This window comes from Halobacillus salinarum (genome assembly GCF_022919095.1).
Classification (GTDB): Bacteria; Bacillota; Bacilli; order Bacillales; family Halobacillaceae; genus Halobacillus_B; species Halobacillus_B salinarum.
The window spans coordinates 2,418,480-2,476,150 of record NZ_CP095073.1 but is presented as its reverse complement, the minus strand read 5'-3'; the positions used below and the strand labels follow the sequence as shown (position 1 = coordinate 2,476,150).

The following is a 57,671-nucleotide window of genomic DNA, read 5'->3' as shown; positions in this document are numbered from 1 at the left end:
TTGTAAATACAGTCTTTCGAGTCCATATAAGTCCTGGCTGCCGCTCCTGTTATGATAAGTGAATCAAGCGAGGAAGAAAAATGAATGCCGTAAATCAGACCGATCATCCCTCCTGTGGAGTGGCCGGCAAACGACCATTTGGAAATGTTAAGGGCTGTGCGGATGGATTCTAAATCAAGCACTGTATCGATCAAACTCAATTCGTGAGCTTCTTCTGCACGATCCGAATTTCCCGCTTCTTTTAAATTAATAAGAAATACCTTGTGTTTCAATGTGAACAAATTCGCATAATAGTCGCCTGAGTCAGTAAACTGTGAATAGTTATGAGTGATACAAAGCGGCGGACCATCCCCTTTAATAAAAATCTCAAATCGTCCGCGAGGAGTGTACGCCCATTCTCTATCCCATTTTTTCATTAAAAGCTCCTCTCTTCTTACTCGTCTTTTCGATCAGCTCCACGGAAGCTGTTCTGCTTGTTCGTCATGTAACGCTTAAGCGGAGGCGTATGGTTGATGAAGCGCATAGTCGACCGCATAAAAAATAATGCCGCTCTTCCGATGATTGGTTTATGCATCATGTTTGAATCATCCTGTTGTTTCCTTGATTCCTCTACGGCTTCAAATCCATAGTCCCTCATTTTGCTTTCATATTCACCAATAGCTGCTGATAAAGGTTTTTTCCTTTGAACAGCTGCTAATAATTGCTCACTTAATAATGCTGCATCCCTCAACGCTGTATTTGCTCCGACACCTCTTCCAGGTGTCATCGTATGGATTGCGTCCCCGATAAGCGTAACATTGCTGCTATCCCACGGACTTACTCGTTCAGAAGTGCGGATGTTGATTGAGAATACGGTTGATGCATCCGTTTCTTCTAGAAGTGTTTGGAAATTTGAATGCCAATTTTCTGTATGGCTTTGGACGATTTTTTTTAAGGGACTGCCTTGCAAATCCCTTACATTTTCTGGATAGTGTTTCTGGGAAGCGGCAAATCCCCACATGATATAATCTCTAGTATTGTCGTATAAAAGCCCTGGCCATTTTGATAAAAGTTCGGCATCATTTCCGCCTATTCCTTCCTTAACTCCAGTTTCATCCCAATTAAATTCCATCACATGAAGGATACCAAAGAATCCTTTCGGGCATTGATCGCTGTGATGCCGCGAATAAATTTTTCAGGAAGAAGTTTTCTAGTATGTTCGGTTAATGGCACCTTTCCTCCAATGGAAATAATTCCTGTATCTCTTAGCTGTGCGTGTGGAAGAAGCTGCTTACGTACTCGGGAATTTGAACCGTCCGCTCCAACGAGCACCGTTCCTACAGCTGATGTGCCATCTTCAAAATAAGCGATGATTTCCCCATCTTTTCCACGACGATAATGGGTAAATTTCTTGTCGAAATGAACATACTCCTCTAAACCTGTCAACAGAACTTGGCGCAGGGACATTCGGCTGACCGAACGCTCGCTGTTTGCAGGATTATCCTCGTCTACGTGCACAGGGATGGACAACACTTCCGACCATTTTTCGGTGACCATATTGAAGTGTTCTGGTGTCCGCACACATGTAGCTATAAACGTGTCATACAGATCCTGCGGCAGACATTTCTGAAGGGCCCTGCTGCCGTCAGGACTAATTCCAACCCGGTATCCTTGTAAACCATCCATTCGCGTTCTGTCCCGTTCATAGACAGAGACAGCCACGCCAGACTTCTTTAAAGCGTGAGCGAGAGCAAGTCCTCCTGTACCCGCTCCAATGATAAGAACTTGCATCGTAGTTTCCTTCACGAGTTACACTCCTTTATGTTTGTTGTTATCCGTATGGCTTTGCATTTGTTCAAGGATTTTTCTAAGCCATTCCTCGCTCCAGTAAAGTGATCCTTTCCTTAATTCGAAGACAATTGAAGCGACCCAATCGATTTCTGCTTTTAATGTGACCTGCTGAAATTCTGTCTCCAGTAAGGATACACGGGGAACTCCGAGTTGTTCTGCTTTCAGAATCCGTTGCTTTATCTTTTCTAGTTCCTGCTCTAACACACTTTTCCGCTCGTCTAATAAATCTGCTGCTTGTTCAGGTGTTAACAGCATAATAAAAGCGAGGGCAGCTGGAAATTCCGGAAATTCTTCCCTAGGAAGCGCCATCATTTCTTTAATCCAGGAATGTGCCAGGGATCTTCCTTTCTCCGTAATTTGGTAAACAGTCAGCTCAGGTTTGCCTTCCTCCTGCTTCTTTTCTTTGATTACAATAGCTTCATCTCTTTTTAAACGGTCAATCGTTTGGTATATACTCGTGCGGTGTTTAATGTTGATCACGGCATGCATCTCTCTTTCTTTCATGATTTGCTGCATGCGGTAGGGGTGCATCGATTCTTCAATTAATAAAGATAAAACGGCTAATGCTAATGGTGATTTTCGAGTTGAGGTTTTCATAGTAATAATATTACTATTAATAATATTACTAATCAAGTGGTTTCTTTATTAAATGTTCCAAGAGTGCGGATAAACTCTGCTCACTTATCATTACATCTTTCGTTATATTGGAGTCTCTTATTGTCATACTGAAGGAAAAATAAAGGAGGGAGTGTTTGTCATAATAAAATCCGAATGAATGTGAAACTACAGGAAAAAATTTCACCTTCATTCGGATTTTTTATCGTAGATAAACACCTTTGATTCCTGTCCTTACATTGGACAGTGCCAAGGACGAGGAATATCTTCGGAATTTTTCTATTTATCTTTGTTCGTCTTGGGATGCTATTCAGTGACACTTGCCTCCTGCTTAGAAGTTATACTCTTTTATAATTCTTTTTGTAATTAGGTCATATCCTTGTTTATTGGGATGTAAAGCATCGCTGAAATATTTTCTGGATTTTTCTTTAAACAGGCCCTCTGTAGGAATGAAGGTCACATGAGAATAAGGTTTTAATATTTCCTTGCTTGAAGAATTCCAGTCCTTAATCACCTTCTCCAATTTCTCGGAGGACGGATATGGATTATACAGACCGAGGAAAAGCACAGGAGCATCTGGATTCTGTTTTCTTACTTTCTTCAAAATCAAAGTAATATTCTTCTTATAATCCTCTTTACCCTGTTGGATTCGGTCTTTATAAAGCGGGTACAAATCTCCACCATTACTTTTGATTACATCATTCGTTCCGATAAAAACAATAATATAGTCCGCTTTGGAAATGTTGCTGCTTACTTCTTTCACATGGTTTACCTGATACAAAAGTCCATCTGACTGCTGGCCAGGCACTCCGTAATTATTTACTGTCACTGGATGAGATACATGCTTATCGAATAGTCTCTGGAGATTGTCCGTATATCCTTTGCCTGATTCCTCCCCAACGCCATAGGTAAGAGAATCTCCTAAAGCGACCAGTCTTTCAGTTTTCTTTGAAACTACTTGGTTTATCACTATATAACTGCCTGCCGCACAAAAAAGCAGGAAAATCATAAGCAAAATTACTATCTTTTTCATAGGCGCCTCCTAGGTGGGAAAGTTTCCCCGCACCATAACTTCATAAACATGGTGTATATTGGAAATTAATATCACAAGCTCATGCGCCGCTCCAGGAAAGACGAAAAAGCGTGTAGAATGAACCAATCGGTTCTTCTACACGCTGGAAAGCTTAAGCCTAGATTGACTACTTATGAAATTCAAGTCCATTGGTGACTTCTTTCACATACCCTTGTCTTATCACAAAGTCTCCGAAATGCTCATTGTCTTCCCGCTCTTTTGCAAATTGGAAAAACATAGGTTTCAATGTGTCGATAATCTCTTCTTCACCAATGTTTTCTTTATAAAGCTTGTTTAAGCGGTCCCCGGTAAATCCGGCTCCTAAATACATATTGTATTTTCCAGGGGCTTTGCCGATAAATCCGATTTCTCCTAATGCAGGTCGTGAGCAGCCATTTGGGCAGCCTGACATCCGAATGACAATCTCTTCTTCCCGCAAGCCTGCTTCGTCCACAATTTCTTCCAGTTTATCAATGAGGGAAGGAAGATATCGTTCCGACTCTGCCATGGCTAGCCCGCAGGTAGGAAAGGCTACACAAGCCATTGAATTTCTGCGTAATGCCGAGTTTTGTCTGCCATCCGTCAACCCATGCTTTTCAACAAGCGCAGTGATCTTTGGCTTCATATGATCTGTGACATTCGAAATAACAAGATTTTGATTTGGAGTAAGTCGAAAATCACCAGTATGGATGTCAGCAATCTCGCGTAATCCTGTCATCAATTGATAATCTTCCGAATCTTTAATTCTTCCATTTTGGATAAACAAAGTTAAATGCCACTTTCCGTCTCCTTTAACCCATCCATAGCGATCGCCATTATGGTCAAAATGGTAGGAGCGTTTTTCTTCCAGAGACCAGCCTAATCGTTGATGAAGTTCATTTTTCAGCCAGTCCAGTCCTTTACGGTCTATCGTATATTTAAACCGGGCATTTTTACGTTCAGAGCGATTTCCATAATCACGCTGAATCGTCAAGAGCTTCTCTGCCACATCCACTACTTTGTCAGCTGGACAAAAGCCAATCACTCTTCCCAACTGAGGGTACGTAGCTGTGTCGCCATGGGTCATTCCCATTCCTCCGCCGACTGATACATTAAATCCTATGAGTTTTTCATCTTCCAAAATCGCAATAAACCCAATGTCCTGCGTAAATACATCGACGTCATTGGAAGGCGGCACTGCCACGCCAATTTTAAATTTACGAGGCAAATAAAACGGTCCATAGAGAGGCTCGATTTCATCAGGCGTACGGCTGTCGACTACTTTTTCCTCATCCAGCCAAATTTCATGATAGGCTCTCGTTCTTGGAGTTAAATGGTCGCTGATTTTTTTTGACCATTCAAAAACCTCAGAGTGTACATTGGATTGATAAGGATTTGCGTTACACATCACATTGCGGTTTACGTCGCCACAGGCAGAAATCGAATCCATCAGAACATTGTCAATTTCTTGAATCGTGTTTTTCATATTCCACTTCAAAATGCCATGCATTTGAAAAGCCTGCCGTGTCGTGAGCTTCATCGTCCCGTTTCCATACTTCTGTGCAATATCATCCATGGCGAGCCACTGTTCTGGAGTCGCAACACCGCCTGGAGCCCGGACACGAATCATAAATTGATAAGCGGGTTCCAGCTTCTGATGCTTCCGCTCATTCCTTACATCCCGGTCGTCCTGCATATAGCTTCCGTGGAACTTTAATATTTTCGTTTCTTCATCAGGAATTCCTGCCGTGATGCGATCGGCAAAATGCTCCACAAGCTTTCCTCTCAGAAAATTACTGTCTTCTTTAATTTTTTCCATGTCACTTGGAGGTCCGTGCTGTTCGGGAAATCTATCTTTAGTCATGATTGTACTCCTTTCTTAGTCTTATTAGATTAATAGACATCGCGCTGGTAACGCTTCTCTGATCGCAGGTCATTGAGATAGGCTTCTGCTTCTTCCCCGCTCATATTGCCTTCTTTTTTTATTATTTGAATCAGCGTATCCTGGACATCTTTAGCCATATACTTCTCATCGCCGCAAACATATACATGTGCTCCTGCTTCAAGCCATTTATAAAGCTCTTCGCTTTGTTCCATCATCCGATGCTGGACATAAATTTTTTCTTCAGTATCCCGTGAAAAAGCTACATCCATTTTCGTCAAGATTCCATCCTTCAACCATCTCTGCCATTCAATTTGATAGAGAAAATCGCTGACAAAATGCTGTTCTCCAAAGAAAAGCCACGTCTGCCCTTTAGAACCACTTTCTTCTCTTTCTTCTAGGAAAGCCCGGTATGGTGCTACTCCTGTACCTGCTCCGATCATAATCACGGGTGCTTCATCATTTTCTGGAAGTCTGAAATTCTGGTTCCGCTGCACGAAAATGGGAAGCGTATCCCCCGCCTGTGTTCTTTCAGCGCATTGTCCGGAGCACACTCCTTTGCGTCCTCGTCCATTGGATTCATACCTTAAGGCTCCGACGGTTAAATGAACTTCATCCGGATTTGCTTTTGAGCTGCTGGCGATGGAATATAAGCGGACCGGAATTTTTCTAAGCACATTAATAAACTCCTGAGCGGGAACTTTCCAAGGTCCAAACTCCCTGACCAAGTCAATTAAGTCGCGTCCATGAATATATTCTTTGACTCGTTCACGATCAGCTGCAAGTTCTTGTAATTCATCACTGCCCGTCAGTCCGCCTATTTTTTCAAGCAAAGGCTTCGTCAGGCTGGTGATTTCATACATGGTGGTCAGGACGTCTTTTAAAGGACGCTGCTCCCCTTGTTTGTTGATGGAAATCTTTTCGTCTCCATTCCAAGCCATTTCCTTAATCAGTTCATCTACAAGTACAGGATCGTTTTCTGGGAAAATTCCAATGCTGTCTCCTGGTTCAAAGACAAGGTTGGATCCCTCTAAGTCGAGCTCCAAATGACGGGTTTCTTTGTTGGAGCCCCTTCCATTTAGATTGAGATTTTCAAGAATTTCTGCTCTGAATGGATTGGTTCTTGAATAGACCTCTTGCTCAGCAGCCACCGGGTTGTCGGGTTGTGCTGCCTGGGCCGGCGCTGCTTCGTCTGACTGCCCTTCATTCAGCTCATTAAGCACCCCTTCAAACCATTCGTTTGCCGGTTCTTCAAAATCCAGGTCGCAGTCCACCCGAGGATGGATTCTAGCCGCTCCAAGTTCTTCCAGTCTTTTATCGAAGTCCTTGCCAGTCTGGCAGTAAAATTCATAAGAACTGTCCCCTAAAGCAAGTACCGAAAATCTAACATCATCTAATTTTGGTGCACGCTTGCTGTGTAGAAAATCATAAAAACCAATGGCATTGTCCGGTGGGTCTCCATCTCCATGCGTGCTTGTTAAAATCAATAAATCTTCTACTTTTTTTAAGGCTTTAGGTTTGAAATCGTCCATTGATGAAACACTTACCTTGAAGTTTTTCTGTTCCAGCTTTTGGGAAAATTCTTCTGCCAAAGCCTGGCAGTTCCCTGTATGGGAACCGACAAGTATTGTGATTTCACGTGTTGGACTGCTTTTGGGAGCATCTGCAGCCTGTGCATTTTGCGGTGCCTCTTGGACCGGCGCTGCAGACTGCCCGGCTGCTAAATAGCCGCTGAGCCACGTTTTTTGTGTTTCTGTTAACGTGGGCAGGAGACGATTTAATAATTCTGTTTGCTCTTGATTAAACGGGCTGTTCTCGACCTGAAACAAATTTCTCCACCTCTCAAAAAGATTGCTATTTGAATTTATTCTATTGTTCTTTCATTTACGACAGCTGGTTTACTGGTTAGCAGCTGTATGAAGTCCGCATTCGGTTTTACTTGTGCCTTTCCATCTGCCGGAACGGTCATCTTCCCCTTCACCGACAGCAAAAGTACAAGGCATGCATCCAATGCTTGGGTACCCTTGGTCATGCAAGACATTGTAGTCCAAGTCGTTTACTCGGATATAATCCCATACGTCATCCCATGTCCAGTAAATAAGGGGGCATACTTTAATGGATTGAAAACGTTCATCCTTGTTAACAAAGTTCGTTTTGCTTCTGCTTACTGACTGCTCTCTCCTCAATCCGGAGATCCAAGCTTCTGCTCCGCTGAGAGCATCTTCAAGCGGCTTGATTTTTCTAATATAGCAGCACATATCCGGCTGTTTCTTCCAAAGCGCCGAGCCATGCTTTTCCGCCTGCTCATCTAAAGTCAACTCCGGCTGTTTCATGTGTATGTTTAATTGTGGATAGCGTGCCTTCACCTTATCAATTAAATCATACGTTTCCGGAAAGTGCACCCCGGTATCCAGGAAAACAATATCCGCGTCTTGCTTGACCTTGGAGATTAAATCGATGAGAACAATTCCTTCAGCTCCAAAGCTGCAAGCATAAACCATCGAATCTCCATAGGTGTCATAAGCCCACCGTAATACTTCTTCTGCACCTTTTGTGTGATCTGCGGGCTTCCAGTCTTCGAAAGGATCTCCAGTAAACTGCTCATACGATAACTTACTGTTAGCCATTATATCCTCCTTCCAAATCTAAAACCATTCGGATTTCATATGAAAAACCTCTCTGCTTAACACTAGGATAAGAAGAGAGGTCATTGTATACGTAATTATTGACTTCTTCTTATCTTCCAAGTGCTTCCACTTGCTGGAATTGGCACAGTATCTGCTATTAGCTGCAGACCCGTTGCCGAGGCTTCAAAAGGCCAGTCCCTCCACCTCTCATGATAAGAATATCAAGTATTTGAGATTTTAAAATAATGATTGATATAAATATTAGGCGGATTTTGATGGATTGTCAATAGACAATGTGAAAATTAACACGATTCTCTCTTTTTTAATCGTTACGGATGACCTTAGTCATCAGGGTTAATGAGGGCGAGGACCTGGTGGTCTTCCCACCGTCCATTGATTTTTACATTTTTTCTTGAAATGCCTTCTTTATGAAATCCTGCTTTTTCCAATACTCGAATCGATGCAGTATTCTGCGGAATCACTCCCGCTTCAATGCGATGTAATTCGAGCTGGTTAAACGAGTAATCTACAATAAGCTTTACAGCCTCTGTCGCATAGCCTAATCCATTGTGTTTCTTTGAAATAAAGTATCCGATAAAGGCACTTTGCAGAGAACCTCGAATAACTTGGAACAAGTTAATTGTCCCGACCAGCTTCTCATCGATGGAAGTAAATATTCCAAAATGATACTCGTTATCCCTTTTCATTTCTTCAGCAAATTGGTTAATTAATTCGCGCTGTTTCTCATATGTATAATAATCTTCGCTGCGCATCATGGAGTAGGTTTCAAAAAACTCACGGTTGTCTCTTTGCAGTTCCAGCCTGGAAGAGGCATCGTGCACCTCAAATGGACAAAGGTAAACCCTTTCACCCTTGAGAGGAAATCCTTCTTTTCTCCCCATTCATCATCCACCCCCTCTAGCTACTGCTATTTAATCATATCGTTTACTGTATGAACAGTAAAAACCGTTGCGTCATAAAAAAACTAAAGGAACTTCAAAAAAACAGGGAAGTTCCTTTAGTATCATTTTTTCTCTGCTGTTACGCTGCAATTTTTGCACATTCTTCTGCACATTTGAAGCACAACTCCGCACACTTTTGACAATGTTCATGCTCGTGCTTGTTACATTCCTCTCCACATACCTCGCACATTTGAATACATAAATGAGCGAGTTCAGAAGAAAATGGCGTGCGGCGGGAAAGCGCCTGTTCAAAATAGGAGCACATACCCGCACATTCTCGGTCCAAGCGGATACATTCCTTTAACATTGCGGCATCTTTTTCAAGTAAACATGCGCTGCAGCATTGGTTGCACGCTTCCATACATTCATGCAGAACAGTTATTATGCGATTCATTTCCTGATCCGACATCATAGACGCTCCTTTATTATCCTTTTAGGACTCTTTAACCTCAAGGCATCTTTGGTAAACGCTTATTCTTCTTCCTCCAGCCAAAGTCCTTCCACATGTTTGCGGTCAAGCTGGTTTTTGATCTTCCGGTATTCTTTGGATTTGAATACGATGTCAAAATCATAATCTTCAGGGTATAGTTCTTCAGCCCTGATATGAAGCTTCAATCGTTTATGATTATAGGTAACCTTCTCTCCTTTAATTTGAACGACATAATTCCCTTTTGCATCTGGACCTTTATAAACGATAGCCGTCTCTCCTGTAGATTGGACGATAACATTATCTCCCATTTTAAACGATGCGTCTGTAAGTCGGTTATCTTTTGGTTTTTGTTTGCGGTAGCGGTTTATTGCCGTTTGTTTACGGTATTTCTCTTGCTTTAATTCCTCACGATCTACTGGAAATTCTGTTTTCCCTTTATACGTAATTTCATAAGCTTTCTCTAAAATATCGGGATGTAATCCAAGTTTGTGGGCGATGGCAAACGCCTGACTTTTACCAGATGTATTTTGCATGAGTCTGTAAGTAGGCTTCAGCGTTTCTATATTAAATTCCATCGCTCCGTTCATGAATCCCGGCTTCTCTTCCGCATATTTTTTCATTTCGCTGTAATGCGTGGTGGCTAATATGACAGCCCCTTTTTCTGCTAATTGATCCAGAATAGCAGTGGCAAGCCCCATTCCTTCTCCTGGATCTGTGCCTGATCCGATCTCATCCAGTAATAGTAAGGTACGGTCGTTTGTTTTACGAAGAATATCAATTAAATTGACAAGCCTTGAACTGAAGGTGCTTAAGTTCTCCTCTATGCTTTGGCGGTCGCCGATGTCTACAAACATCTGTTGAAATACAGGAAGCGTCGAACCTTGATCAACAGGAATATGCAGGCCTGACTGCGACATCAAGCAGAAGAGCCCGACTGTTTTTAAAGTTACTGTCTTTCCACCTGTGTTTGGCCCCGTGATCAATAATCCTTGATCTTTTTCGTTCATGTGCAACTGCAGCGGCACGGCTTGTTCTCTTAATAACGGGTGGCGGGCATTCCAAAGTTTCAATCCGGTTCCATCACTTAGGGATGGTGGATTTGCTTTGAGAATCCGGCTGTATTTAGCCTTTGCAAAGATAATATCATAATGCAGCATCGTTTCCATCGCTACATTGAGCTCCTGCTCATAGTCAAGAAGAAAACTGGTCAGTCTATAGAGAATTTGTTCCACTTCCTGTTCTTCACTTAACCGGAGCAGCTGCAGCTCTTCCTGCAGTGCACCCAATTCTGCCGGCTCAATAAATAAAGTAGCTCCGGAAGAAGACTGGTCGATAATCGTTCCTTTAAGCTTCTTTCGATGTTCTCTTTTGATTGGTAAGGTGTAGCGTGCGTTTTTTTCAACCGGACGATTTTCCTGCATATAGCTTTGATACTTTCTTGCTGAAGCTTCCAATCGTTCTTTTTGTTTAGTTTGCTGAATATTGATTTGCTTTCTAATTTTCCCTAAAGCTTTGGTAGCATAATCATCTACTTGACCGTGACGGATTTTATCGGTTACTTCCTCATACAATGGACTCAAATCGGAGATTGAAGATGCATATAAACTGATCGTTGGAGCCAGGTCATGTTTGTCATTCATAAACCGTTTGAGTTTCGTGCAATGGTCAAGAAAAGTAAGGAGCACAGAAAAGTCCCGGGCTCGAATGTACATCCCTTTCTTTCCTTGGTTGAGCATGAGAGTGACGTCTTCTAAACTGTGAATGGGCAGATTTGCACTCACATTTAAAATGGCTTTTGCTTCATCTACTTCTTTATGCCGGCGTAGAATCAATTTTTTATCCGTAGAAGGAGTAAGTCTCTCAATTGCTTCCTTTCCTTCTTTAGTTAACGCATAAGTCGCTGTTTCAGTTAAAATTTCATAAAAGTTTAAAGTTTGATACGTGTTTTCGTTCACTGATTTTCCTCCTGTTTATGAAATGCCTTTTCAGACATCACGTAAGTTTATGATTAAAGACGCAAAAAAAGCCGCGACAAGCTGAATAGCTTTTCGCGGCTGTGGTTGTTGAATGGGTATCTCTGGTTTTCCTGCCAGAGACGTTCTGTTCCACCAGCTCGGAGCATAAAAAAAGGCTATGACTGAGCAGCCATAGCCTGATTTATCCTCGTTTCCAATGCTATGATTATGCTTGTTCTTAACTGTTCCTGAATATAGACAGCACAAAATTGACTTGCACGACGCATGTCAAAAACCATCCAATGTTCAGGACCGTATAAAATTAACGGGGTTAGTTAAGAACAACCACACTCATAATTCATTCTCCTCATGTGAAGAAATTTGGCAGAACAGAATAATTACATTATCATCATAATGAATATTTATTCATAAGTCAATGGTCAAACGCCTGCTGAATCGTCGTGTGCTGTTGTTTAGAAATATTAGCGAACAAAGAGCGCTTCATAATATTCAACGCATTTTCGTTGCCATCGGTCGTTTCTGAGGCAACACAATCACTTGGGACCCATAAGCTGAATTCCCGCATATACGCGTCATTCGCGGTAAACAACACACAGATGTCTCCAGCGATTCCTGTTACGATTAGATTTGACACCTCCAGCTGCTTTAAGAGAATTCCCAATTGAGTACCATAAAATCCAGAATGCTTAGGCTTAATAATAAAATAATCATCGTCTTCAGGGAGGATTTTTTTTATGACCGGCTCCCCCCGCCCTTTTTTACACTCTTCAATAAGTTCCTCTACATTATCCTGCCAGAGGCCGAAGTTATCATTTACATAGATGACAGGCGCACCGAGCTGTTTAGCTTCTGCCTTTAAATTTTGGAGGTTTTCTGTAATTTTAAGCGTGTTGTCAAAGAGATTTTCTCCGCCTTCAAAATTCATTTTGTTCACCATATCGATTATGAGAAGCGCTGTATCCTGTGGCACGATCTTCACCTTCCTTATAGATCCGGACCCGCTGGAACCTGGCGTTTATGTTCTGTTTTGCTATGGAGCTCTTTTAATTTCTTTTCGTCTTCTGTATCCACCTGCTCTCCTTTTAAGAAAGCATCAATGGTATCATAGCTTAGACCCAGCTCTTCTTCATCAGACTGCCCTTCCCAAAGCTCTGCACTAGGCTGTTTATGAAGGACGGAATCAGGTATCCCAAGGGCTTCCCCCATCTGCCTGACTTGTTCTTTACGCATATGAATCAGTGGGACTAAGTCAACGCCTCCATCTCCATATTTCGTAAAATAGCCAGTGTAATCTTCTGCAGCGTTATCAGTACCGATGACTAAATAATTGTAGTTGTTTGCCACTGTGTAGAGAGTGCTCATCCGCAGTCTCGCCTGAAGATTAGCACCGCCGAGCTGTGATTTTGAATCGTTCCAATCTCCTTTTTCTACAAGGCTGTCTTTCACAGCTGAAAACGTTTCTTTATAAGGCTTTGTTAATTCTATTCCAATATAATCTAATCCTGCTTTTTCGACGACAGCAAGCGCATCGCTCTGATCCTCTACTTTTTTATTAATCGGCATCAGAACTCCTAAGGACTGTTCAGGGAAAGCGCGTTTAATGAGAAAGGAAACGACTGCTGAATCAATCCCGCCGCTTACTCCGACGAGTGCACCGTCAGCACCTGCTTCCTTGACTTTACTTTGAAGCCATTTGGTCAGCTGTTCCACTTGTTTTTCCACTTGAAAAAACTCCTTCCTTTTCATCCTATAAAAAGGTATGTTCCTTTTTTTGAAAAATATAAACATAAAGAAAGGTTGAACAACAGGCTGGTAATCTTATTCTCCAAAAACTTTCAGCTGTTTAAGAAGGTTGATTTCGCCAGATGAAACCCAGTAACTTTTAAATTTTTCCTTTTTAATCATAAAATGTCGCTTGAAATCTTACATCCGTACCTGCATCTGATGGCGGATATCACCTTGTCTGCAATCGTATAATCTGTATTCCAAGCCTTTACCTGAAGCTGATCAAACTTCTCCACGATTCTCACTGACTATTGTAAAAGTTTTTTATGAACCCATATCGCAGCAATGGATCCTTCCCCCATGGCCGCGGTTACTAATTCAGAGTGCTCGCCGATATCACCGATGGCCCAAACGTTTTCTACGGTTGTCATTTTCGTTCTGGAATCCGCGAAAATGTGCTGATTTTCTTTCACCTCTGCTCCAATCTGTTTCGCGAGGTCTGAACGAACTTCGTTTCCTCCCATTGCGACAAAAGCCCGCTCCCCTGTTATCACTGTCCCCTCCATCGTCTCTACTTTATGAACATACCCATTTTCTTGGATAAGCGTATTTATTTTTGTTTCATAAAGTTGAATATTCTTCTCTTTTAATTCCTTCTCAAGCTCATGAGGAATGACTTTTCGTCCGTGGTTGATCAATACGATGTCGTTGCTCCAATACTTTAATGTGCAAGCCATTCTTGCCCCTGTTTCTCCCGATCCAATTACGATGGTTTTTTTCTTCGTAATTTCAAAACCATCACAATCCGGACATACATAAACCGATATACCTAAACAATCACGCAATCCCTCAAAGTCAGGAAGGTTATCCTTGATTCCTGTGGCAAGAACAACGGTTTTTGCTTCGTAGGAACATAGGTTCGTTTTTACTAAGAAATGCCTTCCATTTTGATGGACCGATTCAACCGTTTCAAGACAGAATTTCACCCCAAATTGTTCAGCCTGGGCACGTCCCAGTTGTCTCAACTCCATACCGCTGATTCCATCAGGGAAACCTAAAATGTTGTGATAGTTTCTGCATAGAGTTGACCTGCCATCGTTCGAATCGATCGCCAGCACTTTTCGATTGTATCGTCCTAATTGAATGGCGGCCTGTAGACCTGCGATGCCCGCTCCTGCAATAATTGTATCGTACACTTGTCTTTCACTCCTGAAAATTATAGTGTTGGTCCTCTTACTTTGCCTCGACAAGCCCACCTTATTCGCTGGGCAGGAGCTGCCTTTTTAACTTTATAATCCAATTTTTTACGTTTCAAAATCTTTTGAAAATGGATTGACAACTAATTTCTCCCCCGCTATAATTTCTAGCAAGCCAAATTTATAAAGACTCTTATCAAGAGCGGCGGAGGGACTAGGCCCTTTGATGCCCGGCAACCTTTCATTTTTTGAAAAGGTGCCAAATCCTACAGATTACTTAATCTGGAAGATAAGAGGAGGATTTGATGATTATTTCAGTCACTCTTCTTATTTTAAGAAGAGTGACTGTTTTATTTTTTGGAAAGGTGTGGATAGTAATGAAGCGAACTCTAGAAGAAAGATTGCAGGATGGGCCCGTAATCTGCGGTGAGGGCTACTTATTTGAATTGGAACGGAGAGGGTATTTGCAGGCGGGCTCATTTGTCCCAGAAGTGGCACTTGATAATCCACAGGCATTAAAACAGACTTACCGGGATTATATGCTTGCTGGTTCTGATGTGGTGCTGGCTTTTACGTATAACGGGCACCGTGAGAAAATGAGAATTATTGGTAAGGAAGATTTACTTGAGCCGTTGAATAGACAGGCGATCAGGCTGGCCAAGGAAGTAGCGGAAGAACACCCTGAAGAAGAGGCACTGGTTGCCGGGAATATTTCCAATACTAATTTGTTCGACCCTGAAGATGAAGAATCAAAAGCGGCCATTCGAAGTATGTTTCATGAGATGATCAGCTGGTGCAAAGAAGAAGGCGTCGATTTTGTTAACGGGGAAACCTTTTATTACTACGAAGAAGCAAAAATTGCTCTCGAAGAAATTAAGAAGCAAGGACTTCCGGCGGTCATTACCTTTGGCGTGATGGGAGAAAATAAATTACGGGATGGTTATGAGGTAGAAGAAGCTTGCCGCCTCCTTGAACAACAAGGGGCTTTAGTGGTGGGAATGAATTGTTTCCGCGGTCCTGCTACGATGCAGCCTTACATCGAAAGAATTACTCAGGCCGTCGATGGATACGTTGGCGCACTGCCTATTCCATACCGGACAACAGAAGAACATCCGACCTTCTTTAATCTGCCGGACGGCGGCTGTTCCTGCTCCCTTCCAACGGAGACCACTTTCCCGACTTCACTTGATCCATTATACTGCAACAGGTATGAGTTAGCAGAATGGGCAAAAGAAGCGCAGCGTTCCGGGGTGCATTACTATGGTTTATGCTGCGGTGCTTCTCCTAGTATGCTGAGAGAAGTAGCTGAAACGGTAGGAAGAAAAACAGTGAACTCCACCTACTCTCCTGACATGGAGAAACACTTTTTATTTGGCAGTGACAGTACACTGAATCAAACGAATACTGCTTATAAAACCAGAGCTTAATAAGCAGACCACCATAACCTTTTCGTTCTCAGGGTTATGGTGGTGTTATTTTTACATTAACTTTCCTTAGAAGCTCGTGATTCGTATTGTTGAAGTTCGTTTACGGTAACAAACTGGTAGCCTTCCTTGGAAAGCGACTCCAGAATTCCCTGAACAACTTCAAGTTCATTTTTATCATACATTGGGTGGAGCAGAATAATTGAACCAGGCTCTACCTTCTCTTTTACATAATTAAGCTTATCCGGATTTTTGTCAAAATAAGAATCCGGTTCAAGACTCCAAGTAATGGTTTCGATTCCTTGTTTGTTTAAATAATAGGGGAGCCCCGCCAATTTTTTCCCGTTCGGCGGACGAAAATCAATTTCGCCTTCATAACCTGTTTTACGAATCAAGTCATTTGTTCTTTCTATTTCCTTTTTAATAAAACATTGGCTTTTAAAAATCATTCGCTTATGGGTGTACGAGTGATTCCCCAATTGATGCCCCTCTCCTGCGATTTGCCTTCCAAAGTCCATATGCTTTTCCAGTTCATTTCCGATAAGAAAAAAAGTTGCTTTCGCCTTATAGTTGTTCAGCAGTTGCAGAAGAGAATCGGTAAGTTGAGTAGGACCGTCGTCAAACGTCAGGGCGACGACCTTTTCTTCTGTGCTGACTTTACTCGTGATCCCGCCAAAAAGCTGCACGGTTCTCGCATTCATTAAATAATAGGTCCCTGTTGATAAAAATAGGATGCCCATTAGAATTAGGACGATTATTCTTATGCTTCTCATTTCATCGATCCCTTGAAATAATTTTATGTAGTTAGTTTACCATGAGCCTGCTTGCTTAAATGTAAATTCTTCTCACGCTGGGCAGTTTTTCACATATGTTGAAGGTATGGTGAACTGATGGATGGAGGAGAACGATGGAAAATAAATATTTAGATTTATTAGCTTTATTTGGGATCGGTGGCGCTCATCCAGGCGGTCTTGCATTGACGGAGGATTTGTTAAACGAGGAAAAAATCACCCCTGAAACGTATGTGCTCGATATCGGCTGCGGCACCGGCCAGACAGCCTGGCACTTATTTCATACATTTGGCTGCCGGGTAGCTGCAGTCGATCAGCATCCTCTTATGATCGAAAAGACGAAAAAAAGATTTGAAGATCATTTGAGCCGGGTGGATATCATCCAGGGAGACGCTGAGAATCTGGAATTTGACAGTGATTTATTCGACTTAGTTTTATCTGAATCGGTCGTCTCTTTTACATCTATTGAAAAAACTATCGGAGAGTTGTACAGGGTTTTGAAGCCTGGCGGGCATCTCTTGATGATTGAAATGACAGCTGAAAATAAGCTGTCTGATAGTGAAAAGCAAGAAGTACACGATATCTATGGTGTGAAACAGGTGTTTTGTGAGAATGAGTGGAAGGATCTTTTGTATGAAAAAGGGTTCACTTATATAGAAGCAGAAGACATCTCGCTCGCCCATGCAGCCGCGGATCAGCAGGATTACAGTCCTTCAGCGAACATTGGTGTCGAGCATTATGATCTGTGGGTAAAGCATGCCGCCTTTATTTCAAGCGCGGATGTACCAATTGGCTGCCGTGTGTACCGTTGTTATAAATAAGCTTTTTTTAAGAGAAAAGAAGCACAGCGATCACAATGACTACTACACTGACTCCCCAGGCTGCTGTTCCTAGTACAAAGGTTTTCATCCCGGATTCAAATGTAGTTTTCAAGGCTTGTCCTTTTTCAGACTTGTCCATTCGCCTTGCTCTTATAAATGAGCCTAGATTTAAGCCGATCAAAGGAAAAATGAGCTGTAATAAATAATTACCAGTGTCATGGTGAGCGTAATTTGCAGGAAGATCTATAATAAACGGCAGAATAAAGCATAATCCTGCCAATAGGAGAAAGAACGTGGTTCCTATTTGATGTTGCCGGTGCCGCCTTTTTTCTCCCATTTTTTCTTTTTCGTATTCTTTCAATTTTTTCAGACTCTTCGGCCGGTACCCTTTGCCGGTTTGTTCCCGGTACCTCGATACAATGAATGAACCAAGCAAGATTACTCCTATAAGACAGCAAAAAATTGATAAGGGATATTCGTTTGAAAAATACCAGTTGAAAAGAACGATTACGGATAATATTCCTATATTGATCTGTACGAGCTCTACAACCCGCAGCTTCCACAGTTCTTTTTTGCTGAGCATCTTCCACCCCCTAACATCCATATTTTTACATACCCTTTTCCTGCATTATGAAACCTTGTCCATGCAGGCTTGATAATAAACTGCCGGGCTATCCCGACAGTCTGAAGCAGTCATGTACCGCGATTTTAAGCATTATGTCCGCCAATTTTATTGCTTCGTTCAATTGTAATCCCGGAATTCGTGAAGCTGGTAGCCCTGAGTATAGCCGTCGTTCCGAATTTATCGCGGATTCTGTCCATCACTTCCCCTACGTCCTTTTCTTTTGTGCGGTCATTAAAAAAACTCAGTTGGATATCCGCTTCGTCGTTAAGATTGGTGAGTGAAATGTAGACTCTGCGAATTTTACTTTCTCCATCATAAAAGCGCTCAAATAATGTAATTACAGTTTTATACACATCCATTGTACTATTGGTCCGGGTCTGGATAGACATCGACCGGCTGAATCCGCCTCCGGTTTCTTTAGCATAGCCGACACCTAAATGAATCGTCCGCCCCTCCTTATCATCTCTTCTTGCTCTGCGGCAGGCTTCCTCGCACAAGTCTAAAAAGCACGCATAGATTTCTTCTTTTTCATAATCCCTAAGCAGTGTAATGCCGTGACCATAGCTTTTCTGCTCCGTCTTAATAAAACTTCCGGTGACAGGGCTAAGATCAATCCCCCACGCGTGGTAATACAACTGTTCCCCCATAATTCCGTAATGCTTCTGCAAATATTTCAATGGGTGTTTCGCAAGCTGGCCGAGCGTAACAATTCCCATACGGTTTAAATTTCGCGTCATGCGGCGGCCGATTCCCCAGATATCTTCAATCGGAGTAGGCCATAACAGCCGTTCTACATTTTCATAACGGCATACGGCTATACCGTCGTCTGCTTTTTTCGCGTGAATATCCATGACGACTTTCGCTAAAAACTTGTTATCCCCGATCCCAATGGCACATTCGATGCCGAATTGTTCACGGATTTGGTGCTGCAGCAGCCGGGCAGTCTCACGAGGAGGACCGTATAACTTCTGCAAACCAGTAATCGTCACCCATAATTCATCAACGGAATAAACGTGGATCGCCTCTTGAGGTACGTAATTCATAATGGTCTTCGTTATTTCTACAGATACTTCAAGATAGTCGCCCATATGAGCTTCAGCGATCACAAGCTGAGGGTCATCAGGAAGCTCAAAATAGCGGCTGACATTGCTGATGCCATGCTTTTTTTTCAATGCCGGCGAGGCAGCAAGGACAATGCTTCCGCTCCGGCTTGGATCCCCGACGACAGCAAGCAGAGCTGTTTTGGGATCCATCCCGCGCTTAGCACATTCGACACTTGCATAAAAGGAACGCATATCAATGCACAACACATCGTTACGCGGATACATAGAATAATCCATCTCAATTCACCTTCAATACGAACGTTTGTTCTTATTATACACAAGCATTTTCCAATCGTATACATGAAATTTCTAGAAAAAGTCAATTGTACATGTTCTCTCCATACTTACTCATACTAATGGCAAGTGTGAAGAATTGAAGACGGGAGCTGAGCGTAATGGATCATTCATGGGTCGCTTTAATACCTTTTATATTAGTCATACCTATATCAATTTTAACGAAACAGGTCCAGCCTGGATTGTTTGTTGGTTTAATTGTGGGCGCCTATATTATAGAACCAAGCTTGTTAGGAGGCATCAAAACCGCCTTATCCTATATAGTGGATAATGTAGTCGAATCCAGCAACATCCGCATTATTATTTTTTTGTATGGCTTTGCAGGTCTTATCAGCATGATAAAATTCACGGGAGGCATTAAAGGATTCGTTCATCTGGTGAACGATAAAGTAAAAACGAAAAAAAGTGCGATGTTTTTAACGTGGATTACGACATTAGGGACTTTTAGTGATCCGGATTTCCGCATCGTAACGGTGGCTCCAATTATGAAGGCTTTGCGGAAACGATTAAAAATGTCGAAACAAAGGATTGGTTTTGCCATTGAAATGACCTCGAATCCCGTCGTTGCCTTGGTACCTATCGCAACAGCATTCGTCGGCTATATGGTTACGACGATAGGCGATGCTTTGCAAGAAGCAGGAATTGATCAAGAACCTTACATGGTGTATGTAAAAAGCATTCCGTTTAACTTCTTTTCTCTTGTCTTAATCTTAATCGGCATTTATTACAGTTTTTTTAAAAAGCCGAAAGAAAGTGAATCGGATGAAGCGATGCAGCAAAATTCCGGGGAGAACGCCGAAGAACAGCAAGGTGAGGAAGGATTGGATGCATGCCATAGAGCTTATGAACAAGATACTGCGATCAAACCACTGAATCTACTTCTTCCGCTGATCACGTTTCTTGGATTGACGATTTTTCTAAGCTGGTGGGACGGTCACAAAGGAGCGGATTCCGTTTTTCAAGCTTTCATTCGCAGTGATGCATTAGGGGTGATGCTGGAATCCCTGCTTATTTCGCTAATCCTTGCGTTTATCTACTTCATGTTTCAAAAATATAAGGTGTCCAAGCTAGTCAGTCACTTTATTAAGGGCGGAAATGAGTTAATGTCCGTTATCCTTCTGCTTGCACTGATCTGGGGAGTATCAGCAGTTTCCGAAGATCTCGGCTTTTCGGACTATATTACAGGGCATGTGGACTGGATTCCTCACCTGTTTGTAGCTCCGGTCATTTTCCTTCTTGGCGGAGTTATCTCTTACTTTATTGGATCTTCCTGGGGAACTTGGGGTCTGTTAATGCCGCTTGGGATTACGCTTGCCCATGATGCCGGCGTAAATATCCTGCTTGTCATTGGAGCGGTTTTTGCAAGCGGGACCTTTGGAGCTTTCGCTTCTCCTTTAAGCGATAACTCGGTAACCTTATGTACGATTATGGATTTGGACGTTATTAAATATTCTAAAAAGAAACTGGCTCCCGCGTTGATTGGTGCCGGGATAAGCGCGGTTCTGTTCGGGGTATTTTCCTTTTTTATGAGATAGACACATGAAGCAAGCATTCCCTAACAGGATAGCGATGTGAACTACGTATAAAAATTGACATCCATCTAACCTCCTCTTACGATTTAAATAGACAGGAGGAAATTAAATGAACGAAAAGGAACAGGAACAACAGATCATTAAACAATACAAACAGGATGAAAAGACCATGGTGCTTGTGTTCGCCCAGTGGTGTATAAATCACAATTTAGATGCGGAGCAGCTCTATCAAAAAGCATATCCTTCCCAGGTCAAAAATCAAATCCTGCAGAATGCTTTGGAATCGACCGTTCCATTGGAAGAAGCAGAAGAAATTACAACCACTGCTCTGTTGAATGTATTGTCTGTATTTGGGAATGACGAGTTAGCGTTTGTCATAGCAGAGGAAGAAGAAAAGTTAAAGCACCAAAAATAAAAAACCGAAAGGAGGAAGTACCTTCTTTCGGTTTTATCGTTTGTGAACAGTAAAGTTCGTTTGTAATACCGGCCAGTTCTGCGGGAAGGGATTGCCGAGCACCCAATAACTTATCCCTCTTAAACCATACTCTTTAACAACATCATATTTAGCTTGAACACTCCGGGCGTCTTCAAACCAAACTTCATGCTGCTGGCCTTGTTCGTCTGCATATCGAAAATAAGGGGATTGATACTGCTCGTTATATTGAATTGGAACGCCATATAATGAAGCTAATTGCACCGCTTGTTTTGGACTGACGGTACGCGCATAAGTGCCTTCCACCCATGGAATCTTCCAGTCCCGTCCGTAAAGAGGCACGCCCATAACAATTTTATCCCTTGGGATAACCGTGACCGCATAATCCAGCACTTCTTTTACTTTGTTGATCGGTGCAATTGCCCAGGGTCTCCCTCCCGCCCATCCCCATTCATAAGTCATTAATATGATAAAATCTACAATTTGAGCCTGTTGAGCATAATCATGAGCCTCATAAAGCAAGCCCTGCTGGTCTCCGGAGATCTTTGGTGCTAAAGCAGTAGAAACGATGTATCCACGTTCATGTAATTGCTCAGTCACTCGTTTTAAAAAGTCGTTGTAATTTTGCCGATCCTCAGGGTAGACATATTCGAAATCGATATTCAGACCCGAATAATGTTTCTCTGCCATTTTATTTAACACATTGGAGATCACTTTGTTTTGCAGTTCTGGATTTCTAAGGATGGTCGCTGCTAGATCAGAATCAAAGGAACCCTCTGCAAAATTGGTAAGCACAAATAAAGGAGCCACATCATTCGCCTGTGCAGCTTCTAACAACGGAGCGTCCTCTATATTGGAAACTGAGCCGTCGTTCCTTACCGAGTGCATAAATGGAGATAAATAAGTAAAATTACGTCCTAAATATAATACTTCCTGAGCTCCTTGTGAATCAATCGAAGTCGTATAAGCATTCACATCAATGGCGGGTAAACTTGGTGCAGGGATATAAAGGGTTTGGCCGGCATAGATTAAAGCTGGATCCGAGAGAGTATTGTTTGTCATAATCTCTTCTACTGACACGCCAAACCGGCGTGCAACCGCCCATAAAGAATCTCCAGGCTGAACTGTGTAACGTACGTAAGGCAGACGCAGTAAATCGCCTACGTAGAGGAGCTTCGGATCGGTAATCTGATTGAATTGAGCAAGCTCTTGAACAGAAATTCCAAACTGTTGAGCGATTCCCCACAGGCTGTCGCCTTGCTTTACAACATATTCCTTCGCTAATTCGGGAATGACCAATGCCTGCCCCACTACAAGTCGATTCCAATCATTAAGTCCATTAAGTAAACCAATTTGACTGATGGAAGAGTTATACCTTTGTGAAATTCCCCACAATGTATCTCCCGGCTGCACCACATAAACTTGCATAGGTTTGACCTCCCTCTTTCCTATCACCATCTTATTCAATGAGGAATGGTTTATTTACGATTCTAAACAATTCTTTCTCATACACTGCCGCCCGGTTCATAAAATGTAAAAAAAAGGGAGTTTACATGATGCGCTTCAATAATTCTAACGATCTGAAATATCCTGAGGATCTGCTGTCCATCATTCGAAATGGACTGTCTCCTAAAAAGAAAGACAAACATATTCTTATTGCAGGAGCTGGTATGGCCGGACTTGTAACGGGGTCATTGTTAAAACAAGCAGGTTACCGAATCACGATCATCGAAGCAAATAATCGGATTGGCGGGCGGATTTTCACCGTGAGAAAGCCTTTCACACAAGGAAATTATTTAGATGTAGGAGCGATGAGAATCCCGGATACCCATGAACTGGCCATGGCCTATATTCAGAAGTTTCACCTTTCCTTACATCCCTTTATGAATACTTCCGATAAGGATTTTATATTCGTAAATAACGTTTTGACGACCAAGAGGTATTACGAAAAACACCCAGAAGTCCTCCAGTATCCGCTCGTTGGATGGGAAAAAGGAAAAACAGCAACAGAGCTGCTCACGGCTGCAATTCAGCCGTTTCTTGACAAATATGAGAACAGTAATCAGGAGGAGAAAAACCATTTAAAACAGGAGTATTCTCGTTATTCAATAGGAGAATTTTTAAAATATAACCCTTTAGGTCCTTCCTTGTCCAAAGCAGCAGTACGGTTGATCGGAGTATTATTAGGAATTGAAGGGTTTCCTGAATTTTCTTTTTTAGATATTTTAACAGACATTATCTATCCCATTTTTAATAAAGAAACGCAGTTTTTTGAAATCAACGGTGGGAACGACCATCTTCCTCATGCGTTTCTTCCTCATTTGGCCTCCAATATCGTTTTCAACCAACGGATAAAAAGAATTTACCAAAGTTCCGAAGGAGTTACGTTTGAAACAGCCCATACGGTTAATGGAGATACTTATCTTTTTTCTGGAGATGAGGCTGTTATTACCTTGCCTTTTACAGTGTTGCAATTTATCGACATGATTCCTTTTGAGTCAGTATCTTTTCAGAAACGCAAAGCCATCTGTGAACTGCCTAGCGTGCCCTCCATAAAAATTGGAATGGAATTTAAACACCGTTTCTGGGAAACCATGAATTACGGAAATATTATCTCAGATCAGCCGATAAGGTTTACATACCCTTCAAGCCATCAGAACCCTTTTAATTCCTCTGGAGTACTTCTTGCCAGCTACAGCTGGGGTCAGAATGCTTTACTTTGGAACAGCGTATCACCCAGTCAGATGACAGAAATGGTCTTAAAAGATTTGGCAAACGTTTATGGGACGGTTGTGTATAAAGAATTCAGACAAAGTATTTCGTTCAATTGGTCAAGGAACCCTTTTTCAGCGGGCTGCTTTACATTATTCATTCCCGGCCAAGGGGAGAACTTCTCTGAATACATTCGCCAACCTGAAGGAAAACTGCACTTTGCCGGCGAACATACCTCTAATTTTCACGGGTGGATAGAAGGAGCTATTGAATCAGGAATAAGAGCTGCTTATGAACTTCATCAAGGAATCGAGCGTTAATTATGTACCTCATCATTACGAACACCCACTTTACCCTCATAAGTTCAAACTCTATGGGTATGATAAAGAAAAAAGGGTGGTGCTAAATGATTGTCAACATTGTGGTGGGGCTAGTGATCCCGTGGATTTTAAGTATTTGGCTCGCTCTTCGTTCCCCAATTATCGTCATACTGATCTTTCCCTTAGGGATCACGATCGCCTATTTGGCTAATGACTGGGGGTTTGAATTGTTCTGGACTGTTTCTCCGACTTTAAAAAATCCTTCTCTTTCCATTCTGCCATATAACATCGGTTATTTTCCTTTTATAGCTACTTTATTTGCTTTTATTAAATTAAAAAGGAAATATAAAAACCTAAGTTTAATTGTATGGTTTACCGCTATTACTACTCTGCTTGAATGGTTTGCGGTATATATTGATAAAGTAAATTATCTTAACGGATGGAACCACTTATTAACTTTGCTTGTCTATTTAACAGGATTTGTTGCTACCTCTTTATATCTCGAATTGCTAACGAAATATAAGGTCCTTTCCTCAACAACAAAAAAATACAGTTAACTCTGTTCCCTTTGTTTATGCTGTCTGCATGAGTAAGGGGTTCTCTTTTATTGTAAAGTATTATTTCTCCATATTGCAGCCGTTGTAAACGGTTAACACCTTTTATAGTAGTCCCCTTTTCACATAAATTATACATTTTGTTTACAGCTTTTATCCAAATAATTTACATTTTATTTTAGATAAATATTTACATATTAATTTAGATATTAAAAGTTCATAATTTCAATATTCAATAAAAACATGAGACAAATGTCATGAATTAATTTACATAATTTGTATATATATTTAGACCATTGACATTTTTTTACGTGATCAGTTATCCATTGATTGACTGCCGAAACGGTGCAGGTATACCATTTGAAATGACCAATTTTAAAATACGGTCATAAAGCTTGATCAACATGGAGAGCACTCCCATGAAATATTCTTGAAAGAAGGCGTATAGAATGTGTGGTATTACAGGATGGGTGGATTGGTCTAAAAATCTTTCCAAAAATAAAGAAACTTTAAAAGCGATGACAGATGCAATCGAACACAGGGGACCGGATGCTGAAGGATTTTGGTTGAAGGATCATGCGGCACTTGGGCATCGCAGACTTATTGTTATAGATCCCGAAGGCGGCGCACAACCGATGGTGTATCAAATTGGCGAGGATCACATTGCCCTTACCTACAACGGAGAACTCTATAATTACTTAGAGCTTCGTGATGAATTACTGGCAAAAGGTCATGACATTAAAACAAATTCTGATACTGAGGTTTTACTGCATGCTTATTTAGAATGGGACACGGATTGCATTCGACATTTCAATGGGATTTTTGCCTTTGGCATTTGGGATGAACGACAGGATCGGCTTATGCTTGGAAGGGATCATTTAGGTGTAAAGCCTTTATTCTTTGCCGAACGTGAGGGGCAGATTATTTTTGGATCTGAAATTAAATCCCTGCTTTCCCATCCTGATGTAGAACCGGAAGTGGATACAGAGGGCTTAGCTGAAGTATTTGGGCTGGGACCAATGAGGACTCCAGGGAAAGCTGTCTTTAAAGGCATCCAGGAAGTAAGAGCCGGCCACTTTATGACCTTCTCTGAGAATAATTCCAGTGATGAAAAGTACTGGATGCTTAAAAGTAAAGAGCACACAGATGACGTTGAGACAACTGTAAACACGATACGTGAATTATTAGAAGATACTGTAAAGCGGCAGTTAATTGCAGATAAACCGCTTGTTACCATGCTTTCTGGGGGATTAGACTCCAGTGGGCTCACGGCTATGGCTGGAAAAGAATTCCGAGAAGATAGCAAGGCTCTTTCCACTTATTCCATCGACTTTGTTAACAGTGAAGCTGATTTTGAAGAAGACTTTTTAAGAAGGGATTTAGATGAACCCTGGGTAAATCGAGTGTCTGAACATGTCGGAACAAATCATACATCCATTGTTCTTGACTCGGACAAGCTGGTAGATCATTTGCTCGTTCCGATGCGTGCCAGAGACTTGCCTGGAGTAGGCGAAATTGAAACATCCTTGTACCTTTTATTCACGGAAATGAAGAAGGATGCCACTGTTGCCCTTTCTGGCGAATCAGCAGATGAAGTCTTCTCTGGGTATCCATGGTTTCATCAAGAAGAGTATTTAGATGCGGATATTTTCCCATGGTTAATGAACTTAGGCAATATGGGAGGTATATTAAAAGACGATATTCAGGAAAAACTGCAACTGAAGCAGTACCAAAAGGAAAGGTACCAAGAAGCGCTTGAAGAAATTCCTGAGTTAGAGGGAGAAACGGGGATGGAGGCTAAGCAACGACGCATGTCCTATATGTTTATTACCCGGTTTCTTCCCTTTATGCTTGATCGTAAGGACCGGGCAAGTATGATGACTGGATTTGAAGTTCGCGTTCCATTTTGTGATTACCGTCTCGTAGAGTATCTGTGGAATATTCCATATGAGATGAAAAGAATTGATGATATTGAAAAAGGGATTCTGCGACGAGCATTTGCAGATTATTTGCCTGAGGATGTCCGTTATCGGAAAAAGAGTGCGTATCCAAGTACAAAAGATGATGAATATTTGCAACGTGTTCAAAGATGGATGTTAAACGTACTGGATGATCCAGACTCCCCTATTCTTTCATTAATCAAAGAGGATGTGGTGAGAGAGATAGCGGAGGGCAGACATCCGGGTATAGACGGTTCAAGAGCGAAAGGGCTTCTTGATTACCTCCTGCAAATTAATGCGTGGCTTAAAGAATATCAAATTCGCATCAATCTTTAATTTCTAATTTACATTCATGAAAAATTCTCTTTATGGAAAACCTATATAAAAGGTGATTTGGAGGTTTTCATGATGAAACCAATAGTAACAGTTATTGTACTTTTCACTTTACTAATTACAGGATGCGCGAAGGAAGAAACGGTTCCAGAACCCAAGGGATTTGTGACAAAAAAAATCGCTTACAGCGGGAAAAATGCAAACGAACAAGTGTTGCCTTTCACACGGTTTGATTTAAACATTAACTACGGCCAGCAAGGAAATTACAAAATCCATTTTCTTTCAACTGCAAACAGATCAGAAGGAGCGATTTATGATTTCAATAAACAAACGGTGTTTGGAAAAGAGGCTGTGGATCAATTAGTAACAAACTTTCATAACTTTGCATTTGACGAAGATTCTAGCAAGGAATTTGTCATTACGGAAGTTTTGTCAAATCTTGGTCTTTCCGACAACTTTAGAGACATTCATTTACAAGTCCGGTACTTAAACGGGCAAGTAAAAACGTACCATCAGCAAGCCTAGAACTATCCAGGCTTGCTGATTTTTTCAAGACAACACGGTATTATTTCTTCAGCCGGGTGCTTTCCTCATCCATGACAATTTTATCGTCCTTCAAGAGCTTGCCAAGCGCCCTTTTAAATGCAGCTTTGCTAATCTGGAACGTCTGCCGGATGTCCTCTGGACTGCTTTTATCATGAAAGTACATCGTACCGCCTTGTTCCTCCAAGAAAGCAAGGATCTGGTCAGAATCGTCCTTCATCTGATCCTGTTTTACGGAAAGCAAAGAAACATTGATTGTCCCATCCTCTTTAACGTCAATCACTCGTCCTTGAATCGTTTCACCCATTCTTGGCTCTTGTTTTCTTTCATGAGGGTGGATAAACCCTCTATATCCCTCTTCGGTTAACAGGAAGGATCCTGATTTCGTTGATTTGTATATCCTGCCTGCGACTTCCTCATGAAGCAGGGAATCCGGGGCTTTTATTAAGTCTTCCATTACTTCATTTTCAGAAATGGGCTCAGCTAAAAGTCTGCCCTTCTTGTCCACTTCCAGGCTTACAAATAAATCATCACCTGGCTGCGGCCATACTTTTTGAATATACGGAAGCTCATCTTTAGAAACAAGGATTTCCTTTTGGATACCAATTTGTACATATACTCCTAAATGCGGTACTGTTTCCACTACTTCTGCCCACCCATAAGCCTCTCTTGTTATGTCTGGAAGAGACATCGTAGCATTTAGTTTCCCTTTTTTGTCAGGAAAAATAAAAACGGAGATTGTATCTCCTACCTCAAACTCTTCGTTTACTTCTGCATCTGGAAGAAATAACTCCTCTGAGTCAGCCGTGACGATAAATCCATTTGTTATTTTCTTGAGAACTTCCACCGATTGAATAGAACCGATCGATAATGACATACTTCAACATCCTTTACTAGGTTTTGTCCATTCATTATACAACACGATTTTTCTTCGTAAACCTTTTGAGTGAATTTGTATGTAGCAAGCGTGGCTTACACCACGCTTTGACTATTTTAATACCAAGCTGCTCCGACGATAACAAGGAGAATAAACAATACTACAATTAACGCAAATCCTCCACCATAACCGTAACCCATATTTCTTCCCCCCTTAGTAATTTTATATGAAGGAGGAGTTCAATTCGTATGGGTGAAATGCTTAAGCAACCGCCTAACTTTCAATTTTTGCATGCCTCGGCAAGCAGCCTGTACGATTTCTTTTTTGCTTCAAAGTCAAAAATATTCGTGATAATTAGAAACTCATCCACTTGAAAGGACTCACTTAACTCTTGAAGCTGTTCTGCCACAAAATGGGGAGTGCCAATTAAAGCACGCCTGCGGTTATCATTTAGTTTTTGCAGCTCGTCGTTTGAAAATTGATAATCGATGACTTCCTGCACAGAAGGAATCCGGGTATCCAATCCTTTCTCAACTTGAAGAAGCCACTTATCCTGACTTAAAGCTAATTCTTCTGCCTCATCCTGAGTTTCCGCACAAACGGCAAAAATGCATACGTTCACTTTCGGTGTTGTCAAATGTTGAGACGGTTTAAAGTTTTGGCGGTAAGCGGCAAGTGCAGAAGCTTCGTTTTCAGGATTGATAAAGTGTCCAAATGTGAAACCTGTACTATTTACAGCAGCTCTTCTCGCTCCTAACTCGGAAAGACCCAGTACCCAGGTCTGGGGCAGGCTGTTAGTTAATGGCCGTGCGGAAACTCCAAAATAATCTTCGCCTTTTGGAACATCATTGTGAAGGAACTGGTGAACTTGTTTCACCTGCCTGGAGAAGGCACTTAATGGTTTTTCCAACCCATCGGTTAAAGCAAGTCTCGTTTTCTTCCCTCCTCCAGGAGACCTCCCCATACCAAGATCAATTCGACCTGGAAACAGGGCTTCTAAGGTTTTGAAGTTCTCGGCAACCTTAAAAGGACTATATTGAGGAAGAAGAATCCCACCAGACCCCACCCGAATAGAATGAGTCACGGAAGCTATTCTGCTGATTAAGACCTCAGGGGACGTACCAGCCAGCCCATTGGTGTTATGATGTTCAGCCACCCAGAATCGGTGATACCCTAAGTCCTCTGTGTACTGAGCTAATTGAAGTGTCTGCTGCAATGCTTCTGCTGCCGTTTGTCCTTTTGAGATCGGACTTTGGTCAAGGACACTTAATTTCATTTTAAGCAGCTCCTTTCTCTAAGCAGAAGTCTTTCTACCTCTATTTATATACATCTTTCATAATCTTATTTAAAATGTGAAGCTGTTCTTCAAACAGGATTTTATAACGCTTTTTAAGAATATCAAATTCTTCTTTTCCTAAATCGGTCAAATAATACCAATATACTTTCTGACGCTTTTTTTCATGGGATTTATAGTCCTCTTTCCTAGCCAGAAAGCCTTCCTCTGTCATTTCATGAAGTGTATCCAGTAATGTCGAAGGCGCAGGGATCCAATTTGTTGTCAATTTATGAAATTCTTTTTTAAAATGTTCACTAATCATCGGCTCGCTTACTTGCAGCAAATGCATAATGTAAAATTTCGTAAATTGGGCTGCACTCATATTAAGTGCAAATTTTTTTGGATTATTTTTATGAGACAACTCATCCACCCTTCCTGTATGTAGTTATCTCTATTTTACACTGTCAGGTGGAACATTTGTCCAATTATACGCACATTCGTTCGTTTAAGAGCTGGATTTATTTATAAAGTTTCGGAGTTGCTACTTAGTTGGAAGAAAAAGGTTGTTGGGTGAATTTTTGAATGGATTTACGGTTATTAAAAACGAGCAATTGAGCTTTATCAGTTCGCTGCATCATAGCTTTCAAAATTTTCCCGCTTTTTTGCTCGGGAAAATTCCAGACGTATTTTATAAATTCGAGGTCCATTTTCTCGGGGCAGCCGGCACCTAAGTCCTCCCTGATCTTCCCGCGATATCGACGCCAACGATTTAAAATTCTCAGCAGGCATAGGGTTCTTGGCAGGTTTAAAAAAATAATTGTATCTGCCTGATCCAACCGTTCATCCCATACACGGCTGTAGTTCCCATCAATAATCCACGCCTCTTTATTCAAAAACTTCTTCTGTTTATTTTTTAACTCATGAATAGTTGAAGCTTTCCATCCCGGCTTCCAAAATAAAGTATCTAAGTGAAGAACGTCTACGTGCAATTTTTCCCCAAGTATTTTCGCAAGTGTCGATTTTCCCGAACCCGCCGATCCTAAAATGGCGATTTTTTTCATTCTTCCCCTCCTCATAAAAATACGCAGCAGGATTAGCTCCCGCTGCGCTTTATTGCTTTAGGAATTAGAGATGGAAATCCCAATCTTACCGAAATTCTTTGTGTTTTCCAAGTATTCAAAAGCTTCCCGGTACTCCTCTAAAGAGAACACCTTATCTAATTGAGGGAGGATTTCGTGTTGTTTTACAAATGAAAGCATGTGGCGGAATTCTTCAGCACTGCCCATCGTAGAACCTAATAAATTATATTGTCCATAAAAGAAGGTGCGAATATTTATCGTTACCTCGTCCTCTGTGGTCGCGCCGAAGGTAACAATCGTTCCTCCTTTTTTTACAATCCCTAGTGATTGGGTAAAAGTTGCAGCCCCAATGCTTTCAAGCAGCAAATCGACTTGTTCCTCTTCCAGTCCTTTATTCCAGTCACTTTCTGTTTTAACCGCTCTGTCTGCTCCTAACTCAAGCGCTTCCTGCAGCTTTTTTTCTGATCGAGAAGTAACAATGACACGAGCCCCTGCCGCTTTAGCAAATTTCAAAGCAAAGGTAAGGACACCGCTTCCGATGCCTGGAAGCATAACGGTTTGGTCTTTTTTTAATTTTCCTCTTGTAAATAATGCCCTGTAGGCGGTTAACGCAGCTAAGGAAAGGACTCCCGCTTGTTCAAAAGTTAAGTGTTCAGGCTTTGGTTCAATAAATTTTTCCGACTGGCAGATGTACTCGGCAAAAGTACCCTGATAAGGAAAACCGACAATTTCGAATCCTTCTGGAGGGGCTTCGCTATTAACTTCCCAGCCGATGCCTGGATTCACTACAACTTCATCTCCAGGTTTAAACTTAGTAACTGATCCCCCCACTTCCTCAACAACGCCTGCCGCGTCAGAGCCCGGGATAAGCAGAGGATCTTCCGCTTTATGCCTTTTTGTTATGACAGCTAAATCACGCCGGTTCATTCCTGCTGCACGTATACGAACTTTTACTTCATCAGGCTTCAAAGATGGCTCAGGAACTTCTTTCATTTGAAGTCCATCAAGACCGTCTTTTCCTTCATGAATCATTGCTTTCATCATTTATCACCTCTATCATTAGGTCTCATTCCTAGTCTATCAATATGCACCGCAAAGACAAAGCCTGAGCCCTTCTGTGAATAAATTCAATTCTATAATAGAGGTACGGAGTCTTCCTTACTTAGAGAATGTACAGAAAAACACTCGAATCCTTTTACAAACTGAAAACCCACTATACTTTGATAGTGGGTTTTCTTAACGTTCATGATCTTTAGGGGGAGATCACTTTTTATTCGCTTAGCACTTGTACTTTTACATTCTTAGATCCAAAGGCCATTGCATCTTGTTTATTTGGTATAAATACATCGATGCGTTTACCGTTAATGTCTCCGCCAGTATCACCGGCAATTGCAATTCCATAGCCTTCTACATAAACTTTGGAACCTAGTGGGATGACATCAGGATCGACAGCTATTACTTTTTGGTTTGGATTAGCTTTCAAGTCGATTCCTGTGGCTGTCACGCCGCTGCATCCTGCACAATTAGCAGTATAAGCTGTTGCAGATGCTGTGAATTCTTTAATCACATCGTTGCTGGTATTATTCTTTTGAGTTGACGTATCTTTAACATTTGTTTTTTCAGCTTTTGCTTTTTTGTCGCTTGACTGATTACTTTTAGATGCAGACGCATGGTTGTTGTTTGAATGGGATTGTGCTGCCTGTGCTTTCACTGCAAATTTATCTCCCGGGTAAATCATCGTTGAAGATAGATTATTCCATGCCATCAGCTGATCTACTGTAATTCCAAATTGCTGAGAGATTTTATAAAGCGTATCTCCTGATTTAACTGTGTAGGTGTCTTCAGAAGCTTGTTCTTTTGCTTCTTTCGTAACAGTGAGTTTCTGGTTTGGATAAATTAAATTTGAGTCAAGATCGTTCCATTTTTTAAGCTTGTCTACTGATACTTGATTGTCTTGAGCAATGCTCCATAGTGTGTCACCTTTGTTAATTGTATATTCTGCTGCACTTGCTGATGTAGCAAATGCCCCTGTCATCGTTACTGCAGCTGCTAGAGAGAAAACTGTCTTCTTCATAAAATAATGTTCCTCCTCTTGTTGATTGTGATTACACCACAATTACTTTCCTGTGTTAATGTCACAATTACAAGAATATCAGATTCTCACTTTATTTTAAGAACAAACAGCTAACAGTTCGATTTCAAAATTAACAACTACATTTCACTGTTATTACAATTGTAGAGAGCTGTACTACAATTCTCTTCTTTCTTCGGGAATCTTCTATTATTCTACAATTTAATCCAAGGATTCTGCATTTCTGCCAATGAACCTCAGAAAAGATTTTATTAAAAAAATTTGAAAAAAGAGTGATTTTCTTTTATAAATCCAAGAAAATCACTCTTTTTAGATTACTCTCTGTTGATTCCACGATGTGCGGTCGGTGGTGACACCTGCAGGAACAGCACGAGCCAAAGTTCCACCAGGTCTAATGATCATCATGACCAAGTTAGCTGTGGCCGTGCCCGCGGCAAGCATCCACTGATAAGCGATTCGTGATCAGACTTTAACAGCAGCTCTAAATTAGCAGGAACTTTTTCAGTGGTCTCGCCATAAGCAGGGATTTTAAATGATTAATACAATCCCGCAACTTGCTTTTGCACGGCAGGATCAGCTAAATATTCATCGTAACTCATTTCTTTATTCACATATCCATTTGGTGTAATTTCAATGATCCGATTTGCGATCGTTTGAATAAATTCATGGTCGTGGGAAGCAAAGATAATAGAACCTTTAAAATTAATCAAGCCTTTATTTAATGCTGTTATAGACTCTAAGTCAAGGTGGTTCGTCGGCTCATCTAATAGAAGTACGTTTGCTCCGGATAGCATCATTTTTGACAGCATGCAGCGCACTTTTTCTCCACCAGACAACACGTGGGCCTTTTTAAGAGCTTCTTCACCCGAAAACAGCATGCGGCCAAGAAAACTTCGAAGGAAGGTTTCCGTTTCATCCTCGGGAGAATATTGCCTTAGCCATTCGACAAGCGACAGGTCACACCCTTCGAAATGACGGGAATTATCTTTAGGAAAGTAGCTTTGCGATGTAGTCACTCCCCATTTATAGCTTCCTTCATCAGGTTCCAATTCGCCCATCAATATTTGGAGCAGTGTTGTTTTGGCCGTTTCATTACTTCCAACTAGTGCGACCTTATCATTTCTGTTTAGAGTGAAACTAAGGTTATCGAGCACTTTTACACCATCGATCGTTTTTGACAAATTCTCTACAGTTAGAAGATCGTTGCCAATTTCCCGCTCTGCTTTAAAAGCAATATAAGGATACTTTCTCGAAGATGGCTGAATGTCATCCAAAGTGATTTTATCCAATAGTTTCTTTCTGGATGTCGCCTGTTTAGATTTCGATGCATTCGCGCTAAATCGAGCAATAAATTCTTTTAAGTCCTTAATCTTTTCTTCTTTTTTCTTATTTTGTTCTTCGGACATCCTCTGTGCAAGCTGGCTTGACTCATACCAGAAATCATAGTTGCCTACGTAAATTTGGATTTTGCCAAAATCTAAATCTGCAATATGCGTACAAACATTATTCAAAAAGTGACGGTCGTGTGAGACTACGATCACCGTGTTTTCAAAATCAATTAAAAAATCCTCCAGCCACTGAATCGCTCTGATATCCAAATGGTTCGTAGGCTCGTCGAGCAGAAGAACATCAGGATTTCCGAACAGCGCCTGTGCAAGCAGGACTTTTACTTTTTCAGAACCGGCAAGCTCACTCATCTGCTTATCATGCAATTCATCAGAAATGCCCAATCCAATTAACAGCCGGGCTGCTTCAGAATCAGCTTCCCAGCCGTTCATTTCTGCGAACTCTCCTTCAAGCTCGGCTGCACGCATGCCATCTTCTTCTGTAAATTCGCCTTTCATGTAGATCGCATCTTTTTCCTGCATGACTTCGTAAAGTCTCGTATGTCCCATAATCACAGTTTCAAGCACTTTATACTCGTCATAAGCAAAATGATCCTGTTTTAAAACAGCTAATCGCTGATCCTTTTTTAAAGAAACATCCCCAGTCTGCGGCTCAATCTCACCGCTTAGGATTTTTAAAAAGGTTGATTTTCCAGCTCCATTAGCGCCAATTAAGCCGTAGCAATTGCCTGGTGTAAACTTTATATTGACGTCTTCGAATAACTTCTGGTCACCGAACCGAAGACTTACATCTGTTGCAGTTAGCATAAATAATCCTCCAGTAATTGAATGTATAACAGTAGAATTATACCATTCTTCTGGAGGATAAAACAGTTATGAATCAGGATTTAAAAAATTCTCTTTCCACCAGCCATTCTTTAAATAATTCATAGTCATGCTCAACCGTATCCTGATAATGATCCGACCATAAACTTACCTGGCGTCGGAATTGTTTTTTCTTGGAGCCAATCGCTTCTAAAATGGCTTTTTCACTATGGTAGTCCAGTATCCCTGCATCAAGATCTGCATCAGCACGGGCGTGGATTTTAGCAGAGATTCTGCCCATAGTTTTTACCGTTTGCTTCATGGATTTGTAGTCTTCTAAATATTTGTCCTTCAAATCTTTAGAAAACGGCGAGCGTTCTCTCACATAAAAATGCCGTCCTCGTAAAGTAAAATAGCCTAAAAATGGATCTGCAAGATGGTGCATCGCTTTTTGTGTGTGGACCACTCTTCGGCCTTGATGTTTATTATCCTGCCAGAATTCCTCATCGTAAGGAAAGAAATAAGCAGGTATCGGGGCCCTCGCTTCTTTGGCCTCAAGGATGATATCATCCTGGTGCGCTTTTTCCTCTGCTCCTTCAATTAGAATGTAGTAACGCTGCAGGCCGGTCGATCCTATGCCGGAGCCTTTCTTTTTGACGACATCTTTAATGCGGTAGAAGGATCCTTGTTTCCTGTCTTTTTCAGGAATGGAGCGGATGTATTCATCCCAGGCATTACTAAGCTCATCTCTTTCTTGTTTAGAAACAGATGAAAGCTTTTCTTTTCCTATATCAAATGAACGGATCGAATCATGATCTAAAACTGTTTGTTTATCCAATTCATGAGAATTTTTTCGTTTTTCCAGCTTTTTTATCGTTTTTTTAACTGGTCCTTTTGTATTTTCTTCAGTAAATTGCAGCTTTACCGGATCCTCTTCTCCCTCATTGAATGATTCCAGCTGATTAATGTACGTTTTTAAATAACGATCGACAAGTTCATCCTGTTCTTCTTTTGTGTAACTAAGCTGGTTTGCATACAGCCGAATACTAACAGCCATCCTCATTACATCAAATAAATAAGAACCTAAATAGCCTTCGTCGAAATCATCCACATCAAAAACGATCTCGTTGTTTTCATTTTGAAACCCGCTGAAATTATCAAAATGCAAGTCTCCCATAATCCAGGTTGGCTTTTCTTTCGGAGTGTGAAAGGTAAGGGGAAGATCAATCGTATCGAAGAAAAACAAATATGCACTTCCGCGGAAAAAGCTATAAGCATCCTCTCTCATTTTCTCATATTTTTTCTTCCGATCCGTCAGGGACAAGTTCATTAATTTCCCATCAAATTGATCGAGGATTGTGCCGATCGTCTGCTTTCTTATGAAATCCTTTGTAGACAATATTCGTTCTAAGTGCTGATCCATAATGAATACCCACCTTTTATTATTGCATGTCCTTATTTTATACCCACTCGATTCAAAGGAAAAACAATAACTCTTCCCGGGTAAAGAGCTGCTTAACTTGTATGCTCTGGAAAAACAAGTCTCTTATTTATCTTAAATGAAAAAGACTGCTGGGAATGACCAGCAGTCTAAAGACAATGAACCGTTTGTAACTATTTAAGACTTATAATAAAGGCTGTTATTTTCCACTACCTGCAGCACCTTGCTCGTTTGCTCCATCTTGCTGCCGCAAAGGGGACAGATATTTTCCTCATTCGTACGAAAATTATCTCTCATCCAACAGTTACAGTCTTCTGATGAACATTCCCAAATCTTTGTTTCTTCTTCTTTTACTTCGACCTGGTTCTTTTTACCAAATGCCATTTGAACTGAAACCTCCTCTTGACACAAGAATGATGTAAAAGAGACTGACTTCTTCTGAGCCAGCCTCTTTCCAATCTTATGCCTTATAATTTAGTTACGTTCGCAGCTTGTGGTCCGCGGTTGCCCTCTGTAATTTCAAATTCTACAGATTGACCTTCTTCAAGGGATTTGAATCCTTCTTCATTGATTGCGCTGAAATGTACAAATACATCATCTTCGCCTTCAATTTCGATAAATCCAAAACCTTTTTCCGCGTTAAACCATTTCACTGTACCTGTTTTCATAGGAATGGGTCCTCCAATGTTTCTAAAAATTAATATGCGTTTTGCTAAAAGAAAAAATCACATATTATAAAAAGTACCAATAGCCATTGATAACTCTTTATAATAAGTGATTAGGAGTTATGCGTCATCAGTACATCCAACTTGTTTACTTATATATCAATATACTATTTTTCACCGGTGAAGTCAAGCTGAGCACTTTTTGGGCTCTACGCTTAATAGTATATTCCCTTTTTGTGAAAATTATTCCTTTTTCCTCAAGATTTTTCTATAATCCCACAAGCAATCCGTTTTCCTGCGTTACCAGCAGGCTGGCTGCGATAGTCATCTGGACTTTGATGGATGATTACAGATTTCCCGATAATATCTTCAACTTTAAACCGGTCTGTAAAAAAGATCATCCTGGCCCGGCCATGGTTTGAAAATAAAACTGGAAAGTCTCCCGGATGATTTCCATGAGGCTGCTGGTTAGGGTTCCAATGCCCGCCAGCTGATTTGAATGGTTCTTTCCCGTCACCAAGCTCGCATACTCCTTTTTCATGAATATGAAAACCGTGCGGACCAACTTGTACTCCGTTTTTCTCTTTTTTGAATGGAGGTAATCCCTCCACCTGAACAAACACTTCCACTCCATAAGGGCGCTGGTAAAACTGCATTATTCCTTTTAAGTCAGGGGCTAGAGGGCTGCTTAAAAAAGTTACCTTAGCCTCATCTGCAGCTTGGGCAGGACGGTACGGGACGTTAGGGTAATAGCCGTACATTATACCTCCTCCTTTCTTTCAACTTTATGCGTGAATCCTCCTAAACATGACGAACAAGATTTACAAGCCAAAATCAATATGCTACACTCCGTGTAATGTTTCATAAGCAAAGGAGAGATCTTCCAATGAGAAAGTTGTTTTTAATGCTAATGATTGCAGCGCTTGCCGCGTTTGGTTTAAGTGCATGCTCTGATAAGGAAAGTGCCAAAGATGACAGCAAACAAACAGAGAAGAAACAAGAAAGCAGTGACGCCAGTGCTGAAGAGAACAGCAGCGGTCCTGTTGCCGTAGTTAATGGAGAAGAGCTTCCAAGACAAGATTTTAATACACAGTTTGAAAGTATGAAACAGCAATATCAACAAATGGGAATGGACGTTGAGAAAAACAAAGATAAGTTAAAGCAGTCGGTTGTGGATCAAATGATAGGTGCTGAACTGCTCAGTCAACAAGCTGAGGAGGACGGCATTAAGGTAAGCACGAAAGAAGTGGATAAAAAATACACCTCGTTTACTGATCAGTTTAAAAGCAAGGATCAAATGAAACAAGCCTATGAGAAAAACGACCTGTCTGAGAAAAAAGTGAAAAATCAATTAGAAGAAAACATCAAAATCACCAAATATATTGATGAAAATACAGACAAGCCTAAAGTTTCAGAAGATGAATTGAAAAAGCAGTATGAAACGATGACTAAAGGTAAAAAAGATGCACCAAAATTTGAAGAAGTTAAACCAACTCTTAAAAAACAGCTGGAACAGCAGAAAACACAGAAGCAAGTTCAAAGTCTCGTTGATAAATTAAGAAAAGATGCAGACGTGGAAGTAAAAATATAAAGTGAACGTACAAAGAGCCTGGGGAAATCCCCAGGCTCTTTTTCATCTGTTTTTTGGGTCGCACCTTAAGAAGGAGGAAGAAGAATTCTTAAGATGCGACGAGGTCTCTTAACCTTAGTATATGGAACCAGACAGCCATTAGAACTTAATGTCTGCCAATTCCTTGTAACGCATCTCCAGATCACCTTTATCTACGGGATGTTTTAAACCATAAATAAATCTTTCATAAGTATGGTTGATTTCTTCCTCCCAGACTTTTTTCAATTGGCTGAACTGCTCCTCCCATAATGCGGTGTAATGCTGTTTTAGAATCTCTTCTCCACTTTGCAACTGCTGCTGTAGGAGTGGTGAGATTCTGGCGCTAAGAGAATCCTTCATTATTTCTTTTTCATTCTTTTCAAAAAATGCTTTCGTACTCTTGAATCCTTTCAAAATATCCTCGTATTCTTTTGGTTTCATTGTAAATTCCAGTGACAGTTCCGGACTTGCCAGCTGATCAAGTTCAGGTGTTGAAAGTAGAAGTACTGTTCGAATTTGTTGAAGATTCTTCTCTAAAACCTGTTTCTTTTCAGCTGCCATATCCCGGATCAATCGTTCAATCCTAAGGCTTACGGCCTGCAGCTCCTGTTTCATTTCATGATTCATTTCATGGATTAAGTGGTCGGCCGCTTTATGAAGCTGGTTTTTTACTGATTCTTCACGGCCATTAATGACAGCTGGATTAAAATGATGTTTGAATACATCATGAAAATTTAACATCATCCGCTCATGAACAAAGTGAATTTGTTTCTCTAGTTTATGGAGAATCGGTTCCGTTTCTGCTTGTTGAAGTCGAACATGAAGAGTGTCAGAGGCTTCGCCTTTTTCTTTTTGAAACATCTTAAGCTGCCTGTCGCGCTCTTCCTGATCCATCTCCGCCTGCTGAATGAATTCCCTTAATGTCTCTTTCGCAGTATGGAGATCCTGATTGATCGACTGGATCATCACCTCAGCTAATTCATCTGATAAAAACTGGTGGAATTTTTCTTCAAAAAGAGCCATGGGCTCATGACTCGTTCCTTCTAATTTTTTACGCAATCCATGGAGGCTCGATAATGAAAATAGACGTGGCCATCTGATGTTAAAATGAACGAGTTGCTCTTGTACATAGGATTCCACTTCCCCGAGCTCTTTGTCAGAAGAAGCAAGATCACTGGCATTAATAATAAAGAACATTTTGTCCATAGCGAACGTATCTTTTACTCTTCCCAATTGATGTAGAAAGGATTGGTCTGCCTTGGAAAATGGGTGATTATAGTAAGTAACAAACAGAATGGCATCTGCATTTTTTATATAATCAAAGGAAACGTCCGTATGCCTGGCATTGACTGAATCTGCTCCGGGCGTATCTACTAACGTAATGCCCGCTTTTGTCCAGGCACAATCATAATAAAGCTCCAGTGATTCTATAAAGCAGGATTTTTCCTCGTCTGCCACATAAGAAGAGAATGCCTCCCACTCAACCGTTAGCTCTTCTCCCAGTTTCCCTTCCATAAACGAGAACCCTGCCTGAAAAGCCTTGATAAAGGCGAGCTGCTTTTGCTCTAATTTCATAAATTCTTCTTCATGCAGCTGATCCAGTTGTTTTTTTACTTCAGAGAGGGACAAACCGGAAATTTCCAGCTGATTCAATGCCTCCTGCATATCCTCTAAAAGCTGGCGGGTCGTCTTAACTTTCACTTTTACCGTACGGTCCGGATACTCCTCTGTTGGGGGAACGATTTTATTAATCGTAGCCGTAGTAGGATTAGGGGAGACCGGAAGCACCTTTGAACCTAACAAAGCATTTGCAAATGATGATTTCCCTGCACTAAATGCCCCGAACAAAGCTACTGTAAAATTGCGGGTCGAAAGCCGCTTTCGTTTACTGTTAAGCTGATGAAACAGATCTTCCATACCGGAAGAGCGTTCTAAAACTTGTAACGCGCGCTCCGTTTCACTTAACACAAAGGAAACTCGTCGTAGCTCTTTCGGTTCTGTTTTTTCCCAATTCTCATTTATAGCAGCAGTACGAGAAGATGATTTCACGGGAAGATCTACATCACTAGCAGAATAAACTTTTATGTTCTGCTCTCTTTCTTGAAGTGCCTGCTCAGCTGCTGCTCTTACTTGGTCAGATACCTCCTCTTTATGAAGCTGCTGCATAAGCCTGGCTGTTTCTTCAGCGTAGTTTTCTTCGAGTTTCTCTATTTTCCCTTCAATCATCTGTTTTTTCTCTAAGGCGGTAATAACGTCATGATGCTTTTCTCTTTCCAGTTCCCTTTTTTTCTCCAAAAATGCTTTCATATCTTTCAGCCACTCTAAAACATGAGCACGGTAAAGCTGTTTAACGTCTTTAGCCACCTCTTCGGTATAGCGCAATACATAATTACCTGTCACTTTAGCCCCTGATTCGATCAAGGAAGCCAAGCGCTCTTTAGGGTAGGAAATGTTAAATTCCTGTATTTTATTCCTTAACTGCTGGTCTTCTATCCCGAAGGTGTCAATGACCTCCATGATTCTGTCCCTCAATGGCCATTTTAAATTTTTTTCTATGCCATCTGTAAGAGATTGATAAAAAGCTTCTTCCCTGTTTTGCCTTTCCTCTTCCGTTTTCTTCTTTGTAAACAGCATACCTACTTTAAAGTCGGGCTGCATAGCCTCCAAATAATCTCTGGCATTATCCCTGATGGAGCTGGGCATTAAATAAGCATTGGGAAAAAATGAGAGTACCCGTTCTTTAAAACGGTCGTACAGTTCATCTTCTTCTTTATCAAGCTCTTCAAAGTATAAATTCCAGTCCTTAACTGTTGATCTGGTGGCTGTTATCTCCTCACTTTTCTCAAGCTCTTCCTCCAGTAATTGTTTTTTGTCCTCTTTTTCTTCTTCTTTATCAGCTTTCGTTTCTTCAGCTATCGTACGAGCATTGGATAACGCTTGATTTTCTATCTGTTCCTCTGTCCTATTAAACAATGCTCTAAAGTCCTGCATTAAACGGTCTAGTTCGTTGGTATCGATCTCATAGTTTTTAAGCGAAGTATAATAGATATGATGCGGGTTAATCCCCCAATCGCTTAAAGAATGTCGGACGCTTTCTTTGAATTCCGTAAAAGTTAATTCTTCTCTATTATGTTTATCAATCTGATTAATGACGATAGAAAAAGGGGTGCGCCGCTGCTGCATTTCCAGTAAAAATTTTAAATTCACTTCCGATTGAACATGGTTATAGTCCATCACATAAAACATATAATCCATCATGTGGAGAGAAGATTCTGTAATCAGCCGGTCTGCATCATTTGTAGAGTCCACTCCTGGCGTATCAAGAAGGACTGTATTTTCGGGCAATGATTTTATCGGTCTGCTAATTTCCACTCCAGTAATTGTTTCCCCTTCCCGGCACAAGTCCTTTACCTGTTCCAACTCCAGATCACCTTCATATTTCCTTGGCCGTGCTTCTGGAAATGAAGTAACCGTAAAGGGAGCTCCTGAACGGAGTTTTACTACATTCGCGCTGGTTGGTATCGGGCTTGAAGGTAAGATCTCCTCTTGTACTAGAGTATTAATTAAGGAAGATTTACCAGCGGAAAAGTGACCGGCAAATCCAATCATGATTTCTTTTCGCTGCAATTTATCAATTAAATCAAGCACTTTTTCTGCTTGAGAAGTATCTTTATTCGTTTCAAGATATGTGTAAAGATGTTTTAATTGAGCTGCTGTCTCTTGCGTGGTGACCGTCATGAGATAAACTCCTTTTTCAATGAAATCCTGCATTCCTTTCTATTTTACTCAAAAAGCCCCCGAAGACTCAAGCAGAATAAAGGAATAGATTGTCTAGGGATGTTTGCTAGTCTTTTTTTCTTACCTGCTCCAAATAAGAGTTGAACCCATCAATGGTAAAAGAATGTATAAATCGTGATTCCAATGACTTTACATAGTCCTTCCCCAGGTATTGACTGCCACCTCGATGGATTTCTATCGCATAGTGAAGCGGTGGGACAAGCTCCTGCTTTTTATCAATAACGGTGAAGGAAAGGGCCGTTACCCGCCTGCCATTATGTAATTCTACTTCGATGGCTGTAGGACGGTATCCCCCTGCGTAAACTCCTTCACGTTTAAACAAATAGTTAACGGCTTCTTTTTCTATTTCATAGATGACTCCTTCAACCTTCCCACCAGATGATTCAATGATATCTGCTCTCCCCCCGTCTTCCTGGTGGTGGGAAAATGCGAGCCGGTACTCATCTAAAATCCCTCTTCCTAATACTGAAGTAAATAAATGAGACACCTTGTGTTTATAAAACCTCTCGTTATCCATACACGATCCATATGCAAAATAATAACAGGTGGAGTTTTGCAAAAGCTGCTGTACCGGCCAATTACCAAATGGGATAGTTGAAAAAGAAGCCAGACCTGAGCAGGAGTGACTTATAAAAGTTACCGCTTCGAATGACCCGTTATCTGTAAGAACTTCTACGATCTGTTTCACCGGAGGAAAATGTTGGTTTTCTGAATCACACATTTTTAATATTAATTTTTCCACGTCTTCAGCAGGGAATTCATAAAGACTTCCATAGGTGAGAGAACAGGAATCTTCGACGGCTATAGGATTTCCATCTATTTCTTTAAGTAATAACCCTTGCACCCATGCTTGCTCTGCCAACAAATGCTGTGATTTGATAATTCCATCAATTTCAAGATCTCCATAGACAAACAATTTCATTCCGACTTCTCCTTATACACATCAGGATATGCTGGAAGTCCATACACGGATGCTGCTGATTTGACAGCGCTTAAAACAGCCCTTTCAACGACTATCTGAGCCAACATGCTTAATCCATTAAGATCAGCTGGCTCCCTACCACTCGATAAAGTAAACAAAGTGTCCCCATCTACAAATGTGTGAGAAGGTTTCATAGTTCTTGCGAAACCATCGTGAGCAATCGAGGCTATTTTATTGGCTTGCGGTTTCGTTAATTGGGCATTAGTGAGAACCGCCCCGATCGAAGTATTTTCACTGAATCTATTTGTAGTGTTTGCTTCGAGTTGATCCAGCAGGCCTTGATCTGAATGAAGAAATTTATTTTCTGCACGCTCGTAAGCCCCTGCCAGTACCCGTCGTGTGTTAGGATCGATGACATCACCAAAACAATTCACTGCAACGACCGCTCCCACTTGAATATTTCCCGACTGAACGGCTGACCATCCTATGCCACCTTTCATGGCATACTCATTGCCAAAAGCTTTACCAACCGATGCCCCTGTGCCTGCCCCAACATTCCCTTCAGAAAATGGGGACTTTTTAAAAGCTTGTTCAGAAGCATTGTATCCCATCAGCTGGTTCGGACGAATATTTGGACTGCCGACCGTTAAATCAAATAAAATGGCTCCGGGTACAATAGGCACCCGGCCCACAGAAACGTCGAACCCGATCTCCCTTCCTTCAAGGGACTCCATGACGCCTCCAGCTACATCTAACCCGTATGCACTTCCCCCTGCTAAAAAAACCGCGTGGATGTCCTCGACTAGATTTTCGGATTTTAACAAATCCGTCTCTCTCGTTCCGGGGGAACCTCCACGAACACTGACTCCGCCTTTGGCCCCTTGTTCACTAATGATAACCGTACAACCTGTTCCCCCTTCTTCATGCTGGGCATGTCCTAATTTAAATCCTCGAATCGACGTTATATCAATCGCTTTCATAAAAAAACTCCTTTACTGAGGTTTTTCATAGACAAAAACAGGTAATAAATAACTATACTTACTTGGAGGTGCTACTAGAATGGCAATAATTCAAATCATTGTACACGGCCAGGTCCAAGGAGTCGGGTTTCGAGCCACTACAAAAAATATTGCTGACCAGTATCAAATTAAAGGCTGGGTGAAAAATACCGCAGATGGATCTGTCGAAATAGAAGCAGAGGGAGAATCACAGAATCTCGAAGAATTTATCTCAGAAATAAAGAAAGGACCGACTCCTTTTGCAAAAGTGGAAGCTGTAAACACGGAACAGCTAGACGCTTCCAAAGGCCATAAAAGCTTTAAAATTGTTCATTAAGAGAAAACCGCAGGAGACTTCCTGCGGTTTTCTTATTATCTTATCGTTTATGCATCGGACGGACAATAACTTCATTAACATTGACATAAGAAGGCTGAGTGACCGCATAGGTTACAGAACGAGCGATGTCCTCAGCTTCGAGCGGCTCCATTTTTCTATCTTTAAACATATCGAGTACTTCTCCATCCGTAATGTGATCTGTAAGTTCTGTATCTACTGCTCCAGGAGACACATTAGTTACACGGACTCCTGAATTGGAGAGCTCTTTTTCCATACCCATTGAAAGTGCTCGAACAGCATATTTAGTAGCACTGTATACCGTGCTTGAGGGGAAAACTTCATGTCCTGCTACAGAAGATACGTTAATAATATGGCCGGTTTCCTGCTTCAGCATTTCAGGAAGTGCTGCGTGTATACCAAATAATACCCCTTTGATATTCACATCTACCATTTGTTCCCACTCATCCACGTGATCGTTTTTTAGAAAAGACAGAAGCATAACCCCAGCGTTATTGACAAATATATCTATGCTGCCAAATTGTTCCACTGTTTGCTGGACGAGATTTTCCATTTCCTCCCTTTTTGTAACATCTGTTTCAATCACGTTGGTTTGAACACCGTACTCACTGTGTACTTCCTCCGCTAGTTCTTTTAATTTTTCAGAACGGCGCGCTGCCAAAACAACATTAGCCCCTTCATCTGCAAGGTTTTTGGCTATGGCTTTTCCGATACCGCTGCTTGCTCCAGTAACGATAGCTGTTTTATTACTCAGAGTAGTCATCGTAAATTCCTCCTATTCTATGGGTCTGTTATGAATTTACCCGGTTGACTCTGGTTTTAAGCTGGGAATGCGCCAAAAGAGCCGTCTCATATGAGACGGCTCTAAGGTGAAATTTATTGTTCTTCAAAAAACTTGCGGTTCAATTCAATGTATTGGTTTTCTTCTTCAGGAACTTCGTCCTCTATATAAATGGCCTCAACAGGACATACCGCTTCACAAGCCCCACAGTCGATGCAGATGGCCGGATCGATATAGAACATATCTTTACCTTCTTCAATACAATCAACTGGGCACACATCCACGCATTCCGCTGCTTTTTCATCTTTACAAGGGGATGTAATTACAAAAGCCATGAATAAACTCCTCCTTTTAGTAGAATTAAGTGTGCTTATTATTTGTTATTCACCTTATCTGGATAAGATAAACACCACTTCATATGATACCTATTATAGACTAAAATCGCAATTCCTTCTAAAATTTCGACACTTTTTTTAATGGAAGCGGTTTACTAACATCAGGCCGGGCCCATAAAAAGAAGACTAATGGATACGTTGTTCCATTAATCTTCCCATACTCGTTCTACTACATATTCCCCGCCTTGTTTCTGAATGACAAAAACGTCAGGGCGGGTCAGACGTTTCCAGTCATAAAAATCAATTTCACGATTGTATCGCTGCAATAATAACGCCAGCAGATTTCCATGAGTGACCAGCAGTACATTGCCTTCTGCATGAGCTTCTAACTCATGGATTAATTCAAGTCCCCGTTCTTTAGCTTCCGCAGAGGACTCTCCTCCAGATAACTTTAGATCAGGATCTTTAAACGTATCTCTAAGCACTTCCTCCCAATCATCAAGAGGCTCATGACTTAATATTCTTTCTTCAAGACGCTCATCTGTCTCAATAGAAAGATTATGTTTTTCTGCAAAGGGACGAATCGTTTCTATTGCCCTTAAAAAAGGACTGGAAATAATACGGTCTACTTTATATCCTGCTTGATCTAAAAATGAAGCCAGCACCTGCGCTTGTTGAACACCCAGCTTGGTTAAGGGGGAATCCTCATGCTGGCCTTCTGTATCACTATGACGTACGAGTATTAACTTGTCCATCCTTGTGACCGTCCTCCTCTTTTCACCAACTTACTCCTATTATCCCTGATGAAACGAAGAATAACAAGGATAGCTTCAGTCAATCCTTTACTTTTTATAAATTTGTTCCCCTCTAAACCAGGTTTCTTCCACTTTAATATCCTTAATAGACTCTTCAGCAGCTTCCTCAGGATGCTCACTCAGAAGTACAAAATCTGCCTGACAGCCCTCCTCAATGCTCCCTTTTTGGTTCTCACGGAATTCAAGCTCAGCTGGAATGGCCGTAAATCCATAAAAAGCATCTTTAACTTTAATTTTTTCCTGAGGCATCCATCCTCCTTGGGGCCTGCGGTTTAAGTCCATTCGATTCACAGCTGTATAAATTGAAATCAGCGGATTAATGCTTCCAATTGGCAGATCAGAACTTAATGTCATAGGGATATGGTCAAGAACTAGACTGTTAAATGGATCACAGTACGGGAGCAATTCCTCTTTAGTCCATTTGTCTTTTTTATCCCACTCCCCTAATAAAAAAGAGGGTTGTGTTTCAATATAAGGTTTTAATCTTCTAAGTCTGTCAATCAAATCTGGTCCAAGAGTCTGTGCGTGGATAATCCGGTGCCGCAGCTCTTTAGTTCGAGCTTCCTTTTGCTCGAATGCGGAGATCGCCTGCTCCACTGCGCGGTCACCGATGGCATGCATGGCGACCTGCATGCCTCCTTTTGAGGCATGAGCCACCATTTCATTCAGCTCCTCTTGACTATAAACGAGCGTACCTTGTGTGGAGGGGGCATCAGGATAAGGATTTCTCATAGCTGAAGTATGAAGCCGCTGCGTCCCATCAAGAAATATTTTAAACGCTCCTACTTTTACTTGGTCAGTCCCTTCTCCAGTTCTTCGCTCACTGTTGTCCACATATCTCAGCACATCATTTTTATTAAATACATAATGGTGTAGAGAAACATCAAGGTCGAGCTCTCCTTCTTCTTCAAGCTCAGTATACGCTTTCCATAATTTATCGTAAGTGCCCATAAAATTAATATCATCTGTATGAACAGAAGTAATTCCCTGCTCTTTCAAGTATGGCCCTGCCGCTTTTAGTGCACGTTTGGCATCTTCCACAGATCGCCCCCAAAAATGACGCTTAATATAGTGCACTGCTGTATCTTTAAATCGTCCATTCCAATTGCCTTTAGAATCGAGCTCCTTAAATTCTTCCGGGATTTGCTCAAACGCTTGTTCTTCTTTAAGTAATTCCAGCGCTTGCCGGCTGATTACACACTCATGGCCATCTTCATGCATGAAATAGATATGAGCATTGACATGAATATCACTTAAGTCATCTGCTGTAAGAAGATGGTCGATATCGTCAAAATTATCATCATTAAAGCCTTTTCCAAAGATCCAATCTCCTTCTTGAATTTCTTGATAATGGTTTTCCACCATCTTTTTCATGTCCTTCCAGCTTTCAGCCTCAGTCAGATCCAGCTCTTTTTTTAATAAACCAAACCGCAGCAAGTGCATGTGGCTATCGTTAAACGCTGGGGATAAGACTTTTCCACCTCCATCATACAATTCGGCATCGCCTTGATAAGGAGATGTTTTAATATTTGTAATCTTATCTCCGTTGACTTCAACTGCGTACATTTTCTCGTCTTTAGGATAATGAGTGGGGTCATAAATTCTTACATGATCAATAATCATAAGCATACTCCTTCCAAACGTATATCTATATGCCTATCTACCCGATTTTCATGCTTCATAACATAAAAAAACTGAACATGATTTTCATGTACAGTCTTGTAGAGAAACCCGTGTTTTTTTACAATATTTTTTCTTACCGCCAGGAGCGATTGCCCATTCCTTTCCGCGGACGAGCGCCCGAGCTTGTTCTTCCGAAGGAGTGGAAGGGACCCCGCTCCTTGGTATTCTTTAAAGACAAAAAAGACTCTCCTTCACCTAGCTCACCTGTGCTAGATAGAGGGCAATCTTTTTCATGTGCTGACAGGCAGCTGTCCTCAGCTTTTTCTTTTCCACTCAAACGGCAATAACGCTCCCCATGCCGTTCTTTTGAATCTGCGAAGCTACGCTCCACTTTCTCTTTTCTCATTCTATAAATCCATTTTCCCTCATTAAGCCAGTTCAAGCGAACCTGCTCTTTGGCATCCTCCCACACATGGCGCTTAGCGTTTGTTGATCGTTCTTATTCTTGGTACTGGTTAGGAGGAATGGACAAGCCACACATTGAGATGAGTCTGACTTGTAGTGACGATGATCGAGATAGAAGAATCCTTCCGGCTTATTTTCCCGCTGTAAATAATCACTCTTCGGATCTGTCTCACTCCCTTTCACTTCTTTGGTTTTCTGGCACAAGTTCTTCCATTGTTACGATTTCCATCATTTTGTCGTACTTTTCTTGATTGAAACCAAAAATCAGGCCGCCGAGACTTCTCGACAGCCTGAAACTTACCATGATTTTCATGTTCAGTTTGACTATGATTACACTTCTTTGAAGTAGTTCTTATAAAATCCGCCGATTCTGCCTGAATTGTCAATCACAAAGTAAAATTCTTCACTTTCGTTTTTCACCTCATAGACATGTCCAGGTGTTAATACGTTATTGACGACGAACTTCTTTGCATCATTGTGGATACATTCAACTCGCTTTAAGGTTTCGGAAGATTCCCATGTTTTATGAATCATAGATATGTACCTCCTTCAATTGTCTGACTTCCATCATACACACTGAACTGATCAGGCTCAACTCTCAGACTGATACCAGTTTCGAGCAGCATAAATTTCAGATTCAGTAAGTTGATGTCCATGATCTTCCCAGTAAACTGTGACTTCAGCCCCGGCTTTTTGGAGAAGCTGATGTAAATCCTCGGTTTCCCGGGGAGGACAAATAGGGTCATTTTTTCCCGCCCCAATAAAGACCTGTCTTCCATTCTGACGAACAGCATTTACGCCTCTTTGCGGCACCATTGGATGAAATAGAACGGCCTTATTCAAACTATTCTCATAACGAAACAGCAAGCTTCCAGCTATATTAGCACCATTAGAATAACCAACCGCAGTAACATTACTACGGTCAAATTGATATTCCTGCGCAGCTTCGTCTAAAAAATCCTGTAATTCTCCCGTCTGCTTAACGAGATCCACTTCATCAAATACACCTTCGCGGATTCGTTTGAAAAATCTCGGCATTCCATTCTCTAGGATATTTCCACGTACGGAAAGTACTGCAGCAGATGAATCAATGATTTCAGCAACTGGCAGCAGATCACGTTCAGTCCCGCCGGTTCCATGAAGCAGCAAAAGCACAGGGCTGTTATTTTTTTGTGAACCTTCTCTAAAAATATGCCTCATTCTCATCTTACACCCTCCATTTGTTTACATAATATGATTATTGTATCCTTGAAGAATCTTGCCAATTGTATACAGACAAAATTCAAATGAGTTTCGGGATAAATTTTTTAAATAAAAAGGGAAGCAGCAGCACGATTGTCAAAAGACGAATAATTTGTAACGAGCTCACAATAGCAGGGTCTCCGCCGGCACCTCCAGCTGTAACCGCCATTTCAATCAATCCGCCAGGGGCAAGGCTTAGGATGGCTGTTGTCAAGTTCATGTCGGTCCAAAGACTGAGGAGACAGCCAAGTACGAGTGAACAAGTAATTAACAACAAGGCGAGGACGAAATAATAAGCACAATACCTTCCCGCTTTAATGACATCTCTTAATTCAATCGTATGGCCTAAGTGAGCACCAATCACTAGTTGGGCAGCAATAAACCATATATTAGGAAGTTCATATACGGAAAACCCTAAAGATTGCAGCAGACCGAAAGAAAGCATTGGAATAATAATGAAAGACGCAGGGATCTTGTTTTTTAATAGATACCCTGTAATAAATGCGACGAAATAGAACAAGACTGTCCAAAAAGGTCCATCTCTGTCAGCAGCTAAAGCCCCTCCTGCAGAGGAAGCATGGTCCTGATAAAGAAAATGAACAGCTATAAAAGGTACGATAAACAGTACCGAAATTAAACGGATGGTCTGGAAAATGGTGACGAGAATTGTATTACCACGTAAAGAATCACTGACAGCAATCATAGCAGAAAGTCCTCCTGGAGCACTTCCAATCATGCTAGTCGTAAGGTCTACTGATGTTCTTTTAGAAATCACTACTGCCAGGCAAAGACTAATGGCTATGATCATAAGAGATAAAAATGTGTAAGGTAAGAGGTAAGGAAGCACACTTGAAAAAGTGTGGGAGCTAAATGTCAGTCCAATCTGAATTCCCATTAAGTTAAAGCCTGTATTTCTTATGAAGGAAGAAGAATAGGTTTCTTTCTTCACCAGCAGCTTATAGACCATCAGCAATGCCACCGGCCCTAGAATCCAAGCAAGTGGTAAGCGTAATGCCCAAAACAGTACACCCCCGGTAATGGCAAGAGTGTATGTCCCAATGGATCTTCCAATCATAAGTTTCATCTCACTTCTTTAGGATAATGTCAGTGTACCAGTGAAAATGAACGATTGTCTTTAATTTTGTTTCTTTGAAAGGAATTTAAGACGCAGTCTCTTTTTTTTCAGCCATAAACCAGCCGGCAGCGGCAATGAGAACAAGTACCGACCAAAATATCATTTTCCATATAATGGATTCCGGGAAATGTTTAGAAATTAAGTGAACATTAGGATGAGCCAGCACCTGGACGATAAGTTTAATAGAAACCCAGGCAATGATAATATAGGCAGCGGCTTCTAATCCAGGCCTTTGTTCTAGAAGCTTGATAAATTTATGAGCCGCAAATCTGATGAACACGACTCCTGTCATGCCTGCCAATAAAACGACAAGAAATTTACCACCATCCATTCCCCCAATGGCAGGGAGACCGGTATTGGAAAGAGTAGCTGCAAGTGCGACCGCAGCTAAAATAGAGTCGATGGCAAATGCAATATCCGAAAGTTCTACTTTTAAGACCGTTGGCCAGAAACCGGAACCATTTGATTCTGATTCATTCTGCTTATTTTGATCATTCCTGCTTCTGTCCCAAAGGTTTTTCACCGCTATATATAAGAGATACGCTGCCCCAAGAGCCTGCACCTGCCATATATTAACAATAAAGGAAATGACAAACAAAGAAGCAAATCGAAAAATAAATGCTCCGCCCAGACCATAAAGCAAAGCTTTTTTTTGTAGTCGCTCAGGAAGATGTTTTACCATCATGGCCATCACAAGCGCATTGTCCGCAGCAAGGATGCCCTCAAGGCCCACAAGCACAACAAATACCCAGGCGTACTCCAAAATTCCAGACATGACTTACCACTCCTTTGTTCTGTCATTCCTCTGAAACAGAAAAGTGAAACTCCACTAAAAAGCAGGTACTTACATACCTGCTTTACTCCTTAAATAAATGCAATAAGTAACCGTAACCCTCTTCTTCCATTTGCTCTTTTGGTATAAAGCGAAGAGCTGCAGAATTGATACAGTAACGAAGTCCGCCTTTATCTTCAGGACCATCCTCAAATACATGACCGAGATGCGAATCTGCCTCGCTGCTTCTGACTTCAGTCCGGACCATCCCGTGACTGGTGTCGGTTTTCGCATCTATCTGCTGATTGGCAATAGGCTTTGTAAAGCTTGGCCAACCGCACCCGGCATCATATTTTTCTTTGGAACTAAATAAAGGCTCATTGGAAACGACATCTACATAAATCCCTTCTTCTTCATGGTCGAAGTATTCATTTTGAAAGGGCCGTTCTGTTGCATTTTCCTGAGTTACTTTATACTGTAGATCACTTAGTTTTTGTTTTAAGTTTTCACGATTCTTTTTAAAACCCCAGTGTTCTTTTATAAAATCCGCACGCCCGGAACCTTTTTTGTAACGGTTGTAATGGAACTTATGCTTCTTATAATAATCCTGATGCTTCTCTTCAGCTGGATAGAACACCTCAGCGGGGAGAATAGGAGTGACAATAGAATCTTTAAAAACCCCGCTTTCCTCTAGTCTGCGTTTACTTTCTTCAGCAATTCTCTTTTGTTCTTCATTGTGATAATAGATGGCTGTTGTGTAGGATTCACCGCGATCGGCAAATTGGCCGGCTGCATCGGTGGGGTCAATTTGCTTCCAGAACAGCTCTACCAGTCGTTCATATGGAAAGATCTCTGGATCATAAGTGATTTGAACTGCCTCTTTATGTCCCGTGTTTTCTGTAATGACTTGCATGTAAGTAGGATTTTCCGTACGTCCGCCGGTATAGCCTGATACAACAGATTCAATGCCGGGTCTTTCATCAAATGGCTCTACCATGCACCAGAAACACCCTCCTGCAAATGTTGCGATTTGTAGAGACGATTTATTCATATGCAAAACCTCCATCACAAGCTGTAAAGTATTTATTAGCTTTCCCTTATTCTTGCTAATCCTACAAAAAAAATCAAGCCACATGCACAGCCTAAATGTAAAGCTTAGGCTGTGACGTACCTTGACGACGTTTTCTCGGTTGAGCCCCAGAAACAGAAACTGCTGACTCACTGGATTCGCTTGTATTTAAGGATTCTTCTGCTTTGGATGATTCTTCTCCTTCTTCTTCATCATCCGGACTATTCATAATCTTCACCATATTAATCATAGCAGGTATATTTTTTAACATCGGTCCATATTGCTGAACCATCGGTGCAGCGGTTTGTACGGCTTTTAATGCAGTCTGCATATGGCCGAGCCATCCTGCTCCTCCTGCCTTGGCTGCGGTCCCTGCTCCAAGAGCATTGCCTGCGCCAAAGGCGTTGCCTAAAGCATTACCTGCCCCAAGCGTATTGGCTCCAAATCCAGGAACACCTGCGCCAAATCCGCGCGCCGCCGTTCCTAAACCATTAGCCCCGCCACCTCTATTTAACAAGGGACTAAGAAACTTCATGATACCCTTAGGCGCAGCAGCCTGCTGAACACCTGGATACATCCCGCCCATTGGAGGGAACGGCGATTGACCTGATGGAAACATAGTAAACCCCTCCGTAACTTCGAATTAATGTAGCATATGCCCGGTTGACGGAGAAGGCGTGGGCGCTTTACAAAGCTGATTTGCTGGGCAGTGACCAGTCTATTGGTTTCCAGCCGGCAGATTTTAGAAACTCATTTGCCCGCGAAAATGGACGGCTGCCGAAAAAACCCCGGTGAGCCGCTAATGGACTGGGGTGCGGAGAGGAAATAATTTTATGCTTGTCTGGGTCCACTGCTGAAGCTTTCTGTTGTGCGTGCCTGCCCCACAAAATAAAAACAGCCGGACTACTTCTTTGATTCAATAAATCAATCACTCTGTCAGTGAATTTCTCCCAGCCAAGTTTTTGGTGGGAGTGAGCTTGATGGGCCCGGACCGTTAAAACATTATTTAAAAGCAGCACCCCTTGTTCGGCCCAGGGAACGAGATAGCCATGATCCGGCGGTGTTGCTCCTACGTCACTTTGCAGTTCTTTATAAATATTTTGTAAAGATGGCGGAATGGCCACATGTGGTTTAACCGAAAAGCTGAAACCATGAGCCTGTTCAGGACCATGGTATGGATCCTGACCCAGGATCACTACTTTCGTATTTTTATAGGATGTTTCCTTCAAAGCTGAGAAGATCTCATACATGTCAGGATAAACTGTAGCATTTTGGTATTCTCGTTTTAATCTTTCTCTTAATGTCAAGTAGTACGGCTTCCTAAACTCTTCCTCAAGTAGAGGAGCCCAATCATTCTCTAATACCTTCATGAAAAAAACTCCTTTTACTCAATCATAATAATTTCCTATAGCGCAGTAATTATTTCCCGGGCAAGCGCAAATTGTGACAATTAAAGCACAATTATCACTGATTAATTGACAGAATATAGTGAAATTAATCGATATTTGCAGATCGTGGTATTATTTTTCAAGACCAATTCTTCAATATTTCCTGAACCTATTTGATCAGATTTTAAATGTCTTCTAATTTCCAAGGTTTCATTCATCGGAAATATTTTATAGCCGTCAAAGGAAATTTCAAATAAATTATCGTTTTCATTGACTCTTTTCTCTTTTCCTTCAGTAATCAGCACCCATTCCATCGAAAGAGGCGTAGACATAGAAAGCACATCCTTCTGGTAGTCTTTATTGAAAAACAAATTCGACAGAAGAGCCTTGAGGTCCTGTCTGAATTTGCAATTTTGCTGGAATTTCTTCTTTAAGCTGCGGAACGTGAGAAATGATCCCAAGCAGTCGGTTACCTTCCTGCAGCCCTCTTAAACAATCAATCGCCTGCTCTAGAGAAATTTCATCTAGAGACCCAAATCCTTCATCAATAAACAAAGTATCCAACTGTACTCCTCCAGAGTGAGCCTGTACAACGTCAGACATACCGAGAGCAAGTGATAGAGAAGCTTTAAATCCTTCCCCTCCTGATAAAGTACGTACTGATCTCTTCTGGCCAGTATGGTGGTCAAGCACTTCCAAATCCAGACCGCTTTGCGCCCCGCGTTTGGCAATTTCCTGACTTCTGAGAAGCTGATATCGGTGGTCTGACATTTGGTCAAACCGGAGATTGGCCTGAATAAGAATCTCATCTAGAAATGCAGCAAGTACATACCTTTCCAAAGAGAGCCTGAGAGGGTTCTCCCCTTTCGCAAGCTGGGCAAGCTCTGCTAAATCATAATACTTTCTAGATAAACTTCCTTGAGCCTCGAGGAGCTCCCCAAGCAGTTCTTTTATTCTTAGGTTTGTTTTCCACTCCATTTCGAGATTGTTGAGTAGTTCCTGCTGCTTGTAAACTTTTTGTTTCACTGCCTCTAATTCCAATTTCATTTCCTGAAGATCCGGCCGCTTCTCTGAAGCGAGCTTTTTTTCGAGCTGTTGGACCGAATGATCCACAACTGCCTTACGCTCTCTATGCTTCGTAACTATATCTCGATATTCTGTGATTCTTTCAGTTGAAAGCACGGCTGCCTTATAATCTTCCATTGAAGCGAAACAATATTGTTCCAGCATTTGTTTAAATTTTTTCTGTTGTTGAATAGAAGCTTTAGAAAGTTTTTCTACGAAGAGTTCTCCTTCTTTTTCTGCTGCCTGAAGCTGGTAGACTTCATCTCTTATAAGCTGGTACGCTTCTTTTGCTTTTTCGTATTCCTGCATTTGAGATTCATAGCTGGTTTTTAAGGAATCAATACTCTTATCGAGTTCTTCAATATCAAGCGTTTCAAACTCAAATTGATCAAGTGTATTGTCCATTGTCGTCTGTAGCTTTGTTGAGGTTTGTTTCAGAGCATAATACTGCTCTTTTGCCTCATTTAACGATTGTTGGATTTCTTCGCCCTTTTTTTCACAAGCCTCTAATTGCGAGGCCGCTTCCTCTTGTTCTTTAACTTTGGCTGTCAGAATGTCGACTTCTTTTTTCACCGTGTTAATGGCTGTCACTGTCGCTTCTTTTCCATAGTTTATAGCGCTTTCGGTTAATTCAGGAATAATAGTAGATAAGTCGTTATAAAGTGAATCTGTTAATTGTCGCTGGGATTCTCCTTCTGCTTTCACGTCTACTGCCTTTTTGCGATAGTTTTCATACTGCTCTTCCGACAGTTTGAATTCACGCTTTAATCGATCTAATTCATTCGTTGTAACCACTGAGTTTGGCCGCTGTGCTAAAGCGGGATGATGGGTGGATCCACAAACCGGACAAGCTGAACCTTCTTTTGTCTGTAAGGCAAGCGTATAGGCATGATGCTGCTTGAGATCGTCCAGTGCTTGTTCATAATTTGATTTATCTGCTTCAAAACGCTTGTTTACTTCTTGGAATTCTTTATAGAAAGTTTGATACTTTTGACGAAGTCCAACAAGTTTGTTCCATTCACTCGATAATCGCCTTACATCTTTTAGTCTTTTTTCCAATCTTTCTAATTCATACTCTTTCTGTAACTTTTTTTCTCCCATATTTGAATAGGAAGCACGCTTCTCTTGTAAGCGTGTCTTCCTGGTCTGAAGTTCTCCTAACTGTTTATCAAAAGCTGCCAGTTTCTTTTCTTGTTGTGCTTCTCTGTTTTTTGCCGTTTCATAATCTTTCTTCAGCTCAATGAATTCCTTTAGCTTTCTTCGTTCCTCCGTCTTTTGTGTACACTTTTCTTTCAAGCTGGAACGCTCTTGTTCCTTCTCTTCCTGCCTGAGATAATAGGCGTGAACTTCTTTATGTTTTACTTCTTTCTGCTCTCTATGCTTCTCTCGTCTATCTTGTTCCTGCTTTGCTTTTTCGTATTCTTTTAATCGGTCCTGCCACTGGAGTTCATATGGAGCTACTTCAGCTGATTTTTCTGCTTTCTCTACTCTGGCTTTCAATTGTTTGATGGATGCATCCTCTTCTTCAAGCTGTTGTTTTTCTTGCTTCAATTGTTCAAGTTCTTTAAACCAGTCAAGCATCTTTTCAGCCTGGTAGTATTGATTTTGAGCCTCTTCATTTTGCTTCTGCAATTGCTTGAGCAGGTTGTTAGCTGCATCTTTACTAGACTCTTGGGCAGCCAGCTCTTTTTCCAATGTTTCCAAGACGAACTCCGGAAGCGGATTTTCATCCTCCATCTGTTCATTCTGCCAGTGGATTTTATGAATTTCCTGTTCCATCTTCCATTGGAACTCCTCAATTTCTTTTTGTAATTTTTTAGACTGATTTTTTAAATAGTCCGTGATTTCAGCGTAGAAATGAGTCCTGAAAATTCTTTGCAGGATTTCCTCTCGTTCTTTGCTGTTTTCAGAAATGAGTCTGCGGAATTCCCCTTGAGGAATCATAATCATTTTACGAAATTGTTCGTAATCGAGCCCAAGGAGTTCTTCAATTGTATCGT

57 protein-coding genes, 1 pseudogene and 2 riboswitches (2 of these 60 cut by a window edge) are annotated in these 57,671 nt (G+C 41.3%); of the genes and pseudogenes, 10 read left to right on the top strand and 48 right to left on the bottom strand.

The annotated features are described in order from the left end of the window. From MUN89_RS12750 to MUN89_RS12685, 14 genes are all read right to left on the bottom strand, one after another. Positions 1–416 carry the 5' portion of an alpha/beta fold hydrolase gene (locus tag MUN89_RS12750; RefSeq protein ID WP_244708190.1) on the bottom strand. 427 nt of this gene lie to the left of the window's left edge, so 416 of the gene's 843 nt are visible here — the first part of the coding sequence; its start codon is at positions 414–416; its stop codon lies beyond the left edge, outside the window. 17 nt (positions 417–433) lie between these two features. Then, entirely contained in the window at positions 434–1,111 is a 678-nt protein-coding gene (locus tag MUN89_RS12745) for an FAD-dependent oxidoreductase (protein ID WP_244713774.1), read from the bottom strand. After that, on the bottom strand, positions 1,111–1,785 hold the full coding sequence (locus MUN89_RS12740; RefSeq protein ID WP_244708189.1) for an FAD-dependent oxidoreductase: 675 nt from the start codon (positions 1,783–1,785) through the stop codon (positions 1,111–1,113). Before MUN89_RS12740 ends, MUN89_RS12745 begins: the two co-directional genes overlap by 1 nt. Positions 1,786–1,788: 3 nt before the next feature. Beyond that, positions 1,789–2,427 carry a PadR family transcriptional regulator gene (locus MUN89_RS12735; RefSeq protein ID WP_244708188.1) on the bottom strand — a complete coding sequence of 213 codons (639 nt, stop codon included), beginning with the start codon at positions 2,425–2,427 and terminating at the stop codon, positions 1,789–1,791. A 349-nt stretch (positions 2,428–2,776) separates the two neighbouring features. After that, entirely contained in the window at positions 2,777–3,478 is a 702-nt protein-coding gene (locus MUN89_RS12730; RefSeq protein ID WP_244708187.1) for a DUF459 domain-containing protein, read from the bottom strand. Between the two features lie 166 nt (positions 3,479–3,644). Beyond that, positions 3,645–5,360 carry an assimilatory sulfite reductase (NADPH) hemoprotein subunit gene (cysI, locus tag MUN89_RS12725; protein WP_244708186.1) on the bottom strand — a complete coding sequence of 572 codons (1,716 nt, stop codon included), beginning with the start codon at positions 5,358–5,360 and terminating at the stop codon, positions 3,645–3,647. Positions 5,361–5,389: 29 nt separating this feature from the next. Next, positions 5,390–7,207, bottom strand: coding sequence for an assimilatory sulfite reductase (NADPH) flavoprotein subunit (locus MUN89_RS12720; RefSeq protein ID WP_244708185.1), 1,818 nt, complete (start codon positions 7,205–7,207; stop codon positions 5,390–5,392). Positions 7,208–7,276: 69 nt separating this feature from the next. Then, positions 7,277–8,005 (bottom strand): phosphoadenylyl-sulfate reductase, encoded by a 729-nt coding sequence (locus MUN89_RS12715; protein ID WP_244708184.1) that lies wholly within the window; start codon positions 8,003–8,005, stop codon positions 7,277–7,279. Positions 8,006–8,111: 106 nt separating this feature from the next. Beyond that, a riboswitch (SAM riboswitch) is annotated at positions 8,112–8,224 on the bottom strand. Positions 8,225–8,346: 122 nt separating this feature from the next. Next, entirely contained in the window at positions 8,347–8,907 is a 561-nt protein-coding gene (locus tag MUN89_RS12710; RefSeq protein ID WP_244708183.1) for a GNAT family N-acetyltransferase, read from the bottom strand. A gap of 139 nt (positions 8,908–9,046) precedes the next feature. Next, positions 9,047–9,376 (bottom strand): four-helix bundle copper-binding protein, encoded by a 330-nt coding sequence (locus MUN89_RS12705; protein ID WP_244713772.1) that lies wholly within the window; start codon positions 9,374–9,376, stop codon positions 9,047–9,049. Positions 9,377–9,438: 62 nt separating this feature from the next. After that, positions 9,439–11,352: an endonuclease MutS2 gene (locus MUN89_RS12700; protein ID WP_244708182.1), complete on the bottom strand. Its 1,914-nt coding sequence runs from the start codon at positions 11,350–11,352 to the stop codon at positions 9,439–9,441. A 433-nt stretch (positions 11,353–11,785) separates the two neighbouring features. Beyond that, positions 11,786–12,343: a cysteine hydrolase family protein gene (locus MUN89_RS12695; RefSeq protein WP_396265992.1), complete on the bottom strand. Its 558-nt coding sequence runs from the start codon at positions 12,341–12,343 to the stop codon at positions 11,786–11,788. A 14-nt stretch (positions 12,344–12,357) separates the two neighbouring features. Beyond that, a complete protein-coding gene (nadE, locus tag MUN89_RS12690) occupies positions 12,358–13,095 on the bottom strand; it encodes an NAD(+) synthase (protein WP_244708181.1) in 738 nt (245 codons plus the stop codon). A 311-nt stretch (positions 13,096–13,406) separates the two neighbouring features. Then, the gene (locus MUN89_RS12685) at positions 13,407–14,294 is read right to left on the bottom strand and encodes an NAD(P)/FAD-dependent oxidoreductase (protein ID WP_244708180.1); all 888 of its coding nucleotides are present in this window, start codon (positions 14,292–14,294) and stop codon (positions 13,407–13,409) included. 190 nt (positions 14,295–14,484) lie between these two features. Continuing rightward, positions 14,485–14,590: riboswitch (SAM riboswitch) on the top strand. An 81-nt stretch (positions 14,591–14,671) separates the two neighbouring features. Between MUN89_RS12685 and MUN89_RS12680 the strand changes: the two genes are divergently transcribed. Beyond that, complete coding sequence (locus MUN89_RS12680) at positions 14,672–15,721, top strand: homocysteine S-methyltransferase family protein (RefSeq protein ID WP_244708179.1); 1,050 nt, start codon at positions 14,672–14,674, stop codon at positions 15,719–15,721. A gap of 56 nt (positions 15,722–15,777) precedes the next feature. On the opposite strand, the gene MUN89_RS12675 is transcribed toward MUN89_RS12680, so the two are convergent. Beyond that, a complete protein-coding gene (locus MUN89_RS12675; RefSeq protein ID WP_244708178.1) occupies positions 15,778–16,491 on the bottom strand; it encodes a polysaccharide deacetylase family protein in 714 nt (237 codons plus the stop codon). Positions 16,492–16,625: 134 nt separating this feature from the next. On the opposite strand from MUN89_RS12675, the gene MUN89_RS12670 reads away from it, so the two are divergent. Continuing rightward, positions 16,626–17,330 carry a class I SAM-dependent methyltransferase gene (locus tag MUN89_RS12670; protein WP_244708177.1) on the top strand — a complete coding sequence of 235 codons (705 nt, stop codon included), beginning with the start codon at positions 16,626–16,628 and terminating at the stop codon, positions 17,328–17,330. A gap of 7 nt (positions 17,331–17,337) precedes the next feature. Here MUN89_RS12670 and MUN89_RS12665 read toward each other — a convergent pair whose 3' ends face one another. After that, complete coding sequence (locus MUN89_RS12665; protein ID WP_244708176.1) at positions 17,338–17,913, bottom strand: hypothetical protein; 576 nt, start codon at positions 17,911–17,913, stop codon at positions 17,338–17,340. 125 nt (positions 17,914–18,038) lie between these two features. Beyond that, positions 18,039–19,295 carry a DNA polymerase IV gene (locus MUN89_RS12660; protein WP_244708175.1) on the bottom strand — a complete coding sequence of 419 codons (1,257 nt, stop codon included), beginning with the start codon at positions 19,293–19,295 and terminating at the stop codon, positions 18,039–18,041. 158 nt (positions 19,296–19,453) lie between these two features. Between MUN89_RS12660 and MUN89_RS12655 the strand changes: the two genes are divergently transcribed. Beyond that, positions 19,454–20,887, top strand: coding sequence for a Na+/H+ antiporter NhaC family protein (locus MUN89_RS12655; RefSeq protein ID WP_244708174.1), 1,434 nt, complete (start codon positions 19,454–19,456; stop codon positions 20,885–20,887). Positions 20,888–20,993: 106 nt separating this feature from the next. Then, a complete protein-coding gene (locus tag MUN89_RS12650) occupies positions 20,994–21,299 on the top strand; it encodes a hypothetical protein (RefSeq protein WP_244708173.1) in 306 nt (101 codons plus the stop codon). A 33-nt stretch (positions 21,300–21,332) separates the two neighbouring features. On the opposite strand, the gene MUN89_RS12645 is transcribed toward MUN89_RS12650, so the two are convergent. Beyond that, the gene (locus tag MUN89_RS12645) at positions 21,333–22,745 is read right to left on the bottom strand and encodes a glycoside hydrolase family 18 protein (protein ID WP_244708172.1); all 1,413 of its coding nucleotides are present in this window, start codon (positions 22,743–22,745) and stop codon (positions 21,333–21,335) included. Between the two features lie 125 nt (positions 22,746–22,870). Here MUN89_RS12645 and MUN89_RS12640 point away from each other — a divergent pair, with 125 nt between their 5' ends. From MUN89_RS12640 to MUN89_RS12625, 4 genes are all read left to right on the top strand, one after another. Then, complete coding sequence (locus MUN89_RS12640; RefSeq protein WP_244708171.1) at positions 22,871–24,349, top strand: flavin monoamine oxidase family protein; 1,479 nt, start codon at positions 22,871–22,873, stop codon at positions 24,347–24,349. Positions 24,350–24,435: 86 nt separating this feature from the next. Beyond that, the gene (locus MUN89_RS12635) at positions 24,436–24,906 is read left to right on the top strand and encodes a hypothetical protein (RefSeq protein WP_244708170.1); all 471 of its coding nucleotides are present in this window, start codon (positions 24,436–24,438) and stop codon (positions 24,904–24,906) included. Between the two features lie 446 nt (positions 24,907–25,352). Beyond that, a complete protein-coding gene (gene asnB, locus MUN89_RS12630) occupies positions 25,353–27,179 on the top strand; it encodes an asparagine synthase (glutamine-hydrolyzing) (RefSeq protein ID WP_244708169.1) in 1,827 nt (608 codons plus the stop codon). A 69-nt stretch (positions 27,180–27,248) separates the two neighbouring features. Further along, positions 27,249–27,701 (top strand): YusW family protein, encoded by a 453-nt coding sequence (locus tag MUN89_RS12625; RefSeq protein WP_244708168.1) that lies wholly within the window; start codon positions 27,249–27,251, stop codon positions 27,699–27,701. Positions 27,702–27,741: 40 nt separating this feature from the next. Here MUN89_RS12625 and MUN89_RS12620 read toward each other — a convergent pair whose 3' ends face one another. The 12 genes from MUN89_RS12620 to MUN89_RS12565 form a co-directional block, all read right to left on the bottom strand. Further along, entirely contained in the window at positions 27,742–28,596 is an 855-nt protein-coding gene (locus MUN89_RS12620) for a CvfB family protein (protein WP_244708167.1), read from the bottom strand. A 116-nt stretch (positions 28,597–28,712) separates the two neighbouring features. Further along, positions 28,713–28,796 carry a YjcZ family sporulation protein gene (locus MUN89_RS12615; RefSeq protein WP_244713766.1) on the bottom strand — a complete coding sequence of 28 codons (84 nt, stop codon included), beginning with the start codon at positions 28,794–28,796 and terminating at the stop codon, positions 28,713–28,715. An 80-nt stretch (positions 28,797–28,876) separates the two neighbouring features. Next, a complete protein-coding gene (locus MUN89_RS12610) occupies positions 28,877–29,872 on the bottom strand; it encodes an LLM class flavin-dependent oxidoreductase (protein WP_244708166.1) in 996 nt (331 codons plus the stop codon). 40 nt (positions 29,873–29,912) lie between these two features. Beyond that, positions 29,913–30,302, bottom strand: coding sequence for a helix-turn-helix domain-containing protein (locus tag MUN89_RS12605; RefSeq protein ID WP_244708165.1), 390 nt, complete (start codon positions 30,300–30,302; stop codon positions 29,913–29,915). Between the two features lie 115 nt (positions 30,303–30,417). Continuing rightward, positions 30,418–30,933 (bottom strand): P-loop NTPase family protein, encoded by a 516-nt coding sequence (locus MUN89_RS12600; RefSeq protein ID WP_244708164.1) that lies wholly within the window; start codon positions 30,931–30,933, stop codon positions 30,418–30,420. A 57-nt stretch (positions 30,934–30,990) separates the two neighbouring features. Next, entirely contained in the window at positions 30,991–31,992 is a 1,002-nt protein-coding gene (locus MUN89_RS12595) for a zinc-binding dehydrogenase (RefSeq protein WP_244713764.1), read from the bottom strand. Positions 31,993–32,221: 229 nt separating this feature from the next. Continuing rightward, positions 32,222–33,025: a LysM peptidoglycan-binding and 3D domain-containing protein gene (locus MUN89_RS12590; RefSeq protein ID WP_244708163.1), complete on the bottom strand. Its 804-nt coding sequence runs from the start codon at positions 33,023–33,025 to the stop codon at positions 32,222–32,224. 554 nt (positions 33,026–33,579) lie between these two features. Beyond that, positions 33,580–35,196 (bottom strand): ABC-F family ATP-binding cassette domain-containing protein, encoded by a 1,617-nt coding sequence (locus MUN89_RS12585; RefSeq protein WP_244708162.1) that lies wholly within the window; start codon positions 35,194–35,196, stop codon positions 33,580–33,582. Positions 35,197–35,269: 73 nt separating this feature from the next. Further along, positions 35,270–36,616 carry a DUF2252 domain-containing protein gene (locus MUN89_RS12580; protein ID WP_244708161.1) on the bottom strand — a complete coding sequence of 449 codons (1,347 nt, stop codon included), beginning with the start codon at positions 36,614–36,616 and terminating at the stop codon, positions 35,270–35,272. A gap of 195 nt (positions 36,617–36,811) precedes the next feature. Further along, the gene (locus MUN89_RS12575; RefSeq protein ID WP_244708160.1) at positions 36,812–37,018 is read right to left on the bottom strand and encodes a cold-shock protein; all 207 of its coding nucleotides are present in this window, start codon (positions 37,016–37,018) and stop codon (positions 36,812–36,814) included. Between the two features lie 83 nt (positions 37,019–37,101). Then, entirely contained in the window at positions 37,102–37,302 is a 201-nt protein-coding gene (locus MUN89_RS12570) for a cold-shock protein (RefSeq protein ID WP_035541471.1), read from the bottom strand. 254 nt (positions 37,303–37,556) lie between these two features. Further along, positions 37,557–38,060, bottom strand: coding sequence for a superoxide dismutase family protein (locus MUN89_RS12565; protein WP_244708159.1), 504 nt, complete (start codon positions 38,058–38,060; stop codon positions 37,557–37,559). A 125-nt stretch (positions 38,061–38,185) separates the two neighbouring features. On the opposite strand from MUN89_RS12565, the gene MUN89_RS12560 reads away from it, so the two are divergent. Further along, positions 38,186–38,890, top strand: coding sequence for a SurA N-terminal domain-containing protein (locus MUN89_RS12560; RefSeq protein ID WP_244708158.1), 705 nt, complete (start codon positions 38,186–38,188; stop codon positions 38,888–38,890). A 138-nt stretch (positions 38,891–39,028) separates the two neighbouring features. Here MUN89_RS12560 and MUN89_RS12555 read toward each other — a convergent pair whose 3' ends face one another. The 3 genes from MUN89_RS12555 to MUN89_RS12545 all read right to left on the bottom strand — a co-directional run bounded on the left by MUN89_RS12555 (position 39,029) and on the right by MUN89_RS12545 (position 44,608). Continuing rightward, positions 39,029–42,646: a dynamin family protein gene (locus MUN89_RS12555; protein WP_244708157.1), complete on the bottom strand. Its 3,618-nt coding sequence runs from the start codon at positions 42,644–42,646 to the stop codon at positions 39,029–39,031. 106 nt (positions 42,647–42,752) lie between these two features. Next, positions 42,753–43,628 (bottom strand): gamma-glutamylcyclotransferase, encoded by an 876-nt coding sequence (locus tag MUN89_RS12550; RefSeq protein ID WP_244708156.1) that lies wholly within the window; start codon positions 43,626–43,628, stop codon positions 42,753–42,755. Beyond that, positions 43,625–44,608, bottom strand: coding sequence for a P1 family peptidase (locus tag MUN89_RS12545; RefSeq protein WP_244708155.1), 984 nt, complete (start codon positions 44,606–44,608; stop codon positions 43,625–43,627). Before MUN89_RS12545 ends, MUN89_RS12550 begins: the two co-directional genes overlap by 4 nt. A gap of 79 nt (positions 44,609–44,687) precedes the next feature. On the opposite strand from MUN89_RS12545, the gene MUN89_RS12540 reads away from it, so the two are divergent. Further along, the gene (locus MUN89_RS12540) at positions 44,688–44,963 is read left to right on the top strand and encodes an acylphosphatase (RefSeq protein WP_244708154.1); all 276 of its coding nucleotides are present in this window, start codon (positions 44,688–44,690) and stop codon (positions 44,961–44,963) included. A 40-nt stretch (positions 44,964–45,003) separates the two neighbouring features. On the opposite strand, the gene MUN89_RS12535 is transcribed toward MUN89_RS12540, so the two are convergent. From MUN89_RS12535 to MUN89_RS12465, 15 genes and pseudogenes are all read right to left on the bottom strand, one after another. After that, positions 45,004–45,744, bottom strand: a complete 741-nt coding sequence (locus MUN89_RS12535; protein WP_244708153.1) for an SDR family oxidoreductase — start codon at positions 45,742–45,744, stop codon at positions 45,004–45,006. Positions 45,745–45,857: 113 nt separating this feature from the next. Further along, positions 45,858–46,097 (bottom strand): ferredoxin family protein, encoded by a 240-nt coding sequence (locus MUN89_RS12530; RefSeq protein ID WP_244708152.1) that lies wholly within the window; start codon positions 46,095–46,097, stop codon positions 45,858–45,860. A gap of 206 nt (positions 46,098–46,303) precedes the next feature. After that, positions 46,304–46,852 carry a histidine phosphatase family protein gene (locus MUN89_RS12525; protein ID WP_244708151.1) on the bottom strand — a complete coding sequence of 183 codons (549 nt, stop codon included), beginning with the start codon at positions 46,850–46,852 and terminating at the stop codon, positions 46,304–46,306. Between the two features lie 87 nt (positions 46,853–46,939). Beyond that, the gene (locus MUN89_RS12520; protein ID WP_244708150.1) at positions 46,940–48,535 is read right to left on the bottom strand and encodes an amidohydrolase; all 1,596 of its coding nucleotides are present in this window, start codon (positions 48,533–48,535) and stop codon (positions 46,940–46,942) included. Between the two features lie 255 nt (positions 48,536–48,790). Continuing rightward, positions 48,791–49,105, bottom strand: a pseudogene (locus tag MUN89_RS12515) (transposase); the annotation flags it as partial. Between the two features lie 64 nt (positions 49,106–49,169). Further along, positions 49,170–49,313: a hypothetical protein gene (locus MUN89_RS12510; protein WP_244708149.1), complete on the bottom strand. Its 144-nt coding sequence runs from the start codon at positions 49,311–49,313 to the stop codon at positions 49,170–49,172. Positions 49,314–49,330: 17 nt separating this feature from the next. Further along, positions 49,331–49,534 carry a DUF6501 family protein gene (locus tag MUN89_RS12505; RefSeq protein ID WP_244708148.1) on the bottom strand — a complete coding sequence of 68 codons (204 nt, stop codon included), beginning with the start codon at positions 49,532–49,534 and terminating at the stop codon, positions 49,331–49,333. Positions 49,535–49,591: 57 nt separating this feature from the next. Then, positions 49,592–50,200 (bottom strand): alpha/beta hydrolase, encoded by a 609-nt coding sequence (locus MUN89_RS12500; RefSeq protein WP_244713762.1) that lies wholly within the window; start codon positions 50,198–50,200, stop codon positions 49,592–49,594. An 82-nt stretch (positions 50,201–50,282) separates the two neighbouring features. Then, complete coding sequence (locus tag MUN89_RS12495; protein ID WP_244708147.1) at positions 50,283–51,326, bottom strand: AbrB family transcriptional regulator; 1,044 nt, start codon at positions 51,324–51,326, stop codon at positions 50,283–50,285. A 76-nt stretch (positions 51,327–51,402) separates the two neighbouring features. After that, a complete protein-coding gene (locus MUN89_RS12490) occupies positions 51,403–52,152 on the bottom strand; it encodes a TerC family protein (RefSeq protein WP_244708146.1) in 750 nt (249 codons plus the stop codon). Between the two features lie 82 nt (positions 52,153–52,234). Next, on the bottom strand, positions 52,235–53,200 hold the full coding sequence (msrB, locus tag MUN89_RS12485; RefSeq protein WP_244708145.1) for a peptide-methionine (R)-S-oxide reductase MsrB: 966 nt from the start codon (positions 53,198–53,200) through the stop codon (positions 52,235–52,237). A 91-nt stretch (positions 53,201–53,291) separates the two neighbouring features. Then, positions 53,292–53,837 (bottom strand): VrrA/YqfQ family protein, encoded by a 546-nt coding sequence (locus MUN89_RS12480; protein WP_244708144.1) that lies wholly within the window; start codon positions 53,835–53,837, stop codon positions 53,292–53,294. A 67-nt stretch (positions 53,838–53,904) separates the two neighbouring features. Next, positions 53,905–54,588: a uracil-DNA glycosylase gene (locus MUN89_RS12475; RefSeq protein ID WP_244708143.1), complete on the bottom strand. Its 684-nt coding sequence runs from the start codon at positions 54,586–54,588 to the stop codon at positions 53,905–53,907. A gap of 101 nt (positions 54,589–54,689) precedes the next feature. Next, positions 54,690–54,938, bottom strand: a complete 249-nt coding sequence (locus MUN89_RS12470; protein WP_244708142.1) for a DUF2584 family protein — start codon at positions 54,936–54,938, stop codon at positions 54,690–54,692. Between the two features lie 25 nt (positions 54,939–54,963). Continuing rightward, positions 54,964–57,671, bottom strand: partial view of an AAA family ATPase gene (locus tag MUN89_RS12465; protein WP_244708141.1) — the 3' portion only. Its footprint extends 406 nt past the window's final position; the window shows 2,708 of its 3,114 coding nt (coding positions 407–3,114); the start codon falls outside the window, past its right edge — the gene reads right to left on this strand; its stop codon occupies positions 54,964–54,966.

What these genes read in the sequence shown, in the direction of transcription:
- MUN89_RS12600 (WP_244708164.1), bottom strand. Translation starts at nt 30,933, where the DNA reads ATGAAAAAAATCGCCATTTTAGGATCGGCGGGTTCGGGAAAATCGACA.
- MUN89_RS12505 (WP_244708148.1), bottom strand. Translation starts at nt 49,534, where the DNA reads ATGATTCATAAAACATGGGAATCTTCCGAAACCTTAAAGCGAGTTGAA.
- MUN89_RS12710 (WP_244708183.1), bottom strand. Translation starts at nt 8,907, where the DNA reads ATGGGGAGAAAAGAAGGATTTCCTCTCAAGGGTGAAAGGGTTTACCTT.
- MUN89_RS12500 (WP_244713762.1), bottom strand. Translation starts at nt 50,200, where the DNA reads ATGAGGCATATTTTTAGAGAAGGTTCACAAAAAAATAACAGCCCTGTG.
- MUN89_RS12545 (WP_244708155.1), bottom strand. Translation starts at nt 44,608, where the DNA reads ATGAAAGCGATTGATATAACGTCGATTCGAGGATTTAAATTAGGACAT.
- MUN89_RS12645 (WP_244708172.1), bottom strand. Translation starts at nt 22,745, where the DNA reads ATGCAAGTTTATGTGGTGCAGCCGGGAGATACATTGTGGGGAATTTCA.
- MUN89_RS12555 (WP_244708157.1), bottom strand. Translation starts at nt 42,646, where the DNA reads ATGACGGTCACCACGCAAGAGACAGCAGCTCAATTAAAACATCTTTAC.
- MUN89_RS12550 (WP_244708156.1), bottom strand. Translation starts at nt 43,628, where the DNA reads ATGAAATTGTTTGTCTATGGAGATCTTGAAATTGATGGAATTATCAAA.
- MUN89_RS12530 (WP_244708152.1), bottom strand. Translation starts at nt 46,097, where the DNA reads ATGGCTTTTGTAATTACATCCCCTTGTAAAGATGAAAAAGCAGCGGAA.
- MUN89_RS12510 (WP_244708149.1), bottom strand. Translation starts at nt 49,313, where the DNA reads ATGAAAATCATGGTAAGTTTCAGGCTGTCGAGAAGTCTCGGCGGCCTG.
- MUN89_RS12495 (WP_244708147.1), bottom strand. Translation starts at nt 51,326, where the DNA reads ATGAAACTTATGATTGGAAGATCCATTGGGACATACACTCTTGCCATT.
- MUN89_RS12635 (WP_244708170.1), top strand. Translation starts at nt 24,436, where the DNA reads ATGATTGTCAACATTGTGGTGGGGCTAGTGATCCCGTGGATTTTAAGT.
- MUN89_RS12580 (WP_244708161.1), bottom strand. Translation starts at nt 36,616, where the DNA reads ATGGATCAGCACTTAGAACGAATATTGTCTACAAAGGATTTCATAAGA.
- MUN89_RS12560 (WP_244708158.1), top strand. Translation starts at nt 38,186, where the DNA reads ATGAGAAAGTTGTTTTTAATGCTAATGATTGCAGCGCTTGCCGCGTTT.
- MUN89_RS12660 (WP_244708175.1), bottom strand. Translation starts at nt 19,295, where the DNA reads ATGGATTATTCTATGTATCCGCGTAACGATGTGTTGTGCATTGATATG.
- asnB (WP_244708169.1), top strand. Translation starts at nt 25,353, where the DNA reads ATGTGTGGTATTACAGGATGGGTGGATTGGTCTAAAAATCTTTCCAAA.
- MUN89_RS12675 (WP_244708178.1), bottom strand. Translation starts at nt 16,491, where the DNA reads ATGAGAAGCATAAGAATAATCGTCCTAATTCTAATGGGCATCCTATTT.
- MUN89_RS12655 (WP_244708174.1), top strand. Translation starts at nt 19,454, where the DNA reads ATGGATCATTCATGGGTCGCTTTAATACCTTTTATATTAGTCATACCT.
- MUN89_RS12640 (WP_244708171.1), top strand. Translation starts at nt 22,871, where the DNA reads ATGATGCGCTTCAATAATTCTAACGATCTGAAATATCCTGAGGATCTG.
- MUN89_RS12595 (WP_244713764.1), bottom strand. Translation starts at nt 31,992, where the DNA reads ATGAAAGCAATGATTCATGAAGGAAAAGACGGTCTTGATGGACTTCAA.
- MUN89_RS12525 (WP_244708151.1), bottom strand. Translation starts at nt 46,852, where the DNA reads ATGGACAAGTTAATACTCGTACGTCATAGTGATACAGAAGGCCAGCAT.
- MUN89_RS12650 (WP_244708173.1), top strand. Translation starts at nt 20,994, where the DNA reads ATGAACGAAAAGGAACAGGAACAACAGATCATTAAACAATACAAACAG.
- MUN89_RS12610 (WP_244708166.1), bottom strand. Translation starts at nt 29,872, where the DNA reads ATGAAATTAAGTGTCCTTGACCAAAGTCCGATCTCAAAAGGACAAACG.
- MUN89_RS12535 (WP_244708153.1), bottom strand. Translation starts at nt 45,744, where the DNA reads ATGACTACTCTGAGTAATAAAACAGCTATCGTTACTGGAGCAAGCAGC.
- MUN89_RS12575 (WP_244708160.1), bottom strand. Translation starts at nt 37,018, where the DNA reads ATGGCATTTGGTAAAAAGAACCAGGTCGAAGTAAAAGAAGAAGAAACA.
- MUN89_RS12735 (WP_244708188.1), bottom strand. Translation starts at nt 2,427, where the DNA reads ATGAAAACCTCAACTCGAAAATCACCATTAGCATTAGCCGTTTTATCT.
- MUN89_RS12665 (WP_244708176.1), bottom strand. Translation starts at nt 17,913, where the DNA reads ATGCTCAGCAAAAAAGAACTGTGGAAGCTGCGGGTTGTAGAGCTCGTA.
- MUN89_RS12745 (WP_244713774.1), bottom strand. Translation starts at nt 1,111, where the DNA reads ATGGAATTTAATTGGGATGAAACTGGAGTTAAGGAAGGAATAGGCGGA.
- MUN89_RS12470 (WP_244708142.1), bottom strand. Translation starts at nt 54,938, where the DNA reads ATGTCTACGCCTCTTTCGATGGAATGGGTGCTGATTACTGAAGGAAAA.
- MUN89_RS12565 (WP_244708159.1), bottom strand. Translation starts at nt 38,060, where the DNA reads ATGTACGGCTATTACCCTAACGTCCCGTACCGTCCTGCCCAAGCTGCA.
- MUN89_RS12625 (WP_244708168.1), top strand. Translation starts at nt 27,249, where the DNA reads ATGATGAAACCAATAGTAACAGTTATTGTACTTTTCACTTTACTAATT.
- MUN89_RS12670 (WP_244708177.1), top strand. Translation starts at nt 16,626, where the DNA reads ATGGAAAATAAATATTTAGATTTATTAGCTTTATTTGGGATCGGTGGC.
- MUN89_RS12585 (WP_244708162.1), bottom strand. Translation starts at nt 35,196, where the DNA reads ATGCTAACTGCAACAGATGTAAGTCTTCGGTTCGGTGACCAGAAGTTA.
- MUN89_RS12620 (WP_244708167.1), bottom strand. Translation starts at nt 28,596, where the DNA reads ATGTCATTATCGATCGGTTCTATTCAATCGGTGGAAGTTCTCAAGAAA.
- MUN89_RS12475 (WP_244708143.1), bottom strand. Translation starts at nt 54,588, where the DNA reads ATGAAGGTATTAGAGAATGATTGGGCTCCTCTACTTGAGGAAGAGTTT.
- MUN89_RS12520 (WP_244708150.1), bottom strand. Translation starts at nt 48,535, where the DNA reads ATGATTATTGATCATGTAAGAATTTATGACCCCACTCATTATCCTAAA.
- MUN89_RS12480 (WP_244708144.1), bottom strand. Translation starts at nt 53,837, where the DNA reads ATGTTTCCATCAGGTCAATCGCCGTTCCCTCCAATGGGCGGGATGTAT.
- MUN89_RS12570 (WP_035541471.1), bottom strand. Translation starts at nt 37,302, where the DNA reads ATGAAAACAGGTACAGTGAAATGGTTTAACGCGGAAAAAGGTTTTGGA.
- MUN89_RS12715 (WP_244708184.1), bottom strand. Translation starts at nt 8,005, where the DNA reads ATGGCTAACAGTAAGTTATCGTATGAGCAGTTTACTGGAGATCCTTTC.
- MUN89_RS12490 (WP_244708146.1), bottom strand. Translation starts at nt 52,152, where the DNA reads ATGTCTGGAATTTTGGAGTACGCCTGGGTATTTGTTGTGCTTGTGGGC.
- MUN89_RS12705 (WP_244713772.1), bottom strand. Translation starts at nt 9,376, where the DNA reads ATGTCGGATCAGGAAATGAATCGCATAATAACTGTTCTGCATGAATGT.
- cysI (WP_244708186.1), bottom strand. Translation starts at nt 5,360, where the DNA reads ATGACTAAAGATAGATTTCCCGAACAGCACGGACCTCCAAGTGACATG.
- MUN89_RS12590 (WP_244708163.1), bottom strand. Translation starts at nt 33,025, where the DNA reads ATGAAGAAGACAGTTTTCTCTCTAGCAGCTGCAGTAACGATGACAGGG.
- MUN89_RS12680 (WP_244708179.1), top strand. Translation starts at nt 14,672, where the DNA reads ATGAAGCGAACTCTAGAAGAAAGATTGCAGGATGGGCCCGTAATCTGC.
- MUN89_RS12730 (WP_244708187.1), bottom strand. Translation starts at nt 3,478, where the DNA reads ATGAAAAAGATAGTAATTTTGCTTATGATTTTCCTGCTTTTTTGTGCG.
- msrB (WP_244708145.1), bottom strand. Translation starts at nt 53,200, where the DNA reads ATGAATAAATCGTCTCTACAAATCGCAACATTTGCAGGAGGGTGTTTC.
- MUN89_RS12540 (WP_244708154.1), top strand. Translation starts at nt 44,688, where the DNA reads ATGGCAATAATTCAAATCATTGTACACGGCCAGGTCCAAGGAGTCGGG.
- MUN89_RS12615 (WP_244713766.1), bottom strand. Translation starts at nt 28,796, where the DNA reads ATGGGTTACGGTTATGGTGGAGGATTTGCGTTAATTGTAGTATTGTTT.